Annotated in this window: 40 protein-coding genes and 12 pseudogenes (1 of these 52 running past the window's edge); 32 read left to right on the forward strand and 20 right to left on the reverse strand. The window is 45.1% G+C overall.

Going from position 1 to position 57,671, the window contains the following annotated elements:
- Nucleotides 1-213 precede the first annotated feature (213 nt).
- Complete coding sequence (locus tag UA76_RS16075; RefSeq protein ID WP_162198959.1) at nucleotides 214-933, forward strand: substrate-binding periplasmic protein; 720 nt, start codon at nucleotides 214-216, stop codon at nucleotides 931-933.
- 10 nt (nucleotides 934-943) lie between these two features.
- Here UA76_RS16075 and UA76_RS16080 read toward each other — a convergent pair whose 3' ends face one another.
- A complete protein-coding gene (locus UA76_RS16080) occupies nucleotides 944-1,921 on the reverse strand; it encodes a helix-turn-helix domain-containing protein (protein WP_047048237.1) in 978 nt (325 codons plus the stop codon).
- A gap of 125 nt (nucleotides 1,922-2,046) precedes the next feature.
- On the opposite strand from UA76_RS16080, the pseudogene UA76_RS16085 reads away from it, so the two are divergent.
- The 3 genes and pseudogenes from UA76_RS16085 (at nucleotide 2,047) to tnaA (ending at nucleotide 6,554) form a co-directional block, all read left to right on the forward strand.
- A pseudogene (locus UA76_RS16085) lies at nucleotides 2,047-4,052 on the forward strand (TonB-dependent siderophore receptor).
- A gap of 61 nt (nucleotides 4,053-4,113) precedes the next feature.
- Nucleotides 4,114-4,404, forward strand: a complete 291-nt coding sequence (locus UA76_RS16090; protein WP_047048240.1) for a DUF2218 domain-containing protein — start codon at nucleotides 4,114-4,116, stop codon at nucleotides 4,402-4,404.
- A gap of 680 nt (nucleotides 4,405-5,084) precedes the next feature.
- Nucleotides 5,085-6,554, forward strand: a complete 1,470-nt coding sequence (tnaA, locus tag UA76_RS16095) for a tryptophanase (RefSeq protein WP_047048241.1) — start codon at nucleotides 5,085-5,087, stop codon at nucleotides 6,552-6,554.
- 56 nt (nucleotides 6,555-6,610) lie between these two features.
- Here tnaA and UA76_RS23710 read toward each other — a convergent pair whose 3' ends face one another.
- Nucleotides 6,611-6,766 carry a hypothetical protein gene (locus UA76_RS23710; protein ID WP_157617654.1) on the reverse strand — a complete coding sequence of 52 codons (156 nt, stop codon included), beginning with the start codon at nucleotides 6,764-6,766 and terminating at the stop codon, nucleotides 6,611-6,613.
- Nucleotides 6,767-7,085: 319 nt separating this feature from the next.
- On the opposite strand from UA76_RS23710, the gene UA76_RS16100 reads away from it, so the two are divergent.
- A complete protein-coding gene (locus UA76_RS16100; RefSeq protein ID WP_052772077.1) occupies nucleotides 7,086-8,087 on the forward strand; it encodes a DUF3080 family protein in 1,002 nt (333 codons plus the stop codon).
- 14 nt (nucleotides 8,088-8,101) lie between these two features.
- Here UA76_RS16100 and UA76_RS16105 read toward each other — a convergent pair whose 3' ends face one another.
- Entirely contained in the window at nucleotides 8,102-11,485 is a 3,384-nt protein-coding gene (locus tag UA76_RS16105; protein WP_047048244.1) for an ATP-binding protein, read from the reverse strand.
- Between the two features lie 159 nt (nucleotides 11,486-11,644).
- Here UA76_RS16105 and UA76_RS16110 point away from each other — a divergent pair, with 159 nt between their 5' ends.
- The 8 genes and pseudogenes from UA76_RS16110 (at nucleotide 11,645) to UA76_RS16145 (ending at nucleotide 20,268) form a co-directional block, all read left to right on the forward strand.
- Nucleotides 11,645-12,685: a glycoside hydrolase family 3 N-terminal domain-containing protein gene (locus tag UA76_RS16110; protein ID WP_047048247.1), complete on the forward strand. Its 1,041-nt coding sequence runs from the start codon at nucleotides 11,645-11,647 to the stop codon at nucleotides 12,683-12,685.
- 288 nt (nucleotides 12,686-12,973) lie between these two features.
- Entirely contained in the window at nucleotides 12,974-14,647 is a 1,674-nt protein-coding gene (locus tag UA76_RS16115; protein WP_202906954.1) for an ABC transporter substrate-binding protein, read from the forward strand.
- Between the two features lie 151 nt (nucleotides 14,648-14,798).
- A pseudogene (locus tag UA76_RS16120) lies at nucleotides 14,799-15,775 on the forward strand (ABC transporter permease).
- A gap of 12 nt (nucleotides 15,776-15,787) precedes the next feature.
- A complete protein-coding gene (locus UA76_RS16125) occupies nucleotides 15,788-16,732 on the forward strand; it encodes an ABC transporter permease (RefSeq protein WP_047048250.1) in 945 nt (314 codons plus the stop codon).
- On the forward strand, nucleotides 16,725-17,546 hold the full coding sequence (locus UA76_RS16130; protein ID WP_238322326.1) for an ABC transporter ATP-binding protein: 822 nt from the start codon (nucleotides 16,725-16,727) through the stop codon (nucleotides 17,544-17,546). The genes UA76_RS16125 and UA76_RS16130 overlap by 8 nt, the downstream gene beginning before the upstream one ends.
- Nucleotides 17,543-18,508, forward strand: coding sequence for an ABC transporter ATP-binding protein (locus UA76_RS16135; protein ID WP_047048256.1), 966 nt, complete (start codon nucleotides 17,543-17,545; stop codon nucleotides 18,506-18,508). Before UA76_RS16130 ends, UA76_RS16135 begins: the two co-directional genes overlap by 4 nt.
- Nucleotides 18,509-18,770: 262 nt before the next feature.
- Nucleotides 18,771-19,157, forward strand: a complete 387-nt coding sequence (gloA, locus tag UA76_RS16140; RefSeq protein ID WP_047048259.1) for a lactoylglutathione lyase — start codon at nucleotides 18,771-18,773, stop codon at nucleotides 19,155-19,157.
- 11 nt (nucleotides 19,158-19,168) lie between these two features.
- A pseudogene (locus tag UA76_RS16145) lies at nucleotides 19,169-20,268 on the forward strand (alkene reductase).
- A gap of 80 nt (nucleotides 20,269-20,348) precedes the next feature.
- Here the strand turns inward: UA76_RS16145 and UA76_RS16150 are convergent.
- The 7 genes and pseudogenes from UA76_RS16150 to UA76_RS25715 form a co-directional block, all read right to left on the reverse strand.
- Nucleotides 20,349-20,789, reverse strand: coding sequence for an HAD-IB family phosphatase (locus UA76_RS16150; RefSeq protein WP_238322327.1), 441 nt, complete (start codon nucleotides 20,787-20,789; stop codon nucleotides 20,349-20,351).
- Nucleotides 20,790-20,973: 184 nt separating this feature from the next.
- Nucleotides 20,974-21,512: pseudogene (locus tag UA76_RS16155) on the reverse strand (hydrolase).
- 116 nt (nucleotides 21,513-21,628) lie between these two features.
- Nucleotides 21,629-21,973 (reverse strand): hypothetical protein, encoded by a 345-nt coding sequence (locus UA76_RS16160; RefSeq protein WP_238322328.1) that lies wholly within the window; start codon nucleotides 21,971-21,973, stop codon nucleotides 21,629-21,631.
- Nucleotides 21,974-22,055: 82 nt separating this feature from the next.
- Nucleotides 22,056-22,453 (reverse strand): annotated as a pseudogene (locus tag UA76_RS16165) (ACT domain-containing protein).
- A gap of 147 nt (nucleotides 22,454-22,600) precedes the next feature.
- Nucleotides 22,601-24,628 (reverse strand): peptidase U32 family protein, encoded by a 2,028-nt coding sequence (locus UA76_RS16170; protein ID WP_238322329.1) that lies wholly within the window; start codon nucleotides 24,626-24,628, stop codon nucleotides 22,601-22,603.
- Between the two features lie 84 nt (nucleotides 24,629-24,712).
- The gene (locus tag UA76_RS16175) at nucleotides 24,713-25,261 is read right to left on the reverse strand and encodes a GGDEF domain-containing protein (protein ID WP_047048264.1); all 549 of its coding nucleotides are present in this window, start codon (nucleotides 25,259-25,261) and stop codon (nucleotides 24,713-24,715) included.
- A pseudogene (locus tag UA76_RS25715) lies at nucleotides 25,253-25,698 on the reverse strand (hypothetical protein); the annotation flags it as partial. The pseudogene UA76_RS25715 and the gene UA76_RS16175, both read right to left, overlap by 9 nt.
- A gap of 366 nt (nucleotides 25,699-26,064) precedes the next feature.
- Here UA76_RS25715 and UA76_RS16180 point away from each other — a divergent pair.
- A pseudogene (locus tag UA76_RS16180) lies at nucleotides 26,065-26,540 on the forward strand (LabA-like NYN domain-containing protein).
- Nucleotides 26,541-26,661: 121 nt separating this feature from the next.
- Here the strand turns inward: UA76_RS16180 and UA76_RS16185 are convergent.
- Nucleotides 26,662-28,086: a lytic polysaccharide monooxygenase gene (locus tag UA76_RS16185; RefSeq protein WP_202906955.1), complete on the reverse strand. Its 1,425-nt coding sequence runs from the start codon at nucleotides 28,084-28,086 to the stop codon at nucleotides 26,662-26,664.
- 573 nt (nucleotides 28,087-28,659) lie between these two features.
- On the opposite strand from UA76_RS16185, the gene UA76_RS16190 reads away from it, so the two are divergent.
- Both UA76_RS16190 and UA76_RS16195 read left to right on the forward strand, forming a co-directional pair.
- Nucleotides 28,660-29,307 carry a glutathione S-transferase family protein gene (locus UA76_RS16190; RefSeq protein ID WP_047048267.1) on the forward strand — a complete coding sequence of 216 codons (648 nt, stop codon included), beginning with the start codon at nucleotides 28,660-28,662 and terminating at the stop codon, nucleotides 29,305-29,307.
- Between the two features lie 152 nt (nucleotides 29,308-29,459).
- Nucleotides 29,460-29,966 (forward strand): DUF3087 family protein, encoded by a 507-nt coding sequence (locus tag UA76_RS16195; RefSeq protein ID WP_047048271.1) that lies wholly within the window; start codon nucleotides 29,460-29,462, stop codon nucleotides 29,964-29,966.
- 50 nt (nucleotides 29,967-30,016) lie between these two features.
- Here UA76_RS16195 and UA76_RS16200 read toward each other — a convergent pair whose 3' ends face one another.
- Nucleotides 30,017-30,226 (reverse strand): DUF2986 domain-containing protein, encoded by a 210-nt coding sequence (locus UA76_RS16200; protein WP_047048273.1) that lies wholly within the window; start codon nucleotides 30,224-30,226, stop codon nucleotides 30,017-30,019.
- A gap of 154 nt (nucleotides 30,227-30,380) precedes the next feature.
- Here UA76_RS16200 and UA76_RS23145 point away from each other — a divergent pair, with 154 nt between their 5' ends.
- From UA76_RS23145 to UA76_RS16220, 6 genes are all read left to right on the forward strand, one after another.
- A complete protein-coding gene (locus tag UA76_RS23145; RefSeq protein ID WP_075202590.1) occupies nucleotides 30,381-30,758 on the forward strand; it encodes a nitrous oxide-stimulated promoter family protein in 378 nt (125 codons plus the stop codon).
- Between the two features lie 64 nt (nucleotides 30,759-30,822).
- Nucleotides 30,823-32,634: an ABC transporter ATP-binding protein/permease gene (locus UA76_RS16205; protein ID WP_047048275.1), complete on the forward strand. Its 1,812-nt coding sequence runs from the start codon at nucleotides 30,823-30,825 to the stop codon at nucleotides 32,632-32,634.
- A 108-nt stretch (nucleotides 32,635-32,742) separates the two neighbouring features.
- Nucleotides 32,743-33,342 carry a LemA family protein gene (locus tag UA76_RS16210; protein WP_157617655.1) on the forward strand — a complete coding sequence of 200 codons (600 nt, stop codon included), beginning with the start codon at nucleotides 32,743-32,745 and terminating at the stop codon, nucleotides 33,340-33,342.
- A gap of 121 nt (nucleotides 33,343-33,463) precedes the next feature.
- Complete coding sequence (locus UA76_RS24850) at nucleotides 33,464-33,766, forward strand: hypothetical protein (RefSeq protein ID WP_238322330.1); 303 nt, start codon at nucleotides 33,464-33,466, stop codon at nucleotides 33,764-33,766.
- A complete protein-coding gene (locus tag UA76_RS16215; RefSeq protein WP_238322331.1) occupies nucleotides 33,763-35,211 on the forward strand; it encodes a M48 family metalloprotease in 1,449 nt (482 codons plus the stop codon). Before UA76_RS24850 ends, UA76_RS16215 begins: the two co-directional genes overlap by 4 nt.
- Nucleotides 35,212-35,354: 143 nt before the next feature.
- Nucleotides 35,355-35,630: a nitrogenase-stabilizing/protective protein NifW gene (locus UA76_RS16220; protein WP_047048334.1), complete on the forward strand. Its 276-nt coding sequence runs from the start codon at nucleotides 35,355-35,357 to the stop codon at nucleotides 35,628-35,630.
- A gap of 44 nt (nucleotides 35,631-35,674) precedes the next feature.
- On the opposite strand, the gene UA76_RS22595 is transcribed toward UA76_RS16220, so the two are convergent.
- The 4 genes from UA76_RS22595 to UA76_RS16240 form a co-directional block, all read right to left on the reverse strand.
- The gene (locus UA76_RS22595; protein ID WP_052772078.1) at nucleotides 35,675-36,127 is read right to left on the reverse strand and encodes a Crp/Fnr family transcriptional regulator; all 453 of its coding nucleotides are present in this window, start codon (nucleotides 36,125-36,127) and stop codon (nucleotides 35,675-35,677) included.
- A 286-nt stretch (nucleotides 36,128-36,413) separates the two neighbouring features.
- Entirely contained in the window at nucleotides 36,414-37,274 is an 861-nt protein-coding gene (locus UA76_RS16230) for an EAL domain-containing protein (protein WP_047048282.1), read from the reverse strand.
- Nucleotides 37,271-37,630 (reverse strand): response regulator, encoded by a 360-nt coding sequence (locus UA76_RS16235; RefSeq protein ID WP_047048284.1) that lies wholly within the window; start codon nucleotides 37,628-37,630, stop codon nucleotides 37,271-37,273. The genes UA76_RS16230 and UA76_RS16235 overlap by 4 nt, the downstream gene beginning before the upstream one ends.
- 40 nt (nucleotides 37,631-37,670) lie before the next feature.
- On the reverse strand, nucleotides 37,671-39,347 hold the full coding sequence (locus tag UA76_RS16240) for a response regulator (protein ID WP_047048287.1): 1,677 nt from the start codon (nucleotides 39,345-39,347) through the stop codon (nucleotides 37,671-37,673).
- A gap of 251 nt (nucleotides 39,348-39,598) precedes the next feature.
- On the opposite strand from UA76_RS16240, the gene UA76_RS16250 reads away from it, so the two are divergent.
- Genes UA76_RS16250 through UA76_RS16265 form a run of 4 tightly spaced genes read left to right on the forward strand, consistent with a single transcriptional unit; the run spans nucleotide 39,599 to nucleotide 43,924 of the window.
- A complete protein-coding gene (locus UA76_RS16250; RefSeq protein ID WP_157617656.1) occupies nucleotides 39,599-40,309 on the forward strand; it encodes a type 2 periplasmic-binding domain-containing protein in 711 nt (236 codons plus the stop codon).
- A 56-nt stretch (nucleotides 40,310-40,365) separates the two neighbouring features.
- The gene (locus tag UA76_RS16255) at nucleotides 40,366-41,517 is read left to right on the forward strand and encodes a histidine kinase dimerization/phospho-acceptor domain-containing protein (RefSeq protein ID WP_047048295.1); all 1,152 of its coding nucleotides are present in this window, start codon (nucleotides 40,366-40,368) and stop codon (nucleotides 41,515-41,517) included.
- Entirely contained in the window at nucleotides 41,463-42,824 is a 1,362-nt protein-coding gene (locus UA76_RS16260) for an ATP-binding protein (RefSeq protein WP_157617657.1), read from the forward strand. The genes UA76_RS16255 and UA76_RS16260 overlap by 55 nt, the downstream gene beginning before the upstream one ends.
- Nucleotides 42,821-43,924 carry a CHASE4 domain-containing protein gene (locus UA76_RS16265; RefSeq protein ID WP_047048300.1) on the forward strand — a complete coding sequence of 368 codons (1,104 nt, stop codon included), beginning with the start codon at nucleotides 42,821-42,823 and terminating at the stop codon, nucleotides 43,922-43,924. Before UA76_RS16260 ends, UA76_RS16265 begins: the two co-directional genes overlap by 4 nt.
- Nucleotides 43,925-44,330: 406 nt before the next feature.
- Here UA76_RS16265 and UA76_RS16275 read toward each other — a convergent pair.
- Both UA76_RS16275 and trxC read right to left on the reverse strand, forming a co-directional pair.
- Nucleotides 44,331-45,490 (reverse strand): annotated as a pseudogene (locus UA76_RS16275) (MFS transporter).
- A 221-nt stretch (nucleotides 45,491-45,711) separates the two neighbouring features.
- Nucleotides 45,712-46,158 carry a thioredoxin TrxC gene (trxC, locus tag UA76_RS16280; RefSeq protein WP_047048306.1) on the reverse strand — a complete coding sequence of 149 codons (447 nt, stop codon included), beginning with the start codon at nucleotides 46,156-46,158 and terminating at the stop codon, nucleotides 45,712-45,714.
- 179 nt (nucleotides 46,159-46,337) lie between these two features.
- Between trxC and UA76_RS16285 the strand changes: the two genes are divergently transcribed.
- From UA76_RS16285 to UA76_RS16300, 5 genes and pseudogenes are all read left to right on the forward strand, one after another.
- Nucleotides 46,338-47,423, forward strand: coding sequence for a ketoacyl-ACP synthase III (locus UA76_RS16285; protein WP_047048309.1), 1,086 nt, complete (start codon nucleotides 46,338-46,340; stop codon nucleotides 47,421-47,423).
- 100 nt (nucleotides 47,424-47,523) lie between these two features.
- Nucleotides 47,524-48,681, forward strand: a complete 1,158-nt coding sequence (locus UA76_RS16290; RefSeq protein WP_047048312.1) for an exonuclease SbcCD subunit D — start codon at nucleotides 47,524-47,526, stop codon at nucleotides 48,679-48,681.
- An 11-nt stretch (nucleotides 48,682-48,692) separates the two neighbouring features.
- A pseudogene (locus UA76_RS25790) lies at nucleotides 48,693-49,400 on the forward strand (AAA family ATPase); the annotation flags it as partial.
- A 1,778-nt stretch (nucleotides 49,401-51,178) separates the two neighbouring features.
- Nucleotides 51,179-51,744, forward strand: a pseudogene (locus UA76_RS25720) (SbcC/MukB-like Walker B domain-containing protein); the annotation flags it as partial.
- Nucleotides 51,745-51,867: 123 nt separating this feature from the next.
- A complete protein-coding gene (locus UA76_RS16300; protein ID WP_047048314.1) occupies nucleotides 51,868-53,913 on the forward strand; it encodes a hybrid sensor histidine kinase/response regulator in 2,046 nt (681 codons plus the stop codon).
- Here the strand turns inward: UA76_RS16300 and cqsA are convergent.
- Together cqsA and UA76_RS16310 are read right to left on the reverse strand one after the other, a co-directional pair.
- Nucleotides 53,910-55,090, reverse strand: a pseudogene (gene cqsA, locus UA76_RS16305) (alpha-hydroxyketone-type quorum-sensing autoinducer synthase). The gene UA76_RS16300 and the pseudogene cqsA sit on opposite strands and share 4 nt — an antisense overlap.
- A 212-nt stretch (nucleotides 55,091-55,302) precedes the next feature.
- Nucleotides 55,303-56,270: pseudogene (locus UA76_RS16310) on the reverse strand (TDT family transporter).
- A gap of 569 nt (nucleotides 56,271-56,839) precedes the next feature.
- On the opposite strand from UA76_RS16310, the gene UA76_RS16315 reads away from it, so the two are divergent.
- Nucleotides 56,840-57,671: the 5' portion of a CobW family GTP-binding protein gene (locus tag UA76_RS16315; RefSeq protein ID WP_047048319.1), read on the forward strand. Its footprint extends 140 nt past the window's final position; the window shows 832 of its 972 coding nt (coding positions 1-832); its start codon is at nucleotides 56,840-56,842; the stop codon falls past the right edge of the window.

Raw genomic sequence — 57,671 nt, forward strand, 5'->3', positions numbered from 1 at the left:
CTTTATATTCATACCTCCTACGTTCATGCAATTGCCTTGAGTGTTCGTCTTGTCCAAAGTTTATCAATCACTTTGATATAGCGGTATGAATTTCAATTAAGTTGATATTTTTCTTTGAATAAATTGATTCCAATTAGATCAAAACTACAATTACTAGTAACTTAGCCGAACAGTGGTTTCATCGTAATGCTGTCGAAATATTTGCAGAAGTATGTGTGGTTAGTCGTAGGGTTGTATTCACCGTTTTTGAGTGCTGAAAATACGATTACAATGGCCTTCAATAAGGACCCAGCTGTTAACCCTCAATATGAATTTTACCTAAAACTTTATACTGAAGCATTTGAAGCAATAGGCTTTCAATTTGATTATGAGTTTCTTCCCAGTGCACGTGCGACACAGATGGCTGATCACGGAAGGCTAGATGGGGAACCTCAACGAGTATATGGCTATGCGCAACGAAGTCCAAACCAAGTCAGAGTAGAGGAAGCTATTTTTACTAATCGAACTTTGGCTTATTCAATGGATCCAACATTAAAACTCGATGACCTCGAGTCGTTGCGTAATACTGACTTCAAAGTAGACTATCTTTCAGGTTCAGTTTGGAGTCAAAAGCACCTTGAATCGGTGGTTGATGTACGCAACCTTAGGGCAGTAGATAATCCTCATCAAGGGTTTATGAAATTAGTGAAGAATCGGTCAGACCTATTTGTTGTTTTGGAAGTAATCGGGAATAGAATACTGCATACTAGCTTTAAGCAAGAACCAACTATTCATGTGGTAGCGGAAATAGGCAGTAATTTGTCATACCCATACTTACATAAACAACACAGAGCACTTGTCCCTCAACTTGAGCAAGCTTTACGTGATATGAAAAGTAGTGGCCGATACAAGGAACTCTTATACCAAACGATGCCTTACCTAAATAAGCTTTAAAGGAGTCGCTCTATGGTCGCCGCTTGCTAATATTATGAGGCGGAACCCCAAAAGCACGTTTAAATGCATTGGTAAAATTGGATGGGTGTTGATAGCCCGCCTCATAAGCGGCTTCTGTTATCCCCATTAACCCTCTTTCAAGCTTATGCTTGGCGATCTCTAGCCTGCGATGGCGAATGTAACCATTAATTGTTACCTTGCTGGTCTGTTTGAACCGTCGCTGCAAGCTAGATACACTCATAGAAAACTTGTCGGCTAGTGTTTCTAAACTCAGTTCTTGCGACAGATGCGTTTCGATATAGCGAATAACGTTTTCAATCTTTTCATCACCGTGATGGGTCGTCGCTCCTGTTGGTTTGGCCTCTTTCATTTGCGGAAGCTGGCTAAAAACTTGGTGCAACATCTGATGGGTATGGGATTCAAGTTCTAGTTTGGCTTCGAAGGTTTGAGGGCAGTTATTGTTTATCATGCTGTTAGCTAGCATAGCGATGTCTTCATTCACATCGATTTCATGAGATCCGAGATGATTTTCTATGAACTCGTAAAACATAGAGTCGTTGGGTAAGCGGCGACGTATCCAATCTGGTTTGATGGATATGTTGAGTTTTCTGACTTCGTTATCGGCAATCAACTGGCGGTGGAAACTTACCGGCTTTGCCAAGTTCACAATGGTACCCGTTGGTCGTTCTTCAGCATTTAAATAAAAGTTGGCGTTATCGAAACCAAATTTGAGCTCGCCCTTTAGAAGAATGACGATACTAAGGGAGGGCATAGCGCTTGAGATAACATGAGAAGCTGTCAGTTCTCGACTCTCGCCTCCATGGAGATAAATGCTTTCACTGTAACGATAAGATAAGAAGTCTCCCTCCACCAACGCCGCCGGCTTTTTCGTGCCACGAGAGACGATGACTTGCTTTTCTGTTTCTTCAATTTTCTCAGTTAACGCCACTGTTGTGGGTTTACGGCGTTTTTGATAATTCAAATCCATCTGACCATTCCTAATAAGCCATGTGCATTTCCGCATAGGTAAAGAGGCTTTTTATTCATAGAAATGAAACTTATCATAACTGCGAATTATTATCATTAACATTTATTTTAAGCAGGAAAGAGTTCATGGAAAGGTTGCAACATGTAACAGTTAAACCCACGGTATTGTCTATGGCGATTGGCTTAGCGCTATCAGTACCGGTCGTTGCACAAGAAAACACGTCAGATGTAGAAAAAATGACGGTATGGGGCACGCAAGTGACCAGTAGCAGTGAATCGATTCTGGCAGGTGATATGTCGCTGAAACAAGCGGATCACATGTCGGATCTATTGCGTGATATTCCTGGTGTTGATGTGGGTGGTACTCACTCGGTAAACCAGCGCATCACAATCCGTGGTTTGGGTGAAACGGACTTGGACATTCGTCTGGATGGTGCATCGCAACATGCAAATATGTTTCACCACATTGGTAACCTCACATTAAACCCAGACATTCTAAAATCCGCAGATATCCAAGTGGGTAACAACTCTGTGACGCAAGGCGGTCTTGGTGGTTCGGTCTACTTTGAAACGAAAGATGCAAAAGACTTACTCCGCTACGACGAAAACTTCGGTGCGCGACTGTTTGGTGCCTATGCATCTAACGACAGCAACAAGGCTCTCTGACGCTTTACGGCATGTTGGGTGAAAACGTCGATGCCATGGTATATGGTCACTACGTAACACGAGAAAACTTCAAAGACGGTGATGGCGTTGAGACATTCGGCGCCGCAGGCGATGTATCTAACATCTTAGCCAAAATCGGGTTTGAACCAAGCGATGCACACCGATTCGAGTTATCTTTCGATATGTACCGAGATAGCGGCGATTACAGTCCACGTCCTGATATGGCCGGCAGTGCAAACGTTGGGCTTTCTAAAGATAAGCTGATCCCAACAGATTACGACCGTAATACGTTTACTTTGAGTTATGAACTTACGGGTGAATCAGCTAAGGGTAAGGTGGCTGTATATTCTAGCGAAACGGATATTTCTCGTGATGAGTCAGTGATGGCTCCGGCTTGGCCAACTCCTCGCGTTGGCGTAAACACAGCTGACAACAATAACTCGGGTATCAATGCCAAGTTCCAAACTGACTTCACGTTAGCGTCATTTGAAAACACGGTGACTTACGGTGCTGATTACATCGACCAAGAAACCTCTAGCAGCTATAGCGGCACTGAGTTTATGAAGGAAAGCACGGTGACGACGGCTGTGTTTGCGGAAGATAAGATTTACCTTGTTCCAAACTTCGCGGTTACAGCAGGCTTGCGTTTTGAAGAAGTTGAACGCAAAGCGATGACATCGAACAAGACGTTTGACGAAGTGACTTGGGCGTTGGGCGCAGACTGGGGTGTGACTGAAGATATCACTCTATTTGCAAGCGCACGTTCATTGTTCAAAGGCCCTGAACTGCTTGAAACCTACATTCGTTATCAAGACGTTGCTTACTTAGCGGATGACATTAAACCTGAGACAGGTTTGAACTCACAAGGTGGCGTGAAATTCGACAAGTACTTTGATGAACACTTTGTTGGTGCCAACTTGACGGTATTCCAAACAGACATCGACGATTACGTTACAGAGTCGTTCAACCGCGCTGGTGGTAGCTACGAAATCTACAACTTAGGTGATGTTGAGATTAAAGGTTTTGAAGCATCGGTCTCTTATGGTTATGAAGTATTTAACAGTAAGCTTTCTTATGCTAAGTCTGATATGAAAGACAAAACCAACGGTGGTCCAGTAGCGGGCGGCAACGGTCGCAGCATGGACGTAGGTGACAGCATTTCCCTAGCACTTGATTACCAAGCAGATTCAATTGATACCTTGTTTGGTTGGACGTCCATTATCGTGAAAGATGAGGATAACGTGTTTGAAGGTTCCCCTATTAAAGAAGGTTATGACGTTCACAACCTATACGCGCAATGGTTACCAAGTGATATTGATGGGCTGTCTGTGACATTCGGTATTGATAACCTATTTGATGAAACATACACATCTCATGCCTCACGATCGGGCGAAGCTCGTGGCCACACCTTGGATGATTACGAACCGGGCCGTAACTACAAGCTTTCTTTAGCTTACCAATACTAATTACTAAATAAGAATCGAAGCGGCTTCTCTCGCGAGGAGCCGTTTTTTACATAGAGGCAATATGTACACAGAAACAACATCGATCCAATCGGAACATGCAGCTAAATACTTAGTTACCCTATGCCGACACTTCGCACGAAAAGTGCCTGCGACTTGGAGCGATACAGAAGGCAGCGTTGAGTTTCCAGTCGGCAGCACGAAAATGCGCTTTGACGAAGGAAGCAGTTCGCTAGTGATTGTGTGTCAATCAGAGGATTCTGAAAAGCTAGAGATGCAGAAATCTATCATCGCCAGTCATGTAGAGATGTTTTCCCGACGAGAGCCTATTCAGCTAACTTGGCAGTCCGTATAAAGACCTAACTATAGAAACAATGGTCTAAAGCTTTAGCTGCGCGAGTCTGTTAAACCAGTCCGTCCTTTATGGGCTCGCGTGGCTATTTTATTAAATATTGTAAATATATTGGTTCTGAGATTTCTATATTAATATCGCTGACTGATAGTCGTTTCATAGTCATTAATTATGTAGCTTGTTTTAATTCTATTAACCGATTCTTGTGATGAAATATTTGATACTGACATCACACTTAATAGTGAAAGTTGGAGAATTGCTACCTATACTAGTATATGTTTTACGGTGAACCCTCCTTAATAGTTGGTAGGGACATGAGCGATAGGAACATCCGATGAATATGTACCTAAAATGGCAATCTACTTCTTGGCTGACTCAGTCAGCGTGGTATACACGTGACTATCAGCTCTCATTCCGCCTGTCTTCAGAATAGTCACCTCCTATTCCTTGTGCAGCCACCCTTATTCAAGAGTGCGCTGTTAAATCTGTGAGCAGTCGCGAGCCATATTAATTATGGTTTGTCGTGAATTGTTTGAACAGAACAATTAAATCTACTCACTAGTATTCAATGAGCCTTATATTTTTGGCTCAGGTATTTCTTCGTCTCAAACATTTTCAATAACTTTCTTCCTGAATATTGACAGCCGAAACAGTTATCTTGAGACGATAATAAAGAGGTTACTATGGATAATTTCAAGCACTTACCAGAACCGTTTCGCATCCGAGTTGTTGAACCTGTTAAACGCACGACAAGAGAGTATCGAGAAGCGGCGATTTTGAAAGCGGGAATGAACCCATTTTTGTTAGACAGTGAAGATGTGTTTATCGACCTATTGACAGACAGCGGCACGGGCTCGATTACGCAAAATATGCAGGCGGCGATGTTGATGGGTGATGAGGCGTACAGTGGTAGCCGAAGCTATCATGCACTTGCCGATGCGGTAAAAGACATCTTTGGTTATGAGTTAACAATGCCAACTCACCAAGGACGTGGCGCTGAGCAAATCTATATTCCAGTCTTAATCAAAAAGCGCGAGTTAGAAAAAGGGCTTGATCGAGAAAAGATGGTGGCTTTATCGAATTACTTCTTCGACACCACCCAGGGACACACCCAAATTAACTGTTGCGTGGCTAAAAACGTCTATACCGAAGAAGCGTTCGATACGTCCGTTAATGCTGATTTTAAAGGCAACTTCGATCTTGAAAAGTTAGAGCAAGCGATCATCGACGCTGAGCCCGCAAATGTGCCTTATATCGTGAGTACCATTACGTGTAACTCTGCTGGTGGACAGCCAGTCTCGATAGCCAACTTGAAAGCGGTGTATGAGATTGCAAAAAAATACGATATTCCTGTCATTATGGATTCAGCGCGATTTGCAGAGAATGCGTACTTTATTCAGCAACGCGAACAAGGCTATAAAGATTGGAGCATCCAAGCGATTACCAAAGAAGCGTATAAGTATGCTGATGGGCTTGCCATGTCTGCAAAGAAAGATGCAATGGTGCAGATGGGAGGGCTATTGTGTTTCAAAGACGAATCAATGATGGATGTGTACACTGAGTGTCGCACTTTGTGCGTGGTTCAAGAGGGCTTTCCAACCTATGGCGGGCTTGAAGGTGGTGCGATGGAGCGATTGGCAGTTGGCCTATATGATGGCATGAGACAAGAGTGGCTCGAGTATCGCATTGCTCAAATTCAATATTTGGTTGATGGGTTAGAGAGATTGGGTATTGTTTGCCAGCAGGCGGGTGGTCATGCGGCGTTTGTGGATGCGGGTAAGCTGTTACCTCACATTCCAGCCACTCAGTTTCCGGCACACGCGTTAGCTTGTGAGCTGTACAAAGTGGCTGGGATTCGTGCCGTAGAGATAGGTTCACTACTGCTTGGCCGTGACCCTGTCACTAAGGAGCAGTTGCGCTCGCCGGCCGAATTACTACGTTTAACGATACCTAGGGCGACTTACACACAAACACATATGGACTTTATTATCGAGGCTTTTGAGAAAGTGAAGCAGAATGCGCCCAACGTTAAGGGATTAGATTTCACCTATGAGCCTGAAGTATTGCGCCATTTTACCGCTCGATTCCAAGAGGCAGACAGTCAAGCTCTGGATATTTACCAAAATCCAAAGCGTGAAGATGTCATGAGCTAAAAAAAGCGCCTCAACATGTTGAGGCGCAAAAGTTTTCGCTAGGGGGCGAATTCGTTTTATTGACCAAACACTTGATGCATGGTCACTTCATCACTGACAGGGCTGTTAGGAAACGCTTTGTTTGTTTCAGAGTTTACTTGGGCAAACTGCATCGTTGATGAGCAACCTGCAACGAAACCTACCAAAATAAGAGAGAACATAATCTTTTTCATAAGTTAATCCTTTAACTTGCTAACACAGGATGGGTTACTCCCATCACGCTCTTTATCTTCCTTATTGCTCTTTGAGTGTAGTCATTGGTCATTGCTTTATAGGCAATTGGTTTAATAATTGTGATCTTGATTCAAGGTTGATGGGTTTTTTAAGGTATTGATAATATTAACTATTTATCATACTTATTGTTGACTCGTGCTTATATTTGTCATGAGTATGAACTATTTAGAGAGCGAGTTAGTATAATTAACTAGGAATGGAATAAACCTCTTATAAGTGGTGCCCTAAAGTTTAGCTAGCATGATATTGGAGTGATATGTGCATCAAGCTTTGTTAAAGAACCCTAAAGTGCGTTTGGCCTTTTTTATGCTGGTTCCGGTTGCAATGATGGCTTGCACGGAAAATAGTGTTCTTCCATTCGAGAAATACAAACAGCGCCTTGCCAACGTTTTGGACACGCCAGTACCTGAAGCAGGTGAACACACCCACTTTTCTTTGCCTTCCACACGACAGCTCTATCGAGAGCCATCTTCGGTTACGATTGGCCTGCTAGACAGTTATGAGTTGAGAAACTGCGGTTTGTTGGAGTTGATATCAGAGCGCAATTCGATTCTTGGCAAAGTTTCCGACCCCTTCCGTCTGTATGACTACCAAGTTAAATTCATTACAACAGCAATAAAATGTTTAAAACAAGAGTCACTCAATGAAAACATTAAAGTAACCTTGTCAGAAGCGCTTGTGTTGAAGCAGCAGGAGCTCAATAGTGTTTACCTCTCCAATCTGATTTGGACCTCAGAGGCAATGAAAGCCCAATGGGCAGGGTACGTTTGGCTGTCGGATTCGGACTTACACCACAGCAGCCAAGTGCAAGAGTCGTTAGCAACAATAGAGTCGGCATTTATCTTTGCCGAACGAGGTGAGTGGGACAAAATTCCGAGCCTTACTCGTCACCAAGAAACACTCGAAAAGCAGGGTGGATTGGGGCGATTGGTGTACTCACTAGAATCTGCGACGTTTGAGCTTGCTGAGCTCAATGAGTTTATCCAAGCGAATTTCCCTAACGTGACCTGTGGGCCTAAGCGTGACAATACACAATTCGAGTATCTCAACAATGTTATGCATCAGCAATATATTGAAGCGATACAACCTAAATTGGCAAAACTAAATCAGCTCTACTACGAGTTTCAAAAGCCGGCGGGTGTTTTTAAGTCCGATGCACTCAGTTATCAATTGAGCTTAGAGCAATACCACGTTGCTTTTCATCGTGAGATTTTGGCGCATGTTGATCACTGGAAACAACTATCCGAGCGCTGTCGCTAACGCAGTGAGTCGGTTCAACGCTCATTTAAGTAGCTTCTAACTTTGTTACTGGTACTGGCTATACGGGCTAGAATGTCTTGGTGTTCGGTTTTATCTGCGTGATGTGCAACGTAGCTTGCAGTGCGCAGAACATCTCGCCAGCGTGGTTTTTTCGGCAACGTCTGCTCTAGGAAATATTTGTCCATGGTGCGGGTTTGCGCCGAGCTTCTATCGAGGTAAACGCTCCAAATCTTGCTTTGCTCTGCAAGTGTGACTTTTGAGCCACCTGTTGATTCCTGCCAAACCGTTAGTGAATCGTTCATGATGGTAACAAGGTTCTTACGGTATTCCGATTCTAGGCAAGCATTGTCTGTTTGTTCGAGATATGCCGCTGTTGAATGGGCGGCAGAAGAGACAGTAATCAGTATGTGCCATTCAATATTTTGTGCGTGACCTGTCTTAAATAGCTGCGCAGAAACTGACTGTACCTTGCCGTCTTTGAAGTGAAGCTCAATTGTACTATGTCTAGATAGATCTCTTTGCTCATCATTAGGGGCGGTGTGCTGGCTAAAGTTAAACGCTTGGCCATCTTGTTGTCGAATGAAGTCATTAATATCACAGCCTACTAACTCTTGGTATTCGACGCCAAAGGTCGTCAGTGCTGCTGGATTAGCAAAAGTCACTTGATTAAACGTGTTCACACTTAGGATCGCATCATCAATTTTTTCGAGCAATTGCTGCATTCTCCCCTGACCAGCTTTGAGATGCGCCTCTGTTTCGAGGTGCTTCGCAACTTCTAGCTTGAGCAAGCGGTTCTCTTCCAAGTTCCTTTCTGCTTGATTCGCTTTTAGCAGATGGCTGACACGCGCCAGTAATTCATGCTGCAAGAACGGTTTGCGTAGGTAGTCGTCCACGCCAGATTCGAAGCTTTGTAGTAAGTCTTTCGTTTGCCCTTTTGCGGTTAGGAGTAAAATAGGCAGGCTTGACAGCCTTTCGTCTTCGCGAATTTTCTTTGCCATCGATAAACCACTGATCTGCGGCATCATGAGATCAAGTATTATGAGGTCGACACGATTGTGATTCAGATAGTCCAAAGCTTGGTGCCCATCGGTAAACAGTATGACTTGATAATCCGCAAGGCTTAGCTGGTTATGGAGAACTTGAAGGTTAAGCATTTCATCGTCAACCACAAGTATCGTGCCTAGGCTAGATGCTCTCTGGCCTTCCTGATTACTCTCAATGAGATCAGTTTCTAAATGACTCGCATAAGACGGCCATTGATAGTGGGTCGAATCAGGGCCTTCACACTGATGGTTTTCTTCAAGCTGTGCTTGGTCAATCAGTGGCAGATCGAAGCTAAAACAGCTTCCTTCACCAAGTTGGCTTTCTACCTTAAGCTGACCTCCCATCAATGTCACCAGCTGCGAAGATATAGCCAGGCCTAAGCCACTGCCATTCTTAGAGCGAGTGTTGCCTAGGTTCACCTGCGTGAAAGGATCGAAAATATCGTCATGATGGTCTGCTTCAATACCAATTCCAGTATCGGTAACAGAGATAGCCACTTGCTGAGAGGAAGGCTGAGTTAATGCTACGGTAATCGTACCTGACTCGGTAAACTTAATCGCATTACTCAGTAAGTTGTGCACCACTTGCTCAAGTCGAATAGTATCGGCATAAGCAATCAGCTTTTCGGGTGGGGAAATTAACTCTACCTTTAATTCTTTATCGCCAAGTAATGATTGAGAAAGAGAGACAACGCTCTCCATGCTTCGTTTGACATCAACAGCACCGAGCTCGACTCTGAGCTTGTTGTTTTTGATCTTATGAAAATCGAGCAGATCATCGACGAGGTGAGAGAGTCGTTGAGCGCCGCTCAACATAATAGAAAGCTGCTGTTTTTGCTTTGTCTCAAGTGGGCCGGCTATGCCATCCATCATAGATTGACCGATACCAATGACGCCTGTTAAGGGTGTTCGCAGTTCATGGGACGTATTGGCAAGAAACTCATCTTTGATTTTGTCGGCGTGGATTAAGGCACTATTTTGGTTGTCGATAAGCTCGACTTTCTCTTCTAACTGCTTATTTTTGTCGTTTATGACTTCTATCTGGCGTCGAACCGCTTTTGCCATGACGTCAAATCGTGAGGCCAAGCGTCCTATTTCATCTTTGCGGTGCGCGCCAACAATTGGTGGAAGAGTTTCCCCATAGGTCAATGATTCGGTAGCGTTCATCAAGGAATCAAGAGGTTGAGTTAGCGAGCGTGACAGCCAGTAGATCATGCCAACAACCACGGCGACAAACAGAGCGCCGATGAGAATGATTTGTTGGCCAAACTTGCGGCTGGTTGCCTGAGCTTGACTCTCGTCTTGCTCCACCACGATCGACCAACGTAGATCACCGATATCTACAAATCCATAAGCGGACAGTACAGGCTCAAACACATAGTTGAATGTGCTCATGACACCCTCTTCGCCACTTTGCGCTCGTTTTATGGTTTCGAGATCAAGGCGAGTGGGTTGGGCATCCTCAATCTCATTATCATAAAAAGAGGGAAGGGGATGCATCAGATCAGAAATTGCCTGAGACTGTTCATTAACGACATACACCTCAGTGGCTGGGCCGAGTTCACTCACCTCGGTGAGTAAGTGCGTGAGTGACTGGCTCGGCAGAACATAAATGATGTAACCCGATACTCGCGAATGGTTGTTCAGCGGCGAGATAAAATAGGCACTCATCTGGTCGACAATAGGGTCGAAGCGAAAATCTGTAAAATGGCTGATTTCCTTGTCGGGATCACCATGAATTGCAGGGTCGTTGGAAGGAATGACTTGCTGCGCGCGGCTGAACGCTTCAGAAAGAGGGCTTTGACTAAACGTTGAACTGGTGAGATTACTGCCAAAATAAGCGTCTTTATTGTAGCTGTATAGCACCTGTCCATTTAGGTCGACGAGTAAGATATCACTAAATTCACTGCGCTCGATAAACTGACTGAACCCTGTGTTAAATCGATTGTGCACCTGCTCGTAACTGCCAGATGTACCGGGAACCGTCATAGGCACAGATTTAAAATTCTTATGCTCTAAATAGCTTGTGCGCAGAATATTGGCAGCGGTTTCTGATTCTGGGGCAATCAACCTAAATGCGTAGGGAAAGCCGTAGAACTGACTCATTGAATAGCTGACAAAGTCGGTGTCGCTGTGATGATAGATTTGCTGCTTTAGCGTTTCGATATGTTGATTAATAGCGGCACGTTTGGCTTGAGCCAATGAAAATAGGTTCTCATAAACCTGCTGTTGATTGCTTTTGATAAATGAAGAGTAAAAAACACTCGAAATCAGCACCATAGGTGCGAGAGAGAGGAGCAAGAAGACCAGAATCAACTTGTTTCTAAAACTGATGTTTCGCAACTGACTGATCAAGTTGTACCTAGCTCCGTGGTGTAAGTGACAAGTTTGTAAGCCAGTTTTTATGAGCTACCGAGAACAATAAAGAAAAATCGTTAATATCGGCCTTATTTCTTGAACTGGTTCAAATCAAAGCAAAAATAGGTTTGTACTCTGCAATAACAAGGAAAACGTATGCAATCGAACAACCCTCCAAATCGTTCAAGGTCGGCGCTGGTTATTGGCTTTCCTGGGACTGAATTTACTGAGCAACAGTTGGCTTTTATTCGTGAACACCGTCCATTTGGTTTGATGATTACTCGTGAAAACATCGTTACCAAAAAACAGCTCGCGAACGTGATTCAAACCTTCAAAGAGGCGGTTGGAGAAGAGCTGGCGATGGTCACCACAGACCAAGAAGGTGGGCGTATCCAGTACCTTCAAGGCGAAGAGTGGCAGTGTTACCCAATCTACGGAGATTTTAAGGAGCTGGCCGATAAGGATTTGGATTTGGCGAGATTGGCGGCGTACGAGACTAGCCTTGCCATGGCGACAGAAATGGCCGAACTCGGATTTAATGCCAACTGTGGTCCTGTGTTGGACTTAGTGGTGAGCGGCGCCGATGCGGTGATGTCTAACCGCTGTTTCCATCCCGACCCAAAAATCGCCGCGGAACTGGCAAAGGTTTATGTACAAGGCCATATGGATGCAGGCGTGATGCCAATGCTCAAGCATATCCCCGGTCATGGCCGTGCGACTGAGGACAGCCACAAAACACGACCTGTCATCGATGCGCCATTGAGTGAGTTGGACAAAACAGACTTCTACCCATTTACACAGCTCAATAACGCCCCAATGGCTATGGTCGCTCACTTAGTGATTTCTGAAGTTGACGATAAGCCCGCCTCTATTTCTGCGAAAACAGTGGAGTCTTTGATTCGCAAGCGCATAGGCTTCACTGGCAGTCTAATCTCCGATTGCGTCTATATGGAGAGTTTGAGGGGGCCGCTTGAGGAGCGCTGCAAACAGGTACAAGATGCTGGGGTGGATTTAGTGTTGTCATGTCATGGTGACGTCGAGGATTGGATTAAGTGGGAGAGCAATTTAAGACCACTTTCCCAAGAGAGCCTTGCGAGACTTGAGCGCTCTATGCTGACGACAGCTGAGGAGAAGGTTGGCAATGATGTCGACATTAGTCGCTTGATGAAAAATGTGAATCTTGCGCTCGAAAGCTAGTGAAAGCATAGGGAACTATTTAGGAATACTTATCTATTTAAGCGCCATAACTGTGATGAGTATGGCGCTTTGTTAGTAAAGTGTAAATTTGACTTATTTTATTTAAAACAATTACTTATATTCTATATTTACGTTTTTGACGCTAGTTTTACGAGTTTTTACTTTGCTGGTTTTGGATTACACATGCTTGAATGACCTTGAGCTGTAACACGCAGCCCAACTTGCTTACGCCCTCGGTAAGGAATTGGGCCACGATAATGAAAACAGAGAAATTCAAGGAACTGAAAAATGACCATGAAGAGACTTCTTTTAACCTCGACCATCGCAAGTGCTTTAGCGGGTGCTGCAATGATGCCTTCGCTTGCTGCTGCAGATAACTCAGGTGCCACGAGTGAAAAATCGGTACTGAACATTGCACCGCGAATGAGAACCTCTTGGGTACGCAACTTTAACCCTTACAATAAAACGACTTTTCTACCGACAACCAACGAGTTTGTTTATGAGCCGTTGGCCATTTACAACCTCATGCAGGGCGGTAAGGTCCACTATCGTTTGGCTGAGTCAATTGAATATGCAGACGATCTTAAATCGGTAACGTTCAAAATTCGTGATGGGGTGAAGTGGTCAGATGGTAAGCCATTTACGGCTAAAGATGTTCTATTTAGTTTCAATTTAATCAAAGAGCACGGTGCACTTGATAATCGCTCGATTTGGGAGCGTATTGACGGCATTGAACTGGTCGGCGAAAACTCGGTGAAATTCAGCTTACCCCAGCCTGATGGCGGGGCGGCTATCGAGATTGTTCAAGTACCTGTTGTGCCAGAGCACGTATGGAAAGATGTTGAAGAACCGGTCTCGTTTACTAATGAAAACCCGGTTGGCACTGGCCCAATGACGGAAATTGAGCGTTTTACGCCACGTCTTTACGTACAATGTCGAAACCCACACTATTGGGATAATGACAACCTACAAGTCGACTGTCTGCGTTTGCCACAGTTAGCAAATAATGACCAAGTACTGGCACTTGCCCAGCGCGGCGAGTTGGACTGGTTTGGTTCGTTCCTACCTGACATCGATAAAACTTACGTGGCTAGCGACCAAGACCACCATAAATACTGGTTCCCGGCTGGATCCATGGTGGCATTTAACTTTAACCTAGCGTCTGACCATGAAGGCAACAATCAAGCGTTCAACAACGTTGATTTCCGCCGCGCAATGTCCATGGTTATGGATCGCCAAGCGATGGTAAACATTGCAGGTTACGGTTACCCAACAATCAACGAATACCCGTCAGGTCTAGGCGCGGCGTACCACGTTTGGAATAACGATAAAGTTGATCAAGAGTTTGGTCAATACACCAAATACAACATTAAGGCTGCGAAGAAGTTACTTGCTGATGCAGGCTTTAAAGACACGACAGGCGATGGTTATATTAACAATGCCGATGGCTCTAAGATTGAGTTCAACGTGATTGTGCCAAATGGTTGGACAGATTGGGTGAACACCGTTCAAATCGCTGTTGAAGGTATGCAAGAAGTAGGGGTGAACGCTAAAGTTCAAACTCCTGAGGCACCCGCTTGGACTGCCGCTCTGATTGATGGCAGCTACCAAGCCGCAATCAACTCGTACTTCCCAGGTATCACGCCGCACTACATGTTTAACACAGCGTTTAACAGTAGCCAAGAAGGGGCTTCACGCTTCTCTGCGACGAGATTTAATCAGCCAGAACTGGATAAGTTGCTAGATAGCTTCTACCTAACTATCGACAACAACAAGCAGCGCAAAGTGATGGATGACATTCAGCTAGTGGTTGCAGAGAACATGCCGTATGTACCTGTGTTCAACAACCCAATCTGGTATCAGTACAACGAGACTCGATTTGAAGGGTTCTTCAGTGCCGACAACCCAGTAGCGCGTCCACAGATACACCAGAAGTGCCTGAGCGTCTGCTGCACCTTCTGAGCATTAAACCGAAATCATAATCGGCTCTTAACGCATTGGCCAAGCGAGTTGACCCTTATTGTTCTCTCATTCCTCCAATAAGACACTTGCTTGGCCGCATTCAAGATAAAACTCATTACAACTAACTCCAGTATTACTTAGGGAGCGAGCTATGGATTTCGTGCTTCGCCGCCTCGCCTTTTACGCATTGGCGTTTTTCTTCGCGGCTACGTTTAATTTTTTCTTGCCCAGGTTAATGCCAGGCGATCCGATCATGGTTATGTTCGCATCGCAAGGTAACCCATTACCCGTAGAGAGCTTAGAGTCTCTAAAACAAACATTCGGCTTTGTCGACGGGCCGCTTTATCTTCAGTACATCACTTACATAAAAAGCGTTTTTACTTGGGACTTAGGTGTGTCTGTTAAGTTCTACCCACTTCAAGTGAGTGAAGTTATCGGTCGTTCAATGATTTGGACACTCTTCTTAGTGGGTACATCTACCTTGATCAGCTTCTTCATCGGTTCAATCTCGGGCATCATCGCTGCTTGGAATCGCGGTAGTTGGTTAGATACGATTCTGTCACCACTCTCTTTAGTGTTGCAGTCAATCCCTGCCGTTGTATTGGCACTCACCTTCATGTTTGTGTTCGGTGTCGCCCTAAATTGGTTCCCGTATTCATACGCCTACAATATTGAGCTAGATCCCGCTTTATCGTGGGAATACATTTCGAGTGTCTTGCATCACGCCACCATGCCTATTATCTCGCTAGTGATTGTCCAGATTGGCGGCTACTTGCTGACAATTCGTAATAACCTAATCAACTTACTTGGTGAGGACTACATAGTCATGGGACGTGCGAAAGGCATTTCTGAGCGACGAGTTATGTTCAATTACGGTGCGCGAAACGCCTTGCTTCCATCGATTACCGCGTTTGCCATGACCGTGGGAGTAGTGATGGGGGCTCGCTGATAACTGAGGTAGTCTTCAACTATCCGGGATTAGGAAATACGCTATTTGAAGCGATAGTTGCTCGTGACTATCCGGTGATTCAAGGTCAGCTACTCATCATGACCATTGCAATGCTGAGCGCAAACTTTGCCGCCGACCTTGCTTACGTTTATCTCGACCCACGACTACGCCGCGAATAATAGGAAGTTATCATGAAAGGATTTTTGAAATTATTGGGGCGCAATAAGAAAGTGGCGTTTGGCCTATCGATTGTGCTGTTCTACATCGGGATTGCATTGTCTTCATCGCTACTGACTGAGCATGATGCGAACAAACGTGTTGCAAGGCCTCACCAAGCTCCAAGTGCTGAACATGTAATGGGTACTACGCGCATGGGGCGCGATGTTTATCATCAATTTATACAAGGCACCTCAACCTCGCTTGCTGTCGGTTTCAGTGCTGGGATCATTATCGTCATAGTTGGCACAGCGTTGGGGGTTTCAGCTGGCTACTTTGGCGGTAAATTTGATGACATCGTTAACTTAGTGACCAACGTGGCGCTAGTAGTTCCGCAGTTGCCTTTGCTGTTGGTATTGGCTGCATTCATAGGTGAGGTGAGTCCGTTCACTATCGCCTTGATTATCGGCTTGACCAGTTGGGCATGGGGCGCACGTGTTACCCGAGCGCAAACATTGTCGATACGTAATAAGGAGTTCATTCAAGCCAGTGAACTGGCAGGTGAACCAGCTTGGCGAATCATATTTGTGGAGATATTGCCTAATCTATCATCCATCATCGGTTTGAACTTCCTCGGCTCGATTATCTTCACCATTATTACTCAGGCAACGATTGAATTCCTTGGCTTGGGCGACCCACTATCAGTCAGTTGGGGCACCATGCTTTATAACGCGCAAAACACATCCGCATTGATCGTGGGCGCGTGGTGGGAAGTGTTAGTGCCGTGTGTGGCGATCGCAATACTGGGCGTAGGCTTGGCACTGCTCAACTTCGGTATTGATGAAATCTCCAACCCACGTTTACGTACCTTCACGGGTATGAAGAAATTCAAGCAACGCGTAAAACTGATCCAAGAGCGTAAGCGTCAGGCGAGAATGTCGCACCCTGATCTCGATAAAAAGGATGCTATCTATGAGTAATACATTAGAAATCAAAGACCTTTGCGTTGATTATTTACTAGAGGATGGCGAGTTCGCGGCGGTTAAGAACGTGAATTTTCATATCAAGAAAGGCGAGATTTTCGGATTGGCAGGGGAGTCAGGTTGCGGGAAAAGCACCATCGCCTTTGCCATTAGTCGACTGCTTCAACCGCCTGCGTATATTTCAGATGGCGAGATCCTGCTGAACGGTGAAGACACACTTACCATGACTGATAAGCAGGTGGCGGACATTCGCTGGAGCAAAGTCAGTATGGTGTTCCAGAGCGCGATGAACAGTTTGAACCCCGTGATTACGGTTGAAGAGCAGTTTCGCGACATGTTCAAGAAGCATCGTGGTTACAATCGCGAGCAGTCGGCTGAAAAAGCCCGCGAGTTGTTAAAGCTAGTAGGCATTGCCCCTGAACGTCTGTCGGATTATCCACATCAGTTCTCTGGTGGTATGCGTCAGCGCATTGTTATCGCTATAGGTCTAGCATTAAAACCTGACCTGCTGATTATGGACGAGCCGACAACAGCGTTGGATGTCGTGGTTCAGCGTGAAATATTGATGCAAGTGCACGCCCTCAGAAAACAGTTCGGATTCTCGGTTTTATTCATTACTCATGACCTGAGTTTAATGACCCAGCTTTGTGACCGAATTGGTGTAATGCTAAAAGGCGAACTGGTTGAGGTGGGGGCTTCAAGAGACATTCTAACCAACCCACAACATGCTTATACCAAGAAACTCTGGCAATCAATCCCAGCCGCTTTTGAGCAAAAAATGAAACAGAAAACTGAGGAGGCGACGGCATGATTAATCTAAACAGTGGCGATACCATAATCTCGGTTAAAGATATGGCCAAAACTTTCCATACAGGGAAGGGAGTTAAGAAAAAAGAAGTGAAAGCACTGCGTAATGTCAGCTTTGATCTCAAGAAAGGGCGAGCCATGGCGTTGGTTGGCGAAAGTGGTTCAGGAAAAAGTACAGTGGCGCGCTTGTTGACCAAAATGCACGACCATTGCAGCGGTGAGGTGCTGTTTAAAGGGCAAGACATCAGTGAAATCAATACTCGTCAAGCGCTGGTGGACTATCGAAAGCAGATTCAAATGATTTTCCAAGACCCGTATGGTTCGCTCAACCCTGCGCATACAATTTATCATCATATTGCTAGGCCGTTGCTGACTCACAAGCATGTAAAGAATCATGCGGAAGCGAAAGTTCGCGTAAATGAGTTGCTTGAAATGGTTGAGCTTGATGCAGAGTCTACAGCACCAAAATTTCCACATCAGCTCTCTGGTGGTCAAAGGCAGCGTGTCTCTATCGCGCGAGCCGTTGCGGTTGGAGCAGAAGTGATTTTAGCGGATGAACCAACGTCTATGTTGGATGTCTCCATCCGATTGGACGTGTTGGATCTACTCAAACGATTGAAAGACGAGCAAGGGTTTACTTTTCTCTACATCACACACGATATTGCTACAGCGCGTTATTTTGCAGAAGAGATTGCCATCATGTACCAAGGGCAGATTGTGGAGTACGGCGATACTGGCAGTGTGATTGATAATCCTCAGCATCCTTATACCAAGTTACTGTTGTCTGCGATCCCAAATCCTTATGTGAGCTTTGAAGAGGCAACAGAAACAGGTGCTGAGTTATTGGCAAAAGCGAATCAAATCCGCGAAGCCAGTTTTGAACCTGTCTCTACCTATCACCAGTTCAAAGGCAATCACTTCTACGGTGCGATGGAAAAAGACTTAGGCGACCTAATTAATTTGTAGTTGTTCCGGTTACACGACCAAAGCGCCACTTATTCGATTAAGTGGCGCTTTTTTTGGTTTTTTTAAGGCTCAGTTTTACATAGGACGTAATAGGTATCGCGGAATCTGGTTTGCTCATAATAATAAAATATTATTGAATCAATAATAAATGATAATTTCATGGTTTCCTTCTTGGGCGTTACATTACGTCTCAATAACCTTGTTTTTAAAAGTTTGAGCGTTGATCAAGCGCTATTTAAAAGCCCAACAAAGAAGGCAAAACATGAAATTTCTTCACACAATGATCCGCGTCGCTGACCTAGAAAAATCGATCGAGTTTTACACCAAAGTCATGGGTATGAGCGAGCTTGATCGTTTTGAGAATACTGAATACCGATACACTTTGGTGTTTATCGGTAATCCAGACCATCCTGATTCAGCCACTATCGAGCTGACTTACAACTGGGATACAGACAGCTACGAACACGGCAATGCTTTTGGTCACCTAGCGTTGGGTTGTGAAGACATTTACGCAGCATGCGATCAAATCAGATCACTGGGTGGGAATATCACTCGTGAACCAGGGCCACTTAAAGGCGGTGAAACTCACATCGCTTTTGTTAAAGATCCAGACGGTTATCAAATCGAATTGATTCAGTTGAGCAAATAACGAGGTTTGTCATGAAAGATACATTGTTCCAACCAGTACAGCTGGGTTCGCTAACGCTTCAAAACCGTATTGTGATGCCGCCAATGACTCGCTCTCGTGCAAGTCAGCCAGGCAATGTCGCCAATGACATGATGGCCAAATACTACGCTCAACGTGCTTCTGCAGGTTTAATTGTCGCTGAAGGTACACAAATTTCACCTATGGGCCAAGGTTACGCTTGGACACCGGGGATTTACAGCCAAGAGCAGGTTGCAGGCTGGAAAAAAACGACGGATGCAGTTCACGCAGAAGGTGGCGTGATTTTCGCTCAGCTTTGGCATGTTGGTCGTGTTACGCACCCAGACAACATTGGTGGTGAGCAGCCAATTTCGTCTTCAGCTTTAAAAGCGGAAAACGTAAAAGTATTCATCGATAACGGCAGTGACGAACCGGGCTTTGTCGACGTGGTTGAGCCTCGCGAAATGACCAAAGATGACATTAAAGAGGTGATTGAAGAGTACCGCCAAGCGGCATTGAATGCGATTGAAGCAGGTTTTGATGGTATTGAGCTTCACGCTGCTAACGGCTATCTGGTAAACCAGTTCATCGATTCAGAAGCAAACAACCGAACTGATGAGTATGGTGGTTCTATCGAAAATCGTCTGCGTTTCTTGGGCGAAGTGGTTGAAGCATGACTCAAGCGATTGGTGCAGATCGTGTAGGTGTTCGTCTAGCTCCATTTACGTCACTAAACGGTACCGTTGATAAAACACCAGTAGAAACTTACACGGCAGCGGCTGCGCTTCTTGATAAGCTGAATGTGGTGTACATGCACATTGCAGAAGTGGATTGGGACGACGCGCCAGACACGCCAGCTGAGTTCAAGACAGCCGTACGTGAAGCTTACAAAGGTACAATCATCTACGCAGGTCGTTACAACACTGAGAAGGCAGCGCAAGCGCTAGAAAGTGGTTTGGCAGACATGGTTGGTTTTGGTCGCCCATTCATTGCTAACCCAGACTTGCCAAGTCGTATTCAAAACGATTACCCACTAGCAGCGCACGATCCTGCAACGCTTTTTGGTGGTAATGAAAAAGGCTTGTTGGACTACCCAGCTTACCAAGGTGATTAGCTTATCAGCTTGTGAATATGATTAATTCAGACCCTGCGTTAATCGCGGGGTTTTGTTTTATGAAAGTTAGTCAATGTCAGCTAATTAAGGTCAGCTAACTCGGTGATGGGTTGACCTTGGTAATACATGATGTCAGCGAGGCCCAACATAGGTAGATCTTCGACCGTGTCACCATAGGCATAAATTTTTGAATATGATGACAAATCAATAGCTTGCTGAATACCGATGACCTTTCTTTGTTTGCTGCAATCACCGTTGACATAGTTACCCGTATATCGACCATTTCGCACCTCAAGCGTGCTACAGATCAAGGCTATTCCCTGCTTTTGACACCAAAGGCTGAGGTAAGGATCGAGCGATGCAGAGACTAGATAGATGTCGTCGCCTTGATCCGAGTGCCAACGAATTTTCTCTAGCATTTCTTCCCGCAGAGTTGTGGGTATGTATTCTTCCACGTACTTTTGGGCAGATTGCTGCACATCACTTGGGCGGCGAAGCCAAAAGGCGACTTTAGACACCACTGGCCGTGTTTTGCTCGCGGGTAGTAGGCCAAGTTTGTACAGCGCAATAATGGGGAGGTAAGGCAAAGGCCAATGAGCAGTCGAGGCTTGGGCGTCGAATAAAACAAGAATTTGGTGAACGTGTCTTCTGTGGTAATTGTGCGATCGAAATCAAACAGAGCGAGATTCAAATTTTTATCCTTTGTTAGCGAATGAGTTTTAAAATCTGCTTAAACTCATCTTTTCGGCAGTCTTGAACCATCTCATATAAACACATTTCCAAGCCAGTTATCTTGCCGCCACTGTCTCTCACTCTCTCAAGACCGAGCTGCTTGTTGTCTGGGGTACGAGAAGACACACAATCACTAACCACTTCTACATTGAGCCCTTTCTCTATGAGGCCTCTAGCAGTCTGGTACACACAAATATGGCTTTCGATACCGCAGATCAGCCAATGCTCAATCTTAGTCGCCTCCAACGCTTCTACAAATTCTATCGTATCGCAGGCGTTGAATGTAAATTTGGAGATGGGCGAAGAGTCGGGCAAATGAGCGTTGAGTTCATCTACAGTGCTGCCAAGTTTGTCAGGATTCTGCTCAAGCTGAATGATGGGCAAGTTTAATATGGCTGCGCCTGAATCAGCTTTTCACAGTTGGCAATCAGTGTATCACTGTCGTGAACGAGCCGAGCCAGCTTCCCTTGAATATCAACAATGATAAGTCCGGTGTTGTTTATGGTTAACATTAAGTAGTCCTCTAAACGCTGTATAGACTCGCTGAACAGTTAGCCTAACCCATTGAGAAACAGAGCCAATATTAGAGTTGTAAATTTAAGGGGTGAGTATCATTTTGGAACAACGATCAGCCAAATATCATGGGAAACACACAGATAGCAAAAGCGGGTAAACCAGCTAGGACAAGCTTGATACAAAACCGCGTGTTATCAGACATACGGTCATCGTCAATTTCGTTAGCTACTATGCTGTCTACCATTGAGTCTGCAGCGATATCAGCCTTATCGCCGCCAAAACCACCTCCGGGTGGATACATGAAAAATAGAGCGGCGACGCCCCATATGGCTATGGAGACAAAGAACGTATAGTCCGACCAAGACTCGAATCCGAAGAACCCCGTGCTTTTTTCAACGCCGAACACGACAGCGCCGGCAATCAAGTTAGCGATTAGGACAAATTTGAGGGTGTTCAATACAGCAAATCCTTTTAAGCTGAAGTTGAAGTTCATGATAGTGACCAATAGATATGCATTTCAGTCAGTTATATCAGAAAATCTAAGACTCTGAAAACTCACGTAACGCGTTCATCGCCGCTTGTGCTTTCTCTTTCTGTACAAATATATGGTCATGGTAGTAGCCAGCTATAACATTAGCACTGATACCATGTTCGCCGAGTTTGGTCGCAAAGGCAGCCGTCAGCCCTACCGCTTCAAGGCTCGAATGGACCGTTAGGGTAATGAGGCTAAATATGCCCTCAACACTCAAATTTGCATCCATCGCTTTCTGCTGCTCCAGTACTAGGGTTAAGCCCTCTTGCTCGCGGAATGTCGCAATAGGATCGAGATTGATGTAATCGGCCAGTTGCCTGAGACGGTGCAAAATACGTATTCACCTTCAATGAGCTTTGGAGACATGGATTTAAGTAGAGTGTCGAGGTCGGTAATGGCGGTCATTTTTATTCCTTAATGTTCAGCTTTCTTACTTAGAATTCAGCTTCCAATGCGAGTGGGTTGTGACCACAATAAGGAGAAATGGAAAATTAGTGAAATTAATTATCTTAATTTTCCATAGGTCATACTTAACTGGGACTTAAAAGGGCGTTAAACGCCCTTTCTGTATTGTTGATTGCGTGTTGGCGTAATGGCCTGTTGCAGCGTGTCAAAATGCTCTACGAGGTTAGGTTGTCTAAGGAAAGCAAGGAACAGGTCAATCAGCTTCTCATTGCTTACGTGGTGTTTGGTTTCTGTTTGAATGTCTCTTAGGTCGATCATGACATCGGTGAACAAGTCAGAGTGATCACTTAACACATCTAAATTGAGGACATTCAAATCACTGTAGAGACTGTTATAACTGCCTTTCTGTTTGTCCACCACGTACGGGTTATCTTTAAGGTTTAGGATAGATGTACGTTTATCACAGCGACGCAAACAACCTTTGTTCAGTTTGATCTTTTTGCACCCTTCCGTTTGTTGGAACAGACATTGGCGACTGGTTAGCAGCGTATTCGGGTGGTAGACGTTGTAAAACGCGCGGAACTGGCTCGGGCGTTGGATGTAGTTGAGCTGCTTTTTGCTTAGCTCGTTGGAGAGGAAAGCCCCAGACGCCGTGTATTCTTCTTGCAAACATTTCAGCGTGTAAGAGTTACAGCTATTCATTTGATCGCCGGCAATCCAATTTAGATTGAGCGATTGTGCGATTGTCGCAACACCAGAGTTGTTGGTGATCAGTAGCTCAGGCTTTATCTTGTCTAGTAGCATTCTTGCCGCTTCGAAATCATCACCAATCAAGATCGCAGGGAACCATGGCTTCAAATTTGGGTTGCCTTCGAACAACTCAAACAAGTTTGGTAACTCAGCTTTCAAACCCATTGGCAACTGAAAATACACGTCGATATCATTTCGTGCTGAAAGGTAAGCTTCGTCGGTGTTTGATATCAATACAGATAAACGCTGTGGATTTTCAAAACGTGAGTGCTTTTCTAGCGGCTCAAGTGTTGGCGTATCGATAGCGCCTTTCAAACTCGCCCCTTTGCTGCTTGAAGTGATGTCCATGCCAGCGGTGCGGGCCGCGACATTTTCTATGATGTCCGTTTTTTTGTCATACAGCGCCTTCTTCACGGTTTGCACGTTTTCTGCAGACGTACATTGGTAGATTTTGGTGAAGTGCTTAACCGCATGATCGCGCGGATTGTCGATGTACATGCTTTTGCCAATTTCACCTTGCAAGAAGCCGTTGGTAAAATCGCGATTGAAAACCGTATAGAGTTCTTCGGTATTGTTTGAGAGTTCTTGTCCATCGCACAAACGATCAATTTGCTTACGCCAGTTGTCTACGACGGTAAAGACATAATGAGGCTTTTTGATGCGTCCTTCGACTTTGAGAGAATAGACCCCAGCGTCCGCCAAAGCTTGCAGGTCACCAAAGGCCGAGTTGTCTTTCATGTTGAGCGGGTAGTTGTAGCCTTGTGAGGTGGTTTGATATTGCTCTCTGCATGGCTGACTGCAACGGCCGCGGTTGCCAGAGGCACCATTTCTCGCAGAACTAATGTAACAAAGCCCAGAAAAACCAATGCAATAGGAGCCATGAACGAAGACTTCCATCAGTACATTACGCGCACGCCCGTACTCACTTAAATGACGAATCTCATCGATGTTTAACTCACGAGATAGATTGACTCGGCTCGCGTTTAGCTTGCTCAAGAAATCAATTTGACCGCTATTGTGCGTGTTGAGCTGGGTGGAGGCGTGGACATCTAGGCTAGGGAAGTGCTTCTTAACTAGGTATCCCAAACCCAAATCCTGAATGATCACGCCGTCGATGTCTGTCTCTGCTAACTGGGCCAGCAGGCGCATTACGGCAGGAATCTCGCTCTCTAGAATCAGAACATTGAGAGTGAGAAATATCTGGCATTGATTTCGGTGAGCGAGCGTTAGAATGCCTTTGAGGTTATCTATGGTTAGATTGGCTGCGCGGTTGCGAGCATTAAACCTGTCTAGCCCGCAGTAGATAGCATCGGCTCCGGCCGCAATGGCAGCTTTAATGGATTCAACATCACCACCAGGCGCTAATAACTCAAACTGATCCCTTGTAAAGCCGTCTGTTCCATGACTTACAATACTCTTAATCACAAATTACCCACCCACAAAAAATGAGGGGGTATTCTACGCATTTTTGGTAGGAATTACCTTAAAAATATGAAGTCGGTCATGTTTTTAAGCGAATATACATACACGGTTTCGCCCTTCGGATTTCGCTTGGTAAAGCGCAGAATCGGCATTATCAATAGCCGCTTCTAGGCCTAACGTTTTGTTAATGGGCGCAACGCCAACGCTGGCAGATATTGAAAACGAGTGGTGCTGGTGGCGAAACTCACTATCTTCAATGTCTTTACGTATGCTTTCAGCGACATCGGCCGCCATTGTCCGATTGCCTTTGACAAGGATTAAGAACTCCTCACCACCCAATCGATAGATCCAATCGTGGTCGATTCTTTTCTCGACCAAGTTGGCGGTAAATATAAGCACTTCATCGCCAATGCTGTGCCCGTATGTATCATTGATTTTTTTAAAGTGGTCGATATCGATATAAAGCGCGTGTACATCGGAACTGTTTTTCAGTTCTTTTTCATAGTCATACTCAAGCGCAAGACGATTTTTTAGCTGTGTTAATGGATCGGTAATTGCGGCAACTTCCAGTGCATTTTGGATTTTAGCGCGGCTAATCTCATGAGAAAAAGAGACAGCCCAAATTGCGAGATACATAAACACAAAGTTCAGTAGTGAGAACGTATTAATATAAGGGGCCCGCTCCCACAGAATGAATCCGAGGCAGATAAAGACACACAAAGAGGCCATAGTCGCACAGCGTTTAGTATAAAAAATATGGTAAACAGCAGGTAGCAAAAACGACCAATATATGATGCCCGAGTCGACTTTAGTGATGAAACGCCAAAGACAATAATGGTGGTGAGAAGCAAATTGTATACATCGATCTGGCGCGGTGTGACTTTACGAGATTTGATGCGATAGAAGATGTAACCTGAGTAAAGAGCGAAAATCGCTTCACTCACAAAAAGCACGTAGTTGTCAGTTAAGACATAATTGATAACGCTGAGAATGAGCGCAAAGCCTCCAAACACCAAGCATATGCCTTGCAACACTAGGTTTTTATGAGTGGAGTTGGAGTTAGTAATTGTCATGGGGCTACTGTGTGGCTATGTGTATAGTAAGTAAACTATCAATTGATCATATGTGTAAAGTTACATAATGATGAAGTTCGTAATTTGTCTCAAAATTGTAAATGATTTTCATAACTGATAATACTAGTGTGTTTTATAAATTTTGTGATTAATTCTGCGTTAGAGGATCTTCTTCTTCAAGCTGCGATCAACTCGTCATTCGGTTCAACTGTTTTAGGTAACAGTTGTCAAATACCGTTTTTCGCGATGTTGGCAGGTTTTCTTTAACCATTTGAGTTATTATCTGTTCTCTCGTTTGGTTGTCTTTTGTCAGCCTGTTTCCCCCAAACTGCTCGTGTTGAGCGATATGAGAACCATAAATTGACCATGGAAAAGATCGCCATTTTTGTTGATGTACAAAACGTCTACTACACCACTAAAGAGAAATACCGGGCCAACTTTGATTACAACCAGTTTTGGTATGTGGCAACACAGGGAAGGGAAGTGATTCAAGCGAATGCTTATGCGATAGCTAGTAACGACCCAAAACAGAGGCAGTTTCACCACATCCTCCGTGGTGTTGGCTTTAATGTTGAATTAAAACCGTTTATTCAGCGCCGAGATGGCAGTGCGAAAGGAGATTGGGATGTTGGTATTGCCTCGATGCGATTGAGTGGGCAGAAAAGGTCGACACCATTGTACTAGTGTCTGGTGATGGGGATTTCGCTGTACTTGCTGACAGAATTCGCGACCGTTTTAATAAGCGTGTTGAAGTATTTGGCGTACCAGGGCTGACCGCCCAAAGTTTGGTTGATGCAGCTAGTCAGTTCACACCGATAGATGATGATCTGCTACTGCGATAACGGTTAGCGCTTTTAACAACTTACTTAGCTGTTTCGTCGCAGTTAGAAACAAAAAGCCACTGCAACTATGCAGTGGCTTTCGCTTTCTTATGCAGGTTTTAATGACCTAATTCACATTGGATTAGTTGGCTGGACGCCAAACTCCCCACTGATCGTTTTGATAGGTAGTTTTAGGGTCAGAACCACCTTGCACCCACCATTGTGCTTCCCATTTCTCATTGTCGTAGGAAACGACTTCACCACCTACGTAGGTTTTTGATGAGTCCCAAGCATCAGGGTTTGGACCTGGCCCTGGGCCTGGTTCACCATCGTCAGCGATCACCTCAAATGTGAAGGTTTCACTGAGCTCACTAAAAATCGCATCAGCCACAAACGATAAAGTTTCAGTTTGAGTCACGGCGCTGGTATCAACAACGATGGACGTTGAACCATTGTTTTCAATACTAACGCTTGTGCCTTGAACCTGGGTTAAGTTTGCGGCTTCACTAGTGGAAATCACCACTTTGTCGCCAGCATTGACGACTTTGTCACTCTTCACAAGCTCATAGATGTCACCGGTGAGTGGCTCAGTACCACCGTCATCACCTTCGATTACCGTGATCTTGCCGGAGGCGCGAGCATCTCTTGAGTTAAAGAAATTGCGAGATTGGTCATTTTGGAAGTACATGTAGTGAGACATCTCTTCATGCCAGTCACCAATGAATACTGCGCCATCTTTAAATTCCGCGTGCCAACCGTTGATTTCAGAAGCCAGTAGGCGCTCCCAATCGTTGACGTTGTTAGCATCAACATCAATTGAGAAGCTACGCGCTACATCGCCGTACTTGTTGATGATGTCGTACTTAACCGTATCACCAAGTTCTGGGCCGACAAAATCTACTGGGATATATCGCTCACCGCGAACGAGATCTTGCTCTGGTGGTGGCTCAGGAGGAGGAGTTTGGCCATCAACAATGGTGATATCTGAACAGTTATAGAAACCTTCGCCTGCTGCATCATTACGTTGCCAACGGACAAATAAGATTGCATCGCCCGAACGATCTGAAGGAATGGTGACATCCATGCGGTATTTACCGCCTTCGACAGGAATATTGCCTGCTGTTTGGATTAAATCCAAATCGCTCCATGCGAGTGCTTTGCTTAGATCTGTGCTTGGCTTAGTCAGGTAAAATTCCCAGAAAGATGGGTTGTGAGGGGCGGTTGCGTTGAAAACAAATTCAAAAGTGCCTGCGCTAACTTCGGTGCGAGTCCAACCTGTATGGGGAGCGCCCATTCCTTGCTTTTGAGGATCGTTGGCGTAGCAAAGCGTTCCATCTGGAATTGCTGCCTTTACTGCCGCCATGTTGTTGTAATCGGTAATGTTCTTCGCGTATTCGTTACGCTGAACAAATGGGTATGTACCTGAAATCTCTTTGGCTTGCGCACAAGCTGCATTGGGCGGGTTGCCAGACCAAATGCCACCTTGTTCGTAACATATGTTTTGGCGAGCACTTGGAAATTCTGTCCAACCGTGCGCATGTGCGGTGGTTGGCAGCGCCGATAGCATCGCCAGTCCCACTGCGGCTTGAATAATATTATTGTTTTTCACTGTTTTACTCTCTATGTAGGTGTGCCGTTTGACGAAACGATAATTGAGGTAGGCGTTTCGTGTACTGCTTGTTGTTTTTGTCGGGAGACAGGAAAAAATATAGGCAGAAGTTGCTATATGAAAAGCGTCATGATGTTTGAAAGGAATTAACATCACAGTTAATAATATCGTTTATAAAATATGAGCTGAGCATTAACCTAAATATGTCATTTTTATGGCATATAATTTAGTTTTGGAACTAAGTGCACACTATTGAAAGGAATTGAAACCTAACCCCAAATTGCCCTCCAAATTTGAGCCTAAAGAACCAAGGGCATCGACCAGTACACGGGTTTTCGTAGGACCGTCTGCTCATTTTTGAGAAGTGGAAGGTAACTTATCGCCAAAGAGGGTTACAGTCAGTTTGAGTTGAACTAATCTGTTGCGCAAATCAGATGAGTAGCTGTTTGAGCATGATTTCGAAAGCTTTCATGGTGAATCTTCGTGAACTCGTCTCTATCACTTGCACTGCCTAAATCATAGGAGTCAGTTTTGTTTAAGCTCTATTACTACCCAAATAATGCCAGCCTTGCACCACACTTTTTGCTCCATCATGTTAAAGCTGACTATAAATTGTTGTTAGTCGATAAAAAATCCAATTCTCAGAAATCACCGGAGTATTTAAAGCTCAATCCAGCAGGTCGAATTCCAACGCTTGTAGTCGATGAACAGCCAATCTTTGAGAGCCCTGCGATCTGTATGCACATTTGTGAACTTCATCCTGAAGCCAACCTAATGCCGCAGATAGGTGACCCTAAAAGGCCGCTCTTTTATCAATGGTTGGCGTTTTTAAATAATACGCTGCAATCCGAACTGATGGTTCGTTATTACCCGCATCGTCATACCAATGACCCAGATACAATTCCAAACGTTGTGGCTGCGCAAGATGATCGCATTGCAGACGCGTTGGCGGTAATAGATAAACAATTAGCCAATAACGACTACTTGCTGGGGGATAGCCTAACGGCTTGTGACTACTTCCTATTCATGTTGGCTGAATGGTCGCTGCCTATAGAAAAGTCACCACTAACATTTACCCATCTGAGAGCTTACTTAAAGCGGTTATGCGCGCTTTCTACTATTCAAAAAGTGTGTGAAATTGAGGGGATTGACCTAACGGTTTTTAAAGCATCAGATTAACTCAACCATTGTCCCAATGGTTTACTTTGTAAGTTGTTGGGGCAAAGACATCGTTTGCAACAAACCTCTGCTTAAACCTAACTTCTCGCCATGTATAATCAAATGTTTCGACAACGCACCTAGCGATCATCACGCCATTAATGGACTATTGAATGCAACTACAGAATATTGATAAGCAGTTATACCGCTCCCGTTTGAACTATGTCATTGTCACTTGTATCGCTGTTCTAGCCATTGCGAGTTTGGCTATTTCTCAAACGCTGATCTTTTTGTTTCCGTCGGAAGCAGGCTCGCACTTTCATTGGAACTTATTAGGCGTTGTAGTCAGTGGAATTGGCGTGGGCGTCGCACTGGTTAAGTTGAAAAGTCATCCAAAGATGAAAGAAGTAGCTTACGTGTGGGATCTTAAACACGCACTCAATTTGATCTATCGAAAGAACAGAGCGCTCAAGGCAGCTTCTAAAGAGGGCAATGCAGATGCAATGCTTGCACTTCAATTTAGCTACGAAGGGTCACGTCAGTTGTGGAAACTGGACGACAATACCATCACTATGAGTAGCTTAAATGCAGCTCAAACCGAACTTGACGAGTTAGCGAAAGAGTTTGGGATTGAGCTGGATATTTCTAAATATGATTCATCAGTACTGAGTCAATTTTAGCCAAGCAAGTCAGTTAGTTACTGTCTAACTTATTTGTGTCGTTTTTGTTTTTACTGCGCGTCTGCTTCGTGCGCGCCAGCTTCTGGACTAGCTGTTTCAGTTTGCTCAGTTTCAGCTTGCACCGCTTCTGCTTGTTCAGCTTCTAGTTTTGCACGCTCTGCTTTAGAGATGTACTTAGGCTTGTTGCTTTTATGCAGCTTAGCGTTCGCTTTCTTTTGTTTCTTCTTTAGAATCTCGTTGATTTTCTTTTTACGGTTCATCGCTACATACTCTCTAAATTCAGGAAATAGGCTGGCTAGGAAAAGAGCGAGCGAGAATATAGTGTTTAGTGACAAACCGCAAATTATCTGGCTATATGAATGATACTCTACTCATTCAAATGAGTGAGCTTTACCCAGAGATATCGGTCATAGAATGAAAAGCAGCGAAATCCTACAAGGAAAACTACAAACCGAGTTTAAAACGGTGGCATCGATGATGGAGATCTACTGCCGGTCGCATCATGATTCGAGTAAAGGACTATGCGCAGCGTGCAATGATTTACTGATTTATGCTGAGCAGCGACTCGATCGTTGTCCATATGGACAAGAAAAACCAACGTGTAATCAATGCCCAATTCATTGCTATAAATCAGAACCTAAAGAGCAGATGCGATTAGTAATGCGGTACTCGGGGCCAAGAATGCTACTTCCTCATCCCATCTTGGCAATTAGACACTTGCTTCATGAGAGAAAGCCAGTGCCGAGTAAACCAAGTAATATGACCAATCGTAAAGCCCGTATGAATAAGTAAAGCTCAGATTGAACCAAATCTATAAGAGGCCCCAACAAGGGACCAAAAGGAAATACTAATAATAATGGATGCTCAACATCAAAACAGTCGCCAAGCAAGGCGCACGTCGGCCAAAAACGATGCTTCAACAGGCAAGAATAAGAATTTGGCTATCTTGCTAGAGTTAGGCAAGTTTATCGCACCCTACAAGTTTAAAGTCGCCGCTGCTTTGCTGGCTTTGGTTTTCACCGCAGGGTTAACCCTGTCTGTCGGACACGGGGTACGTCTGCTTATTGATAATGGATTTGCTCAGCAATCGGTGGAGCAGTTAACGCAAGCCATACAATTCATTGTTGGCGTGACCGTGCTGATTTCCATCGGAACTTTCTTTCGTTTTTACTTGGTCTCGTCAGTCGGTGAACGAGTAAGCGCCGACATTCGACTTGCTGTGTTCAACCATGTGGTGACATTGCACCCGAGCTATTTCGAGGAAAATGGCAGCGGCGATATCATGGCGCGCCTTACCACTGATACGACTTTGCTGCAAAGTATTATAGGGTCGTCGTTTTCTATGGCCATGCGCAGTGCATTGATGTGCTTGGGTGCGCTGGTCATGCTGTTTGCTACCAATATCAAACTCACTCTTATCGTTCTGATATCGGTGCCATTTATCTTGGTTCCTATCCTCTTCTTCGGCCGTCGCGTGCGTGCTCTGTCCCGCGATAGTCAAGATTCGATGTCGGATGTTGGCAGTTACGCTGGTGAAGCGATTGAGCACATTAAAACAGTGCAAAGCTACTCGCGTGAAGCAGAAGAAAAGCAGGCGTTTGCCTATGAAGTTGAGCGCGCGTTTGATATTGGTCGTCAACGCGTGAAACAGCGTGCGATCTTGATCTCTGGTGTGATTGTCATTGTTTTCTGCGCGATTGCAGGCATGCTTTGGGTTGGCGGCAGTGACGTGATTAATGGCGTGATGAGCGCAGGGGACTTAGGTGCATTTGTCTTTTACGCAATCATGGTGGCATCGTCATTGGCGACGATCTCTGAAGTGCTTGGTGAGCTTCAACGTGCGGCAGGCGCTACAGAGCGTTTAATCGAGATTCTTCAAGTGGAAAGCAACATCGTTGCGCCGAATAACTGTGGTGCGATAGTCGAGCCCAAAGCTCACGATGTGAAGTTTGACAGTGTGGACTTTTGCTATCCATCTCGTCCCGATCAGAAGGCGATTGCAAACCTCAATTTGGTTGCGGAAGAGGGTAAGGTACTTGCACTCGTTGGCCCATCTGGCGCAGGTAAATCCACTTTGTTTGAATTGCTGCAGCGTTTCTACGACCCGCAGCAAGGCACTGTTTCTATCGGCGATATCGAGCTATCGCAGTTTGAACCAAGCCAACTTCGACGTGAAATGGCGTTGGTACCTCAGCAGCCTTCGCTGTTTAGTAATGATGTTCTACACAATATTCGCTACGGCAATCCGGATGCCAGTAACGATGAAGTCGTCGAAGCCGCGAAGAAGGCCCATGCCCATGACTTTATTACTAAACTGCCACAAGGTTACGACAGTTTCTTAGGAGAGCGTGGCGTACGTTTGTCGGGCGGTCAAAAACAGCGCATCGCAATTGCTCGCGCTATTTTAAAAGACCCCAAAATCCTGCTACTTGATGAAGCTACGAGTGCGTTAGACAGTGAAAGTGAGCATCACGTTCAGCAAGCTTTGGAAGAGTTGATGCAAGGCCGCACAACCCTCATCATCGCCCACCGACTTTCGACCATTCAGCACGCTGACAAGATAGCGGTTCTCGATCATGGTGAGTTGGTGGATGTGGGTTCTCACCAAGAGTTGATGCAACGCTGTGACTTGTACCAGCGATTGGTGGAGCTTCAGTTTAAAAACTAGGTAGCGGTAGAGTTCAAACTAAAAATCTGATTTTTGCGAACCATTTTGGTTCGTTTCCATTAAGGTTCAATAAGTTATGGGTTAACATATTGACCAAACTCATAATGGATGAAGATCATGACAGCATTTTGGACTCTACTTGTACTCATTCTGCTTGTTGCGTTTTACGCAGTAAGTATCTACAACAAACTCGTCACGCTACGTAACCGTTTTAAAAACAGCTTCGCGCAAATTGAAGTTCAGTTGAAACGTCGTTACGACTTGATCCCCAACCTTGTCGAAACAGCAAAAGGCTACATGTCTCATGAAAAAGAGACGTTCGAAGCTGTGATTCAAGCGCGTAATCAAGCGCTATCGGGTTTAGAGTCGGCCAAGCAGGCGCCAGATAGTGCTGATGCCATTTCAATGCTCAGCCAAGCTGAATCCATGCTGACCAATGCGCTCGGTAAACTCAATGTGGTTGTGGAAGCTTACCCAGAGCTTAAAGCAAGCGACACAATGGCTCAGCTTCAAGAAGAGCTGACCAGTACAGAAAATAAGGTTGCCTTTGCTCGTCAAGCGTTTAATGACAGTGTGACTGGCTACAATACTTACAAACAGCAGTTCCCAGCGGTCATCTTTGCCAACATGTTCAACTTTCAAGACGGCAATTTACTGGAGTTTGCTGATAGTAAAGAGATTCAAGACGCTCCTAAAGTGGCCTTCTAATGGACTTCTTTCAGCATCAAGATAAAGCAAGAAGGCGATCATTCCATTTAATCTTGCTGTTTATTTTGGCGCTCCTTTTGGTAGCAGCTTGGTGAGCTGTGCCGTGGTGTTTGTATTGTTTATGGACGATACAAAAATGCCAACTTTGCCTGACTTGATAGAGGTATTTATCCCGACGCTTGGTGTTGTAACTGTCTTAATGCTTATGGCATCCGGCGTACGCCTTATCGAAATTACTTCCAATGGTGGCAGTACCATCGCTCAACGGCTAGGCGGTAAACTTGTATCAACAAACACGTCGAAAACGAAGTACCGCCAGTTACTGAACATCGTTGAGGAGATGTCGATTGCTTCAGGTATTCCCGTCCCCCAGTTTATGTGCTTGAGGGAGAGAATGGGCTTAACGCGTTCGCGGCGGGAATGAGTATTGATGACGCCGTCATTGGCGTCACTCAAGGAGCACTGAACACCTTTAATCGAGAGGAGATGCAAGGTGTTATTGCGCATGAATTTAGCCACATCCTGAATGGTGACATGAAGTTAAATACATGGTTGATAGGTGCTATTTTCGGCATCACATGTTTAGCGCAAACGGGTGAGTCGGTCTTAGAAGGGTTAAGTCGCTCATCTCGAGTGCGCTCGTCGAGCTCTTCAGACTCCAGCAAAGCGGGTATCGGTATTTTCGCTCTCGGTTTAGCGCTTTACATTATCGGCTGGTTTGGCTTGTTGGTCAGTTCCATGCTCAAAGGCGCGATTTCACGTCAGCGGGAGTTCCTTGCGGATGCCAGTGCGGTTCAGTTTACTCGTAATGACCAAGGCATTGCGCGAGCATTGATTAAAATTGGCAGTCTACCTCAAAGCTCTATGGTGAAGAGTCGCTCAAGCCACGAGGCAAGCCATATGATGTTTGGTCAATCTTGTTTTGATGGTGTGAATGGTTGGTTTGCCACTCATCCACCATTAGACGAGCGGATCAAACGAATCGATCCAAGCTGGGATGGACGTTTTAAGGTCGATGCGAAAAAAACACCACAGTCAGCCAAAGGGAGTGTAGCAGGCTTCAGCGCATTTACTCAGACTGCACCGATGAATGATGTTGGTTCCAGCAATTCAAATCAACTTAACCCATCAGAGCTTGCCAATGCTGGCAGAGAGGTCATTGCGAGTATTCCACCGCGCCTTGTCGATTTTGCTCGTGACCCTTTTTCAGCGCGCTTTATTCCCTTGTTTCTGATGTACGACGGTAGTGAAGAGCAAAAGAAACGTATCTTCGACAAAATTCCAATGGGATTGGTGGGGCAGGTTGGGCACCTGATGGACAGTACATTAGCGGTGCATTTGCGTTTACCTCTATTGGAACTGGCGATACCCGCATTAAAATCACTTAGTGAATCTCAAATAGAGCAGTTATTGGATGCGTTGAGCAATGTGGCAGACAGTGATAACCAACTGAGCTTTTCAGAGTGGTGCGTCATTAATTTAGTTGAAAAGCTCGTACTTCCTCCGTTAGGTTCGATTCGAGGAAATCGTTCGCTAGAACAACATAAAGCGCAAGCGTTAATCGTTCTTAACACCTTAGCTAAATGCAGTCATAAGGATGAGCATGAAGCAAGCCAGTCATTTGAGGCGTCAACGACTGAGTTGGGTTGGAAAGGCGTGGACTATCGACATGAGATGGCAGACTTTTCTGAGCTCAAGGCGTCGTTGAACTTACTGGTTCAATTGAAACCTAGTGGTAAAGAACGCTTTCTGCGAGCGTGTAAACTGTCGATTGAGTCTGATGGTAAGATCGAAACGAAAGAGGCAGAGCTTTATCGAGTGATTGCCTCCTTCCTCGAAGTTCCAGCGCCTCCACTCGCGCTTCATTAGGCGGTATTCTGGACTGATCCAACTCAAAACTCGCTGTTTCTGGTTCTGATAAAATGATCGAACTTGGAGCGGCGAGTTTTTACGTTTTGCTCGACCAACCAAGTCCAAGTGATCAAGTTAGAGCCAAAATAAACCGATCCCCAATGAGTCAGAAAGACATTCTTCAAACCATTTCCGAATTTACCTCTATCGAGCAAGCGCTGGATTATTTTGAGATCGGCTTCGATAGCCAATTTATCAATGAGTACCGTGTGCCGCTCGCCAAGCGCTTTAATGGTTACTTGATATTAGAGAAACCGGACGATTGGTTTTCTGCAAGGCGCGCACTAAAAAATGCGTACTGTAAGATTCAAAGAGGCAGGCTCGATAAACACACTCGCTCAGCGTGCCGAGGCTGTACAACTTGTCAACGGCGCTAAGCGCAATTTTATATAGCAGTCCATGCCGACTTAATCACGGCTACTTATTCATGCCCGCTCATGTTCTGAGAGACTCGCTCCATGCGTTTGCGTAGCGCATCAGGCTTCAATAGATGAATGACTCCACGCTCTAAACTAATCTCTTTGGAAACTTCTAGCTCTTTTAGCGTCTCATTAAGCCTTGGTCTAGAAATCCCTGTTATCAAACTAAGCTGCCTTTGAGACGCGTGGATCTTTTGAAAACTGCCTTTAATGTTAGGAATGTACTTCGCGATCTCTAACAGGCTCGATACGATGCGCGTTTCTTTGTCATACAAGGTACTTATCTGCGCGCGGATCCACGCCTGTTGGGTCTTATGTGTACTGTGATAAAGCCATTTGTAGATTTCAGGGTTAATTTTAGCGAGCTCTTCAATTTTGGCCTGAGGGAAAATCAACATCTCAATAGGTTCGAGCTCTTCAATCGTGGCTTTGTAACGAACGCTTTGTCCAATCACGCGCCGCCTAACCAGAAACCGTGACCAAAGATACCCGCATTCATGGTATTGGTGCCTTCACCGCTGAATGTGACCGTCGCAATACCCTTGGTGAGATACATAATCCCACCTTGATTGGCGCTGCTGGGGTTCTGGGAAACGCGTCCAACTCGCGAGCGATGCCCATTAGCATCTCTTTAGTTTCCTGACTTAACTCGCAAGGCCACTCAATTTCCATTTATGCCGACTCCATTTCGCTATTTTTATATTTGGCTGTCGGATTATTAAAGCAGAAATTATCGTTGATTCAATAGGTAAGTTGATTAACCTTGGTTTGGGAGTGAATCAATAATTGATTGAACTCGTTGATGGCTTGCGGTTTGTTGAAATAGTAGCCCTGCAAAGTTTGGCAGCCCAGTTCAGAGAGGAACTTCGCTTCTTCTCTTGTCTCAACACCTTCCGCGACAATGTTTAACCCAATGCTGTGACTGAGATCGATGATACTTTTTAGAACGGCCAGATGCTTTGGACTGCTCGACATCTTGTTCACAAACGAGCGGTCAATTTTAAGTTCATTGAACGGGCTGTGAATCAGTTGGCTGAGTGAAGAGTGCCCAGTGCCAAAGTCATCAATTGAGATGGATACCCCGCGAATTCTTAAACGAGCTGTGTTGGCTATCGTGTTAGTGAGATCCGTTGTAATCTCTTCTTCCGTAATTTCAAGAGTCAGGTAGTTCGGTGAAAATTGAGCTTCATCTAATATCGTCAGCACGTGGTCGGCAAAATTGGGCTGAGCGATATCAGAGGGCAAGACATTGACCGACACCTTGATGCTTCGACCAGCTTTGTGCCATTTAGAGGCATGCCTAACCGATGAGCGAATCATGTTCAGAGCCAATGTGCCGCTTAAGTCCTGTTCAATCAATAGAGGAAGAAAGTGATTGGGTGTGAGCGAACCGTAAAGCGGATGCTCCCAACGGACCAAAGCTTCTGCGCCAACGATTTCACCAGACTGAGCATCAAAATGCGCTTGAAAGTGCGGCTGAAGCTGGTTGTTTAATAGGGCATGCTTCACGTCTTGGGCGTCTAGCTTAATGCCTTGACTAGAAGCCTGAATCCAGCTTGGTTTTTGATTCACGCTCAAGCTTTGCCATTCCTCTAGTTTCATTGCCAACGCCTCAACTGACATTGGCTTATGTAGGCAGAGACTTGTCCAATACCCACGGATTGAGCCATATCGACGACCGCGTTTTGAACATCTTCATTAGCGCTACTGGTGAGTATGATCATGGGCTGCTGAGAAGTCAGAGCGAGTTGATTCAAAAACTGTACCCCGTCCATGTTGGGCATATTGAGGTCGCAAAAGATGATTTCTGGTTGGAAAGCGTCGACCAAGTTAAGGCCTTGCTCTCCATCGCTAGCATGGTGGATGTTTGCCTGTGTTAGGTTCGACAGCATCTTAGTCAAGATTCGTGCATGAAATGCATCGTCTTCAATAATTAGGATCTGATTAGGTTGGGGCATTATGCATTTTCTCCCGAAACAGTCCGCTCTTCAGTCGCGTTTACCTCTTCCTTGTCTGGCATGTCTGAGTCGATATCTCTCGATTGAAGCTGCTTGAGAGAAGGGTGCAATATTCGTAGTACTCAATGGTGTCGGAAAGCTTTGAAGCACGTAACCGAGCTTTGCATTTCATTACCAGCTTGATGACATCTCCACGTCGCCAAAGAGTTGGCCAACAATGTGTCAGCACCTGCAAGGTGAGCATATGTATCTCAGCGTCAGCGAACTGGTCTAGAAGGGGGCGTGTGAGCAAAGTAATGGCACGGTCATATTGCTGATTTTGAATGAAGTGGTTAACGCGAGATTTAACCTCTCGCACTTGTATCCCCTTCCGTTCAAGGTCAACACGTACTTTTGCTAGGTAACACATCATTGCTCGATCGGTATCCGTCGCACTTTGAGAAAACTCCTCGTTTAACGAATAAACCGTATCTCGATAAAGGTCATCATCTTTAAGCAGATAGGCGACTTTGACCAGTTCTAGTTTAAGCACGGTCGGTAGTGAAAGCTCTTGATTCAATAGCTTCTCATCCAAAAATTCTTGAAACAATTTTTGAGCTTTGTCGGCATGACCTTGTAGGAGTGAAGCTCGTGCAAATAGCAGTAGCTCAAAAACTCGATAGTTGTTGCGTGGGTACTGATCGCGCCACAGGGACACCCATTGGTTAATAAGAACCACATCCATGTCGCGTTTTGAGGCATAGTGCTGCTGCGCAAGATCCAACTGGATACTAGCACCCAAGTACAATGGCTGTATTGAATTGCGAAAGGAGTGTTTACTTTGTTGTATCAACTTTTTTATCGCGGCAAGTGCTGGAGAAAAATCGTTATTTGCTAGCAAGTAAGCCACTTGTTTAGACAGACGCGTTATCGATTTTGGAGAGGCCTCAATCGCTTTGCCTAGTGCTTTGATGGCGAGTTGGTATTGATTCTGATCTGCGTAAATATCGGCGCGTGCTTCGTCGATTTGCGGTGAAAGAAGGGGATTATCTTCAAGTGTATCAAGTAAATAGAGCGCCTCAGGGTAGGCTTTTAGGCGCCGTTTTAGTTTTGCATGTTCTAAAGTCGCCACGTCTCTCTCCGGACTACTCTGCAAACTCATCAAGATGGACTGTGCGAGCTTGTGTTCATGAAGTTCTATAAGTGCTTTGGATTTGAGTAGCTGAGCGTAGGCAAGGATATCTTCATCTGAGCTTTTGATTCTATCTACTAGCATGATGGCGTCAGAATATCGTTGCTGACTAAGGGCAACCAGCACAGCAGCCAAGGCTTGCTTCTTTTTAGCAAACTGAGGGAGGCGTTGTTTCAAAGTAGAATAATTGACTGGCTTTAAGAGGTAGCCGTCGGGGTTTAACTCGATGAATCCTTTGACGACTTCCGGCGTTGCATCGCCTGTCACAATCACTGTGGTGCAATCTGGTGTAATCAATGAACGTGACAACAGTTCATCAATCAACTGATATCCATTTGCCTTTTTTCCAAGGTTGTAGTCGGCGAAAATTAAACCAAAGTTGTGAGTTCTGCACTGAGTAATCGCCTCTAACGCATCTTGAGCAAAGTGAATCCTACTTGTATCCCAACCTAACTTTTGCAGCATGCTTTTGGTGGCCGTTCGGTAGATCGCGCTGTCATCAACAATCAAAGCTGGTCGAGAAAAATCTAAGTTCGTAATTTGCATGCTATCACCCCACAGAAAATCCGGCGCATTATTTTCTATTTCATCAATAAAGTCTGTTCTCTAAAGAACAGGAGAAGAAATGAGTAATAAATATACTGTGCGCGATTTTGGTTTGGATACAGAGTTGGTGTGATGATTCGAGGTTTTTGGGCATTTGTTGCTGGTGTTTTGATTACGGGCGCTTTGTTGAATACTTTGGCGTTTGCGAACACTGATGAGTTGGGTGGTAAGACAAAGCTATTATTGTCGGTTTGCCAAAGGTCAGTGAGGAAGGCAGCCATTATCCCGACTCGTTGAGTTTGGTCCACTTGCAGGCCTACCTGAAGACCTACTGGCGTTATTGGGGCCAAGAATATGGCTATGATGTCCGTTTTGTCTCGGGTGATTATCAAGATTTAGTGTCGCAATTACAAAGTAAGCAAATAGACGCGATTGCTATTACGGCGGTAGAGAGCAGCAAGGCATCATTCGGACTCAGTATTCCTTTTGGTCTTGTCGATCTTGCGATTTTCGAGCGAGTTGGGGATCCGCTTCCAGGTTCACCTGTGGCGCTTGACCTTCCCCCACAGTTGTTACCGAGCCACTTCAATGATTTGCAGCAGGTTTTGATTCACAAGAACCATACACAACAAGTGGTGCAGCATCTCAAACAAGTGAATTACTTTGTGTCTTGGAATGTGACGGAAGCTGAACAGCGAGTGCGTTACCAAGGATTCAGTAGTCAGTTCATTCGCATCGCCAGTGAGAGCTCGATAGCGCTTCGAGTGATGACACGATCAACAGATAAGTCACTGCTGATAGACATCAATGATGGGATTAGACAAACACCCCAAGCCATCAGTGACAAAATCTGGCAACAAGTCACCAATAATCATCCATCTGCGATTACCCCAATGATTGGTCGTTACTACCAACATCTTTCGTTCGCCCAGCAGAGTTTGATTGCTCAATCACCGATCTGACTTACGCCTATGTAGTTCAAGGGGAGGAGCCGTATTTTATTGCCGGAGGCTTTGAAATGACGGGTTACACGATAGATGTGTTGAACGCCTTATCAAAGCGTCTAGGAGTGGCTTTTAAGGGCGTTCCTTATCGCTCATTTCAAGATGCGCTTCAGGCGGTGAAACAAGGCGAAGTCGACATCTTTCCCGGTGTCTATCGAACCAAAAGTCGCTCGGCCATTTTGGGATTCACAACTGACATTGATCGTTCTTCGGCAGCCATAATCAGCGAACGAGATTACTATGCGGTATCTGAGTTAGCTGGCCAAAAGCTTGTGTTGGTTCATGGCCAATATGAAAATGTTTTGATTGGTCGAATGCTACCTCGAAACCCAGTGATCTATGTGAACACGGCCAATGAAGCCATTCTTGCGGTTGCAACTGGTCGAGCCGACGCTTATATCGGTAAGCTTTTAAACAGCCTGTACTTAATCGAGATGAACAAGTTTTATGGGCTAAAAGTGCATGTAGCCAATGATATCGACGACCCTCTTTGGCCAAGGATTGCGACTGCCAAATCCCGTGTTGTTCATCGAGAGTTATTAAACCTAGGGTTACACACCTTGGGAGATGATTTCCAAAAGAAGCTGGCCTCTAAATGGGTAGCAGAAGTTGAGCTTGGTTACAGGACGAATCAGTCTGAGCTCTTCTTACAACGTACGTTAGTATTGGCAGGACTAGTTATTCTGATGGCTGGAGTCATTTACTTTATCTTCTATCGCCAAATACAAAAGCGAGAAAGAATCCAGCAATCTTTAGAGGTTGCGCTACAAGAGGCCAAAATCGCAAGAAGCGAAGCGCTTGCCCAAGCCAACGCAAAGACAAACTTCCTTGCCCGTATGAGCCATGAAATCAGAACGCCAATGAATGGAGTTCTGGGTATGTCAGAGGCCTTGTCGTTTACGCCTTTGAGCCCTCAGCAATCGGATCTTCTTGACAGTCTAAACAGCTCTGCTCGAAACCTCATGGCGTTGCTAAATGACGTATTGGACTTTTCCAAGATGGATGCGGGTAAGCTGACATTAGAGAGAATTCCAGCGGATCTTCGTGACTTAGTGAATGCGGTGATCGGTAACTTTCAGCACAGAGCCGAAGAGAAAGGCTCAGTATTGTCGTGCAGTTCGATGACCGAATTGCACCAAGTTATCTGTGTGATTCTACGCGGCTGATGCAGGTGCTAAACAATTTAGTATCGAATGCGGTGAAGTTTACCGAGCATGGTGAAATAGAAGTGTCCCTGTTTTTAGTGGATGTTGAAGCTGAACTTCGCTGTGAGAGCAAGTTGTGTGATCGAGTGCGTTTACAAGTTCGAGACACGGGAATTGGTATTGCAAGCGACAAGCTTGCTGGGTTGTTCGATCCGTTTGTTCAGGCCGATAGCGATATAACGCGCCGCTTCGGGGGCACAGGGTTAGGATTGAGTATTTGTAAAGAGATCGTCGAGGAGATGAAAGGCGAGATCAAAGCCAGCTCGATTGTAGGGAGAGGTAGCCTGTTTCAAGTCACGCTTCCTCTTTGTCGTAACGATTCGGCTAATGTGCCTCAGAGCCTACCCGAGGTTATTGCGAGCCAAGCGGACGTGGATTTGTCTCAACTTCGCATATTGCTTGCTGAGGACAACGAAGTGAATCAACAAGTGATTCTAGGCCAACTGACTCGGTTGGGGGTAAGCGTCGATGTCGCTCCGAACGGTTCCTTGGCTTACGTCATGTATAAAGAAAACGGCAACTACGACATCATTTTATCCGACTGTCACATGCCAGAAATGGACGGATTCACTTTGGCCAGTCTTATTTCAGGTGAGAGAAACAACATTCGTCCATATCTGATTGCGATTACCGCCGATGCGATGAGTGGCGCTGCAAAACGTTGTATTGATGCGGGGTTTGATGACTATCTATCTAAACCATGCCCAATTGAAACATTAGAAGCGAAACTGAAAGAGTCGATTCAAATCAGCGCTAAGGCGAGCTCTTCTAGCGCAAGCAGTGTTTCATTGGATGCGTTTATGAAGCAGCTCACTGAGCCAGCTTTGGGTGAGTTTGATCAAAACACTTCGAAGCTTGGTGGTGAGGATTCGTTGCCTTTACCTTCAAGCAAGCCATTTGATGTTAATGCTGTTTTGATGATGAGTGGTGGCGATTGGTCAATTGCCTCTGACATTCTCTCCACGTTTCGCGTTAATCATCGAGATGACATTGCTGAGTTTGAACGAATGTTTGAATCCAATGATTTTAATGGGTTGGCATCGGTTGCCCACAAAATTAAAGGGAGCAGTTTATATTTAGGCGCAGAGCATATAGCGCAAGTTGCCAAGCAAATAGAAGAGAACGCGGCCGCATTTTCCCATGAAGAGCTAGCGTTAAACGTTGAGTTTGTTACCGAGAGGTTGGTGGAGCTTGGTCAACAAATTGAGCATGAGTTAGAGATAAGACAGGAATTTGAACTTGATGGTGAATTGGAGAACGGTTCATGAATCGTTCTTTGTTTACTGTGCTCGATAGATGTGTTGCGGTGTTTCTTATCGTATCGGTTGTTACTGTTGGGCTTGCTTATCTTAAGAGCCATAAGATGGAGCGGACATTTTGGGAAAATCAGATTGCCAAGAACTATCAGTTCCCTGTGTCCCAAGTGGTGGCGACGGAGTTCGGCATGCTCAGAGAGCAGGTCGCACTTAAGGCAAACTTGCACGCGCTCTTTGATGCCATAGAAGACAATCAGTACTCTTCTTTGACTCGATTGTTTGCCAGTCGGAAACTCACTGATGAGAGCGTTGACATGGTGTACGTGCAAAACGCCAACGGAATCGGTATCTATAGTCACTCAACGGTTTATTCGGGCATTGCACTTAATGTCAGTGCGCTTCTTAGTGATCAAAAAGCAATGGATAAGGAGAGAGCGGCGCTTAAGGAACTCTCTCCAGATCATGGACTCCTATTCATAGATGGCCGCATCTACATGTACGCTTCTGCTCTGATTTCGAGAGGTGGCTATTCAACGGGGCTCATTACTTGGGTTAAAGAGGTTAATCGCGAACTGACGCAGAGAGTCAGTAAAATTCTAGGGCATCAACTTGCCTTTCACTTTACGAGTGCCGCTCAGCAGCGCCTTCGTGTAAGTTATCGAAATGACATTGAAATCGAGCTTGTGCAGCTGCAAGAAACAGAATTAGGGTTTGATATTGAGTATCAAGGGAGGCTGAAAGATGGCTCTGTTCAACCAGCTAATTTGGTGCTGTCGATTGAGCTCTCGGATAAGCCCAGTTCGATAGAGGCGAGTACTGGGTGGTTAATGGTATTTGTTGCCATGATCATTTGGGTGCTTTGGTTACAATTGAGACTATCACTGCTTTCACCGATTAAGCAGCTCCAAACTATGGTGAAAAGTGAAGGTGGCTTGCGGTTAGCGCAAGTACCAGACGATCCATTACCGAGTGATCCATTACCGAGCGAGCTGCTTGCCATCTATCAGCGGGTTTATGATCTTTACTCTAATGCCCGTCAGCAAAATGTGTTCAATCAGCAAGTGGTCAACGCGATTGGCGACGCAATCATCACTTTAAATGCTGCGAGCTGATAGAGTACGCGAATCCTGCTGCGATCGACTGGTTACAGTTGGAGCCTTACCAAGTTATAGGTCAACCGCTTGAGTTATTGATAACCACAAGAGATGACTCAAGTCTAGAAGTCAGTCGTTGGTTGTTCGAGACCAACGCGCAGAGAAAGCGAGTTCAGTTAACCACGCGATTGCAGGTGATTGGGCTTTCGGACCAGGTTTTCGATGTTGATGTAATATGTCAACCTGTCGACCTAAACGAACTAGCTGATACCCGATCTACCGCAGTGATTGTTATCAGGCATATTTGACTTCAAGGTAGCGGGAAAACGCAAGCTCCAGATACATGAACTTATAATTCAGCGAGAAACGAAAAAGCCACGCAGGGCGTGGCTTTTGTGTTGATCTGTAGGCGTTCGTTAATGGGTTACTCACCCGCGACGATGTGCCCTTTGTTTTTGATACTGGCAAATAGCATGTAGACGCAGGTCGCCATCAAGGTTAGGAACAAGTATTCCATCAATCCATGTTCGCCAGCCATGAACAAATCGGCGACCATTGGCCCAATTACCGATCCCACGCTGTAGCTAAATAGCATCACTTGTGTTGCTGAGACAATGTGGTTTGCCTCCAACTTGTCGCAACCTAAGTTAATTGCAATAGGGTATAGCGCGAATGTTGCCATTCCGATGACAAACAAACTCACTGCAAGCACACTCAGGCGAGCGTCAGATGCAGCTAATGCCAATGCGCCAACGCCCATTAGGCAGAACATCGCCATTAATAGTGTGCGACCAAAGAACTTCGATACCCAAGGCACCATAGGTTGCACTGCCATACCGCCCAAGATGATCAACGCCATGAGCGTGCCAATATCACTGGTCGGAATATGGCGCTGGCTCAGTTCCACAGGCATTAATCCGTAGATAGCGCCTAATGTCAGGCTGATACAACACAGCCAATAATCGCCGCATGGTTAAGCTTCATGATCTGCTTAAGAGACATGGCTTCAGTATGTTCTTGCGGAGGCTGTTCGCTGTCGCCAAACACAACAACCAGTACAGCCAAAATCAGCAAAGTACCGATGGCGATAAACGGCACGCTACCTTGAATGCCTAAAACGCCAATACCAAGTTGCCCCAGTGAGCTGCCGCCGTATAGCGCTCCCATGTACAGCCCAAGGCGCTTAGCGCGTCCTGACTCATCGCCGTGAAGCAGCCATGACTCAACGATGACAAAAATTCCAGCAACCGAAATACCTGCAATAAAACGTGCGGCAAGCCAGCCCATAGAGCTCGGAAGAAGCAGCATTGCCGCAATTGTGGAAATAAATGCCACTAAACAGTAGGTATACGCTTTGCGGTGACCAAACTTTGCAACGATTGGCTCAATCGCCAATGCACCGACCAAAAGCCCAGCATAGAACGCACTTGCTAGCCAACTCGCCAAGCTACTTTCTAATCCATACTCAGGCAGCATCAAAGGGATCAGGCTCATTAAGTAGCCAGATGCAACCGCATATAGAGTTAGCGCAACAACAGGCACATAAATGTGTGTTTTTGGCGTTGAAACAAGTGTGTTTTCCAATGTAGGAGCCTCCGAATCGAAACAGAAAACAGGAAAGTAAGCGAATGATTTCGGGGCGAATATAGGGAGTTGAAAGTGGTGGGTAAAACGAAAAATATTGGTCGTATCGACAAATAAAATTTATCGATAGGCATTAGCTTTCAAATGCCGAATAAAATGTAAAAAACCTGCCCAAAAGTTTACATATTCAGGCAGGTTCTTTATGAATTAACTGGTCAATCTTATTTAAGCAATGCTTGGTTTAACCATTGATTAAATTGCGATTTTGGCAGTGCACCGTTGATAACATCAACGCGCTTGCCACCTTTAAACACCATAACGGTTGGAATGCTGCGAATTTGATACTTTGCACCAAGCATTTGCTGAGCTTCAGTATCGATTTTTACAAAACGTGCGCGACCATTGAACTCTTCGGCTGTATCACTAAAAACAGGAGCAAATCCAACACATGGATTACACCAAGGGGCCCAAAAATCGATGACAACAGGAACATCGCTGTTCAGAAGCCCATCGATGTTCAGCTCCGTCCCTTCGATAGGTGCACCATCAAGCAGGGCTGTTTGGCACTTCCCACATTTTGGCGACTCTGATACACGATCTGTCGGCACGCGATTTAGCCCTTTGCATGAAGGGCAACGAGTTGTAATGGTAGACGCACTAGTAGACATAGCAATAAGGCTTCCTTGTGTTGAGCAATAGTTTGGAAAATCTTTGTTTTTATTAATGTGACAAGACAGTACAAGTCAAACTGCTTATACTGTTTAGGTATATTGAAACTCTACCGCACCTTATTTTAATGAACAATGCTTCATTAATCGGTAATAACTATTGTATTAATAGGTTGACTATGACGACGAACTACGCAGAAATCACAGGCTGGGGAAAATGCTTACCACCTGCGATCCTGTCAAACCAAGATTTGAGTACTTTCCTTGAAACTTCTGACGAATGGATAAGAACACGAACTGGAATCGAAAACAGACGTATTAGTCACGTAGAAACATCGGATATGGCCACCGTTGCTGCGCAGCACGCGATGGCATGTGCAGGGATTGAAGCGAATGACATTGATGTCGTTATTGTCGCAACGTGTTCTCCTGACTCACTGATTCCTAATACTGCCTCTAAGGTTTCTCAAAACCTTGGCATCAAAGCAGCGGCTGCCTTTGACTTAAATGCGGCATGTACTGGCTTCGTATACTCACTTGAAACCGCGACACGCTTAATTCAAGCGGGCAACTATCGCCACGCATTGGTCATTGGTGCTGAACATCTTTCCTTCTTCATTGACTGGACGAAGCGCGACACTGCAGTTCTATTTGGTGACGGCGCTGGTGCGGTTATTTTATCGAAAACCGAAGAGCAAGTTGGCCTACAGCAAGCGAAGCTAGGCTGCGATTCAGGTGGCCGTGATATCCTAGCCGTACCAAAGTTTGGTACCTGTATGGATCGTTTTGCTGCAGACAATGGTCACTGGGATTTCAACTTTGTTGGCAAAGAGATCTTCAAGCGTGCTGTTAAAGGTATGGGCGCGGCGGCAACCGAAGTATTGGCGCGTTCTCAGCTTACTACGGACAACATTGACGTGGTGATTCCTCACCAAGCTAATATCCGAATCATCCAAACTTTGTGCGATCTTTCTGGTATCGCGCAAGACAAAGCCTTTGTGAACATTCAGAACTATGGCAATACCTCGGCGGCAACGGTACCAATCGCACTGTGTGAAGCGCTAGAGCAAGGTAAAGTAAAACCGGGCGATAACCTGCTTCTGGCAGCGTTTGGTGCGGGTTTGACTTGGGGTGCTGGCCACATCAAATGGGGTGAGCGCGTTACGCCAATCTCGACGAGCGATGCCTCGCTACCAACGTGCGAAAAATCGGCGTTGGAACTGTTGGAAGCGGCTGTTGAACATTGTAAAAATCGCCCAGAGTAATACTCACTTAATGTAATCGAAAAACCACCGTGCGATGCGGTGGTTTTTTTTGGTATATTCGAAACATAACAACCAATACCTACGCTCATTCAAGGCTGAAATGAAATTTCTCCATACGTCAGACTGGCACCTAGGCCGTCAATTCCATAATGTTTCTTTGCTTGATGATCAACGCGCGGTGATCGAGCAAATTATCGAATACATCGAAAACAACCCGGTCGATGCGCTGGTGGTCGCCGGAGACATTTACGATCGCTCGGTTCCACCGACAGCGGCGATTACGCTTCTCAATGAAACGGTGACGAAAATCTGTGGTGAGCTAAACACACCGATGATTTTGATCTCGGGTAATCACGATGGCGCAGAGCGCTTGGGTTTTGGTGCCGAACAGATGAAACCATCTGGGCTGCATATTATTAGCCGATTTGAAGATATGTTGTCACCCATCATCTTAAAAGATAGTGATGGCCTTGAAGTCGCTTTCTATGGGATCCCATACAACGACCCTGAATTAGTTCGCCATTTCTACAAAGTGCCAGCGACGACGCACGATGACGCTCATAAACACTTAACGGCTTTAGTTCGCGACCATCATTCAGAAAAGGGTAGTTCGGAGCGTAAATCTGTTGTGGTTAGCCACTGCTTTATTGATGGTGCTATAGATTCTGAGTCGGAGCGGCCATTGTCGATCGGCGGCTCTGACCGAGTCAGCCATGAACATTTTAAAGACTTTGACTATGTTGCTCTGGGGCATCTTCATCAGCCTCAAAAAAAAGGTGAAGACTATATTCGATACTCTGGCTCGTTGATGAAGTACAGCTTTTCTGAGCAGCATCAGAAAAAAGGAATGACGCTAGTGGAAATCGATCAACAAGGTTTTCAATCAGCGACACACATTCCGTTAGAAGCGCCGCACCAGATGCGAATTGTTGAAGGGGAGTTAGAGGATATTATCGCGCAAGGTGCTACTGACCCTCGAAATCATGATTACTTGTTGGTTCGACTCATGGATAAGCATGCCATCCTAGACCCAATGGAGAAACTTCGTAAGGCTTATCCGAATGTTTTGCACCTAGAAAAGCCAGGCATGTTAATCGGTGAAGATCAGGAGATGGGTAAAGCCCGTTTGGCAAGAGGCGAAATCGACATGTTCAAAGATTTTTTCTTGGAAGCGAAGCAAGAGCCCTTAAGTGAAGCACAATCTGTTGCGATTGAAAGCATCATCAATGAACTGACCCTACAGCAGCGAAATCAATAAAGAGAGCCTAAATGCAGCCTATTAAGTTAACCATACAAGCGTTTGGCCCTTTTGCCGCGAAAGAGACCATCGATTTTTCTTTGCTCGGCCACGCGCCACTATTTCTAATCAACGGCCCAACGGGGTCAGGGAAAAGCTCAATACTCGACGCGATCTGCTTCGCTCTATATGGCGAGACAACGGGTAGCGAACGTACCGGTGATCAAATGCGCTGTGATTTTGCTGATGCGGGATTGGTGACCGAAGTTTGTCTCGACTTTTCGCTATCAGGCAAGACATACCGAATTGTTCGTAGTCCTGATCAGCAAGTGCCTAAAAAGCGCGGAGAGGGCACAACGAAAAAGGCTCACTCTGCGTCGCTCTATGAGATTGTCGAAGGGGAAGAACAGCTATTAGCGAACAAGCCAACGCCAGTTTCGAAAGCGATTCTTGATTTGATTGGTTTGGATGTAAAACAGTTCCGCCAAGTTATGGTTTTGCCGCAGGGCAAATTTAGGGAGCTCCTTACCGCCAACTCAAAAGAGCGCGAGCAGATCTTTGGTCAACTATTTCAGACCCATATTTATACCGCAATCGAGCGCAGCTTGTTTGATAAAGCGGCCGGTATTCGCAAAGCTAAAGAACAGTTTGATAACCAGATTAAAGGTGCGCTAGACGTCGTTGATGTTGCGACTGAAGAAGATCTCAATGCGCTTCAAGTTGATGTCTCAGCCGATCTTGCGATAAAGACAGAATCGCTTAACTTACGTCAAGAAGAGTTTGCTGCTTCGCAAAAGCGTCATAAGGATGCGAAAGAACTCGTCGATAAGCATGAGCAATTATCTAATCTCATCCAAGAACAAACGCTTCATCAAGAAAATGGACAAGAGATTGAGGCGTTAAAACGTCAGCGTAATCATGCCAACTTGGCTTTATCACTGGATGTGCCTTTTAATCGAAAAGAACAAGCACAGAGGGGATTGGAAGATATCAAGCCTCGGCTTAGTCAGGCGTTAAATGTTGAAAAAGACAAACAGCAGCATTCATTCAATGCCCAGAAAGCGCACGAAGAGGCAAAACAGAAACTCGACTTGTTGCCAGATTTGACCAAGCAGTTGTATGTGTTCCAAGACTATGAAAAGAAACTGCAAAGCCGAGCAGAAATTGAAAAACAGCTAGCGCTAGAGTTAGCTAATGAGAAACAGCTGAGTCTTAACGCAAACAACAAACAGCAAACAAGAGAGAAACTCGACAGCGACTTGATTGATTTAAGAAAACGTCTGGATGAGTCGAAAGAGCAACTTGCGGCACTTCCCGTTAAGCGCCAACAACTTGAGCTTTAGTTCGCCATACTGATTTGGTGAAGCAGAGAAATGAACTTCAACAAAGCTTTGAAAAGCAATCGGCACTGTTGAATAAGCTAAACGGTGAACTAACCCAAGCAAAAGAGATCTTCGAGCAATGCAAGAAGCAAGCAGATGAAACCGAATATCAATGGCATAGCACCCAAGCGGCTCAATTAGCAAAAACACTAGAGCTTGGCGCCGCTTGTCCGGTTTGTGGCAGTGAAGAACATCCGGCGCCTGCGCGTTTCAGTGGCAATGAAGTGACCAAAGAGCATGTTGAGCAAGCACGAGAAGTGCAAGTGAAAGCGCAAGCGGATTTCGACCATGTCTCAGGCCGCGTGCAGAAAGGGCAAATGGTGGTCGCGAAAACCGAGCAAAACCTTCTGAGCGTTGACGAGCAAATCAAGAGCCAACCGCAGTTAGAGTCGGATATAGAACGGTTAGAAGTTCAACATCAAAGCTTATCGAATGAGATTCAAGGGCTCGAACGTATTGATATCAATACGATGACGACCCAATTAGTTGGTCTTGAAACGCAACTTAAGCAAGTGGAATCTGAGCTGGTGATAATGCGTGATGCTGTCACGCAGAATCAAGTGGCCAAATCAAAATGGCAGACAGAACTCGATGCTCAAAATGAGGCGATACCCAATGAGTATCAACAGCTTGAAAAAGTTGTGGCCGCAATGCGTGATGTTGAGCAGCGCACGACTTCGATAACGGCTAACGAACAGGCCACGCAGCAAGCGGCTGAAAAAGCGGCAGTAACTTGGGCGGAGGCTAAGGCGTCTGTAGAGGCCCTTACAAATCAAGTTCGTGAATGTGAATTAGAACTCGAGAAATCGGAAAGTGAATGGCTACAGACAGTAACGGCGAGCGTGTTCGACAACGAGCAAGACTATATGCTGGCTAAGCGAACGTCGGAGCAAATCGTAGAACTAGAGAAAGCCATTTCGACCTTTGAGTCTAAAACTGAGCAATTAAAAGGGGCAATTGCGTCTTTAGAGCAATCTCTGGAAGGTCAAAGCGAGCTTCCTGATATGAACGTGCTAGAAGTCGAAATGTCCTCTGCACAAGACAAGCAAAAGGAAGCGCTGGCACTCTATACAGAATACAAATCAAAACTGGATCAAGTTGAGCAAGTCACTAAGAAGATACAGCTTCTCTATGCTGAGAACGAAAAGTTAGATAAAGAGTATCAAGTGATTGGAACATTGAGCGATATCGCCAATGGTAAAACTGGCTCTAAAGTCAGCCTGCACCGGTTTGTATTGGGAGTGCTGTTAGATGACGTGTTGATCCAAGCCTCTATGCGTCTAAGAACCATGAGCAAAGGTCGTTACGAGCTTAAGCGCAAAGAAGAAAGAGCGAAAGGCAATGTGGGTTCAGGCCTCGATTTAATGGTCGAGGATGGTTATACCGGAAAGTGGCGCGACGTAGCGACTCTGTCTGGTGGTGAATCCTTCATGCGGCGTTGGCACTAGCGCTTGGTTTGTCTGATGTGGTGCAGTCGTACAGCGGTGGCATTCGTTTGGATTCACTCTTTATTGATGAAGGGTTTGGCAGCTTGGATCCGGAGTCGCTTGATTTAGCGATTCAAACCTTGATCGATTTACAGCAGGGTGGGCGAACGATTGGGGTGATTTCTCACGTTTCTGAGCTGAAAGAGCAGATGTCACTTCGCATTGATATTGAGCCAAGTCGAGTCGGCAGTTCTATTGGCCTGACTACTAATTGAGTCAAAAATGCAACTTACTTATGTTAAGTAGGTTGCATAAATGGTGTGCTGTGTACGGCAAATAAAGCGGCATAGCATAAAATGGTGAGAGTAGTTGTTTTTACTTAACGGTGCAGTAGTTACATGGATGTAGCCAAGAAAATCTACCAGTATGCGCAACCCAACATGTCACTGATTGGTTGGATGGGCTTTTTAGGTTTTCCAATTTACTATTACGTATGGGTTGAATTGTTCCCACAGCCTTATGAGAACTTACCGTTGCGTCTATTTTGTTCGCTACTGTTTCTCGGTGTTGCTTTACGTGCGCATTTTCCTCGCGTGCTTGCGCCATTTCTTCCTCAATACTATTTGATGACAGTGGCCATAGGTTTGCCGCTGTTTTTCTCTTACATGATGTTCATGAACGATTGGTCGACCGTTTGGGCGTTATCGTTAATGGCTTCGTGCTTTTTACACATATTACTCGTTCACCAAACATGGGTGATTCTGCTTCAAGCTTTTCTCGCGATGTTGATTGCATTGATTGCCGCGTATGGCTTAGATATTGATGCGATGCTAGAAGATGCCGTCTGGGCTTATGTTCCCACTTTCATTTTTACTTACGTGTTTGGCAATATCTGTTATTTCCGAAATCAGGTAGAACACGAGACGAAAGTGTCGATAGCAAAAGCGTTTGGCGCGAGTATTGCTCATGAAATGCGAAACCCCTTAGCTGCACTGCGCTCAATCAATGATGTACTACTCTCTATTCTTCCGTCTGGAAAACTTGGCGACAGTGAACGTTATGAACTAAGTAGGCAAGAAATCGAGATCGCTCGAGAGGTATTGTCCGATGCAGACAATGTGATTAGGACAGGTAACGATACCATTGATTTATTGCTCACCTCGATTGATAAAAATCGTATATCTAACACCACCTTCAAGCAGTATTCGATTCAAAGTGTGGTTGAACATGCGATTGAAACCTTCGCCTACAAGAAAGCCTCCGATAGACGGTTAGTTAAGTTGAATGTTAAGAAAGATACGCACTTCTTTGGCAGTGATACGCTGCTCAAGTATCTGATTTTTAACTTGATGAAAAACGCCTTTTATTACCGTCGTAGTGGTGATTTTTACATCGAAATCACGGTCGATGTCGATGAGTTTGGCGGAAAGGTGTTAGTGAAAGATAATGGTGCTGGTATGAGCCAAGAGACCATTAATCATGTTTTTGAAGACTTTTATACCTTCGGTAAAAGTGGCAGCTTTGGTTTGGGGTTGCCTTTCTGTAAACGTGTGATGACGGCGCTATTCGGAGACATAACGTGTGAGTCAGAACTTGACGCTTGGACTGAGTTTAAATTGAGCTTTCCTGCTTATGATTCAGAAGAAGTCTCGACTTTAAAAAGTGAGCTCATTCAGTCGAAATCAATTTTGTACATTGGTAACAAGGGTAAAGCCTTTACGCATTTATCGGAGTTGTCTTTCTATCAGAATTTTAAATGTGATCACCTGATGCTCGACATTGCCTGTGATAAGCAGGAATATGAGTTTGAGTACGACCTTATTGTTCTTGATCTTGATGCGCAACGAATCGCGCCAGATCTGTTTCACTTGTTAGAGGCTAAGTTACAGTTTACTGAAGGCCGTATTGCCTGTATCTATGATGAGCGCTATGAGTACGTTAACCAAATAGATAAACATTTGCAGTTTACGCCCATTGAAAAAAGGCAACTGATTGAACAACCACGCGAAGTGATTGAACAGCTACTGTTTGAGTGGCCGTCAATGGATCGTTCTCAGCTCCCGACTAAAAGTTTTGATATGGAGAAAACCATAATCGTAGCCGACGATAATGATTCGCTTCGGAGTTACACATCAATACTGCTTGAGCAGCAAGGGTTTACCGTGGTGCAAGCGCATGACGGTGCCGAAGTACTCGATGTGTTAAAAGCTAGGCCAATCGATTTGGTGCTGATGGATATCGAAATGCCAGTATTGGATGGAATTCAAACGACTCGGAAGATACGTTCCTCAAAGACTATTTATTCCGATATGCCGATTATTGCCCATACAGGTGACAGCTCTGAAGTGAATACCAAAAAGTTAGAAGAGGCGGGTATGAATGCTTTAGTGGTCAAACCCGCTGATACGAAAGTGCTACTGAATACAATTGCTGACTGGGTCTAAATAAAGCTCAGCTCAGATTGGTCAAATGCTTCTCTGCATACTTCGATAACATGATCGAGCTGAGATTGCTGTAACTTAGCGTGCAGTGAGAATCGAATGATGTTCTTATTGGCCGGAGCTGCTGGCCGACAGAAAATGGCACCAAACACACCACGCTCCTCCAAAAAATCGCGTACTTTCTCTGTATTCGCCTCATCGCCTGTTTCTAGTGCAATGATTTGAGATTCACTACGGATGGTAAAACCGATTCGCTTTAGCTCTATGGTGAGGTATTTCGCCATATCTTGCAGGTGTCTACGTTCCTTATCACTGCGCTTAATTACCTCGAGTGTTTTGGAGAGTCGATCCAACTCATGGGGTAACATCGCCGAGCTGAAAATAGCTGGGTACGCAATGAATGGCAGGACGTCATTCGTGCGATTGTTACACCATATCGCGCCTGCTCGATAGGCGAAGGTTTTTGCTAGGCTAGCAGTAATATAATCGACGCGTTTTGACAAGCCTAATGCATGAACTAAACCTTCACCGTGCTTGCCGTGCGTTCCGAGTGAGTGAGATTCATCCACTAACACTGCGCAGCCATTCTCTTTTGCTACGTCAACAATCTCTTTCAGCGGTGCGACGGTACCTATCGTACTGTACACGGAATCGACGGCGATAATGCCGGGCCCGTGTTGGCGAATCATACGTTTTAGGTGGCGAACATTGTTGTGCATAAAGGGGATAGGTTGTGCACCAACAATTCGGGCACCTTCCCATAGTGACATGTGAGCCAAAAAGTCGATGTAAACAGGCGTATTGGGGTTGCAAATAGCCTGCAGCAAACAGGTATTGGCTGACCAGCCTGATTGAACCACCAAACATGAATCGAAGTGAAGGTAGTTAGCAAGGGCAAGTTCTAATGGGGTTTGGAGTCATTGTCTTGGAGAAAAACACCGGACATCACCGGCGAGTATGCGTTTTCGTCCAATGAGCGAATGTGTTCTTGAATAATCTCTGGCTCGTTTGAGAGGGAAAGATAGTCATTGCTTTGCAGAAAAATATCCCCATCGACAGGCCTTTTTCCTAAAACGAGGTGCTTGCCGTTTTGCGTACTTTCTAAGATGTCACTAGTAATGACATTAAGCCGGTCTTGAATAAAATCGGGTAACTTAGGGTAATGGTTAAACGTGTTCATATTCTAATCCTTGTAATGTTGCATATCTAGCCAGCTGACAAGAACTATATGAACAGAAAGTCATAATTAGTCGAATGGAAATATTTAATTATTTGCGTTATTAAACAAACAAAAATATATTTACTTTAAATAACAATAATATTAATTACCTTTAAGGGGTTGCAACCTGTTTCATATTTGTTAATTTGTAAGTCATTTCATGTGAACAGAAATTATTTTGCGACGGAGGGTAAGAACTTATTTAATTCCGGCCAATACATTCTCACATAACCTATTGAAACCCAAAGAACTAATAGGGTGGCAACGGTTAGTTCAAATAAACCAAAGCTATGGAGCCAGTACCAGTCTGGGTGGTGCTGCTCAAAGAAGTCAGTCAGTCGAAACATTGCGATCGAGCTAATTACTGAAGGAAAGGTAATAGCCGCAATAGATGGCTGAAACCTAAGACGCATTAATCTGAAGTAGCAAAGATAGATTAATAACGTCATAGTGATCGCAATTCCGGCAAGCATGCCCGTAAGGATAGGATCCGGCTCGTTAAAATTAACAAGATAAGTGGCAAGGGTTAAATTTATGGGTGCGGCCATAATAGCCAAAGTTGGCCGAGCTCTTCTTGGTAATCTTCCTTCAAATACCAGCCGATACAATACAACGGGTAACATGAAAAAATAGATAGTAATACAAACGGTTACCAATGTTTCTGAAAAGACGGTTAGACCAAACTGCGAACCCGCTAAAGAGCTACTGATTAATCCCACCGGATATAAAAACCAGCTAGGCACAATATTAGAGACTCTAAACTTCATTGCCTGAAAGCTAAAAAATAGCACCATCATTGTAAAATGTAGCAGCAGGGCTGCGAACCATATTGGATACGCGAGCAAAGCTGAGATTCCCGCTAAATAGTCGCACAGCACCAATAGTGCCATGCTCATTGGAGCCATCAAGCTTCCACTAAGCGGGTGTTTAATGTCTTGGATAAAAGTGCGGTAACTCGTCAAGTACTTCAAAAGAACAGGAAACAGGAGTATAGCCCCCAGCCCTGCGAGAAAGGGTCTGATTGGTTCGCCAATAGAAGGCACGTAGAGCGCCCACGCTTGTCCTAGAGAAATGGTTCCCAACGCTAACGCGGCTTGAGAGGGGGAACATTTTGAAAGCGAGTCAGTCTTCTCCAGTTCAATGATTAGCTCCAGTTAATCTGCTAGGGATTTAGAAATGCCATTACAACGAATGGGGAAGAATAATAGCAACAATGCCGACTGGAATACAGGGTTCTAAGCTGCTGATAATGTTCTTATTTGAAACCTTAGTTCTTATTCATTACCTAAGATTAGCGCTTGAACTAGTATTTTGTAGGGTGTTGAGATTGATCACAAGATGGAACGAAACTGTCATTTAAACGTCATCAATCTTGTATTTTTCAGATTCTGGACCATAGTTAATGTGTAAGGCAATCTGAACCGACTCGCAGGGAGGAAAATGAATCGCCTTACCTACAATTTGGATGGATTCAATTCTCAAATATTATAGTTCCTCGTAAATGATCAGGTCGAAACTAGGCCGTATGATTCGCAAACTCACGATTGAGACACGAGGGAAAGGCGTACTTTAGGGTACGCCTTTCGTTATTTCTAGCGTTATAAACAGCTATCTAACTTTCTTCACCTGAAGAGATCGGTAAGATCTCGCTCCCTTGTGCCCTTTTTCCTTGTTAGCCGTTATAATCAGCGCCAACAAAGGAGAGAACAGATGGCACGTAAAGTTCCAACCAATATTATTACCGGCTTTCTTGGCGTAGGTAAAACCACAACGATTCTTAACCTACTCAAAAACAAACCGGAAAGTGAGCAGTGGGCTGTGCTGGTGAATGAGTTTGGTGAGATCGGTATTGATGGTGCAATGATGACCGATCAAGGCGCTATGATTAAAGAAGTACCGGGCGGCTGTATCTGCTGCACGGCCGGAGTTCCAACGAGTGTTGCGATCACCGCATTGCTTAGAGAAAACCCTGATAGGTTGATCATCGAGCCAACAGGTCTTGGTCATCCGAAGCAAATCATGGCGACACTCTCATCAGCCCAATTTAGCCCCTACATTGAGATGCGCTCTACGTTGACTCTTACCGATGCGCGCTATTTTGAAGACGAGAAGTATCTGTCCAATCAAAACTTCAAACAGCAGTTGGAAGTGGCTGACGTCGTCGTCGCCAACAAGAATGAACTTGCCTCTAAATCACACAATGATGGAATGGCAATCTGGCTACAAGAGCAAGGCATTGAAGCTGATATCGTGGCGACCTCTCATGGTAACCTTGAGCTTTCTCTACTGGATATGTTCATCAAACCAAGCGAAGACATGGATATTGAAGAGCATCACCACCATCACGCAGCGTTAGAGCCACAGTTTCAGTTGCCACCAAATCAAACGCACATTCGCAAAGAGAACAAAGGCCAAGGCTACTTTAGCTGCGGTTGGTTGTTTGGGGCGGAGATCGTGTTTGACTTTGACGAGCTGTTTTCAATGCTCAATGCTTTAACCGCAGAGCGAGTAAAAGGCGTGATGAACACCGATAAAGGTTGTT

This window comes from Vibrio mexicanus (genome assembly GCF_001012815.1).
GTDB classification, from domain to species: domain Bacteria; phylum Pseudomonadota; class Gammaproteobacteria; order Enterobacterales; family Vibrionaceae; genus Vibrio; species Vibrio mexicanus.

Bases quoted from the DNA above. Each gene is read 5' to 3' on its own strand.
- UA76_RS16080 (WP_047048237.1), bottom strand. From the start codon at position 1,921: ATGGATTTGAATTATCAAAAACGCCGTAAACCCACAACAGTGGCGTTA.
- UA76_RS16090 (WP_047048240.1), top strand. From the start codon at position 4,114: ATGTACACAGAAACAACATCGATCCAATCGGAACATGCAGCTAAATAC.
- tnaA (WP_047048241.1), top strand. From the start codon at position 5,085: ATGGATAATTTCAAGCACTTACCAGAACCGTTTCGCATCCGAGTTGTT.
- UA76_RS23710 (WP_157617654.1), bottom strand. From the start codon at position 6,766: ATGAAAAAGATTATGTTCTCTCTTATTTTGGTAGGTTTCGTTGCAGGT.
- UA76_RS16110 (WP_047048247.1), top strand. From the start codon at position 11,645: ATGCAATCGAACAACCCTCCAAATCGTTCAAGGTCGGCGCTGGTTATT.
- UA76_RS16115 (WP_202906954.1), top strand. From the start codon at position 12,974: ATGACCATGAAGAGACTTCTTTTAACCTCGACCATCGCAAGTGCTTTA.
- UA76_RS16125 (WP_047048250.1), top strand. From the start codon at position 15,788: ATGAAAGGATTTTTGAAATTATTGGGGCGCAATAAGAAAGTGGCGTTT.
- UA76_RS16130 (WP_238322326.1), top strand. From the start codon at position 16,725: ATGAGTAATACATTAGAAATCAAAGACCTTTGCGTTGATTATTTACTA.
- UA76_RS16135 (WP_047048256.1), top strand. From the start codon at position 17,543: ATGATTAATCTAAACAGTGGCGATACCATAATCTCGGTTAAAGATATG.
- gloA (WP_047048259.1), top strand. From the start codon at position 18,771: ATGAAATTTCTTCACACAATGATCCGCGTCGCTGACCTAGAAAAATCG.
- UA76_RS16175 (WP_047048264.1), bottom strand. From the start codon at position 25,261: ATGTATCTCGCAATTTGGGCTGTCTCTTTTTCTCATGAGATTAGCCGC.
- UA76_RS16185 (WP_202906955.1), bottom strand. From the start codon at position 28,086: ATGCTATCGGCGCTGCCAACCACCGCACATGCGCACGGTTGGACAGAA.
- UA76_RS16195 (WP_047048271.1), top strand. From the start codon at position 29,460: ATGCAACTACAGAATATTGATAAGCAGTTATACCGCTCCCGTTTGAAC.
- UA76_RS16200 (WP_047048273.1), bottom strand. From the start codon at position 30,226: ATGAACCGTAAAAAGAAAATCAACGAGATTCTAAAGAAGAAACAAAAG.
- UA76_RS23145 (WP_075202590.1), top strand. From the start codon at position 30,381: ATGAAAAGCAGCGAAATCCTACAAGGAAAACTACAAACCGAGTTTAAA.
- UA76_RS16205 (WP_047048275.1), top strand. From the start codon at position 30,823: ATGGATGCTCAACATCAAAACAGTCGCCAAGCAAGGCGCACGTCGGCC.
- UA76_RS16210 (WP_157617655.1), top strand. From the start codon at position 32,743: ATGAAGATCATGACAGCATTTTGGACTCTACTTGTACTCATTCTGCTT.
- UA76_RS24850 (WP_238322330.1), top strand. From the start codon at position 33,464: ATGGACGATACAAAAATGCCAACTTTGCCTGACTTGATAGAGGTATTT.
- UA76_RS16215 (WP_238322331.1), top strand. From the start codon at position 33,763: ATGAGTATTGATGACGCCGTCATTGGCGTCACTCAAGGAGCACTGAAC.
- UA76_RS16220 (WP_047048334.1), top strand. From the start codon at position 35,355: ATGAGTCAGAAAGACATTCTTCAAACCATTTCCGAATTTACCTCTATC.
- UA76_RS16230 (WP_047048282.1), bottom strand. From the start codon at position 37,274: ATGAAACTAGAGGAATGGCAAAGCTTGAGCGTGAATCAAAAACCAAGC.
- UA76_RS16235 (WP_047048284.1), bottom strand. From the start codon at position 37,630: ATGCCCCAACCTAATCAGATCCTAATTATTGAAGACGATGCATTTCAT.
- UA76_RS16240 (WP_047048287.1), bottom strand. From the start codon at position 39,347: ATGCAAATTACGAACTTAGATTTTTCTCGACCAGCTTTGATTGTTGAT.
- UA76_RS16255 (WP_047048295.1), top strand. From the start codon at position 40,366: ATGACGGGTTACACGATAGATGTGTTGAACGCCTTATCAAAGCGTCTA.
- UA76_RS16265 (WP_047048300.1), top strand. From the start codon at position 42,821: ATGAATCGTTCTTTGTTTACTGTGCTCGATAGATGTGTTGCGGTGTTT.
- trxC (WP_047048306.1), bottom strand. From the start codon at position 46,158: ATGTCTACTAGTGCGTCTACCATTACAACTCGTTGCCCTTCATGCAAA.
- UA76_RS16285 (WP_047048309.1), top strand. From the start codon at position 46,338: ATGACGACGAACTACGCAGAAATCACAGGCTGGGGAAAATGCTTACCA.
- UA76_RS16290 (WP_047048312.1), top strand. From the start codon at position 47,524: ATGAAATTTCTCCATACGTCAGACTGGCACCTAGGCCGTCAATTCCAT.
- UA76_RS16300 (WP_047048314.1), top strand. From the start codon at position 51,868: ATGGATGTAGCCAAGAAAATCTACCAGTATGCGCAACCCAACATGTCA.